Below are 57,671 nucleotides of genomic sequence, written 5' to 3' on the forward strand. Positions count from 1 at the left end.
ACCTCGGCGTCGGCCACCAGGAGACCACCGCCGACGGCACCATCACGCTGGAACACGCCGAGTGCCTGGCCGCCTGCGACTACGGCCCGGTGATGACGGTCAACTACGACTTCTTCGACAAGGTCGACCCGGACGTCGCGCTCGGCGTGGTCTCCGAGTTGCGCGCCGGCGGCCGGCCGGCACCCACCCGGGGTGCCCGGCTGTGCACCCTGAAGGAGATGTCGCTGCAACTGGCCGGCTTCGCCGACACCCGCGAAGGCGCGGTCGCCGACGGCCCGGCCGGTGACGCCACGCTGCGCGGACTGCGGCTGGCCCAACGGCACGGCATCGCCGTCGCCGGCTTCGACCCGAACACCCCGATCACCGGCGAGGCACCCGCCCCGGACGTCAGCCGCCCATCGCCGGCGGCGACCGGCAGCACCGCCCCGGACGTCAAGGCCCCGCAGACCAAGTCTCCGGAGATCAGGGCCGCCGAGACCCGCGCCCCGGACGCGGAGACCCCGGCCCCCGACGCGCCCGGCACCACGGTGCCGACCGACCGGGCCGAGCCGGACAGCGACGCCGAAGCCGCCGAATCGGCCGGCACCGCCGCCAACCCGCCGGCCGGCGACGCCAAACCGGCCGGCGACAGCCCACAGCCGCAGCGCGAGGCGCTGCGGGACGCGCGCAGTGAGGAGGGCACCGCATGACCGAGCCGCGACAGGAGACCCTGGAGAAGCTGACGCCGGTGCTGACCAAGCGCTGGCTGTCGCCGGACGCCTGGAAGATCGACGTCTACGAACAGCTCGACGGCTACGCCGCGCTGCGCAAGGCGCTGGCCGCCACGCCCGGCGGCGGCCCGCGCCGCGACGCCGAGCCGGTGCACCCCGACGACCTGATCAAACTGATCAAGGACTCGGGACTGCGGGGCCGGGGCGGCGCCGGCTTCCCGACCGGACTCAAGTGGGGCTTCATCCCGCAGGGCGACGGCAAGCCGCACTACCTGGTGGTCAACGCCGACGAAGGCGAGCCGGGCACCTGCAAGGACCTGCCGCTGATGATGTACGACCCGCACTCGCTGGTCGAAGGCGTCATCATCGCCTCGTACGCGATTCGGGCCAGCCGCGCCTTCATCTACATCCGGGGCGAGGCGGTGCACGCCGCCCGGCGGTTGCGCAACGCCGTCGACGAGGCGTACCGGGCCGGCTACCTCGGCACCGACATCCTCGGGTCCGGCTTCGACCTGGACCTGGTGGTGCACAGCGGTGCCGGCGCGTACATCTGCGGCGAGGAGACCGCGCTGCTGGACTCCCTGGAGGGCTTCCGGGGCCAGCCCCGGTTGCGCCCGCCGTTCCCGGCCACCCACGGCCTGTACGCCTGCCCGACCGTGGTCAACAACGTCGGCACCATCGCCAGCGTGCCGTACATCGTGCTCGGCGGTGCCAGCTGGTGGAAGTCCATGGGTACGGAGAAGTCGTCCGGCCCGATGATCTACTCGCTGTCCGGCCGGATCGCCAACCCCGGCCAGTACGAGTGCTCGATGGGCATCACGCTGCGCGAACTGATCGAGCTGGCCGGCGGCATGCAACTCGGGCACGAGCTGCGGTTCTGGACTCCCGGTGGATCGTCCACGCCGCTGCTGACCGCCGAGCACCTGGACGTACCGCTGGACTTCGAAGGGGTGGCCGCCGCCGGATCGATCCTCGGCACCACCGCTACCCAGATCTTCTCCGACCAGGACTGCCCGGTGTACGCGACCTACCGGTGGCTGGAGTTCTACCACCACGAGTCGTGCGGCAAGTGCACCCCGTGCCGGGAGGGCAACTACTGGATGGTCCGGGTCTACCGGCGGATCCTGGCCGGCCAGGGTACCCACGAGGACCTCGACACCCTGCTCGACACCTGCGACAACATCCTCGGCCGGTCGTTCTGCGGTCTCGGTGACGGCGCGACGAGTTCGGTGACGTCCTCGCTGAAGTACTTCAAGCAGGACTACCTCGACTACATCGAGGGCCGCACGGCACCGAAGCTGTCGGAGAAGACTCTGGTGGGGGCTCACTAATGAGCGACGTAGCGAAGACGACTGAGACGGTGACGCTGACCATCGACGGGGTCGAGGTCACCGCACCGAAGGGGTCCCTGCTGATCCGGGTCGCCGAGAAGCTGGGCATCGAGATCCCCCGGTTCTGCGACCACCCGCTGCTCGCCCCGGCCGGGGCCTGCCGGCAGTGTCTGGTCGACGTGGAGGGCCAACGCAAGCCGGTCGCCTCCTGCACCCAGACCGTCGCCGACGGCATGGTGGTCCGCACCCAGCTCACCTCCGAGGTGGCCAAGAAGGCCCAACAGGGCATCATGGAACTGCTGCTGGTCAACCACCCGCTCGACTGCCCGATGTGCGACAAGGGTGGCGAGTGCCCGCTGCAGAACCAGGCGATGTCCACCGGCCGGACCGACTCCCGGTTCCACGAACACAAGCGGGAGTACCCCAAGCCGGTCGAGATCTCCACCCAGGTGCTGCTGGACCGGGAACGCTGCGTGCTCTGCCAGCGCTGCACCCGGTTCTCCGAGGAGATCGCCGGCGACACGTTCATCGACCTGATGGACCGCTCCTCCGGCGAGCAGATCAACGTCTACCGGGACGAGGCGTTCGGCGCCGACCCGGCGGTCGACGGCGAGGCCGGTGCCGGTGACGAGCCGTTCAACTCCTACTTCTCCGGCAACACCGTGCAGATCTGTCCGGTCGGCGCGCTCACCGGCGCCCAGTACCGGTTCCGGGCCCGCCCGTTCGACCTGGTTTCCTCGCCGAGCGTCTGCGAGCACTGCTCGGCCGGCTGCGCCCAGCGCACCGACCACCGGCGCGGCAAGGTGATGCGCCGGCTCGCCGGCGACGACCCGGCGGTCAACGAGGAGTGGAACTGCGACAAGGGCCGGTGGGGTTTCCGCTACGCCACCGCCGCCGATCGGCTCACCACTCCGCTGATCCGCGACGCCGACACCGGCCGGCTGCGCGAGGCGTCCTGGAGCGAAGCGCTCGCGGTCGCCGCCGAAGGGCTGCGCAAGGCCCGCGACGGGGCGTACGGCGTCGGGGTGCTCACCGGTGGCCGGCTCACCGTCGAGGACGCCTACGCGTACGCGAAGTTCGCCCGGGTGGCGCTGCGCACCAACGACATCGACTTCCGGGCCCGGCCGATCGCCGGGGCCACCGGCTCCACCGAGGAGGCCCAGTTCCTGGCCGCCCGGGTCGCCGGCAGCGCCGAGGTCACCTACGCCGACGTCGAACGGGCTCCGGTGGTGGTGCTCGCCGGGCTGGAGCCGGAGGAGGAATGCCCGATCCTCTTCCTGCGGCTGCGCAAGGCGTACACCAAGAAGGGCCTGCGGGTCGTCGCGCTCGCGCCGTACCTGAGCCGGGGTCTGGAGAAGCTCGGGGCCACCCTGGTGCCGACGGTGCCCGGCGACGAGGCGCGGCTGCTCACCGAGGACGCGGCCGTCACCGAGGCGCTGGCCCGATCCGGCGCGCTCCTGATCGTCGGCGAGCGGCTGGCGACCGTACCCGGTGGGCTGTCGGCCGCGGCCGCCACCGCCGACCGGGCCGGGGCGAAGCTTGCCTGGGTGCCCCGCCGGGCCGGTGACCGGGGCGCGGTCGACGCCGGCTGCCTGCCGAACCTGTTGCCCGGCGGCCGTCCGGTCGCCGACGCTGCGGCCCGCGCGGAACTCACCGGAGCCTGGGACATCGGGGCCGGGATCATCCCGTCCGACCCTGGCCGCGACACCGACGCGATCGTCGCCGCGACCGCCGCCGGCAAGATCGGCGCGCTGGTCGTCGCCGGGGTCGACCCGGCGGACCTGGCCGACCCACGCCTGGCCGAGGAAGCGCTCGACGCGGTGCCGTTCCTGGTCAGCCTGGAGATCCGGCACAGCGCGGTGACCCGACGGGCCGACGTGGTCTTCCCGGTGGCACCGGTGGTGGAGAAAGCGGGCAGTTTCGTCGACTGGGAAGGCCGGCTGCGGACCTTCGACGCGGTGCTGACCACCACGGCGATGCCGGACGCGCGGGTCCTCGACGCACTCGCCGCCCAACTCGGCGTCGCGCTCGGCACCGGTGAGGTCAACCTGATCCGCCGCGAGCTGGGGGCGTTGCCGGCGACCAAGGCGCAGCGGCTCGGCCTGCCGCTGGCCGATCCGGTCGCCCCGGCCGTCCCGGCCGACGGCGAGGCCGTCCTCGCCACCTGGCACCATCTGATCGACCTGGGATCGCTGACCGACGGCGACACCCACCTCGGTGGTACGGCGCGGCTGCCGGTGGTACGGCTGTCGAAGACGCTGGCCACCTCGCTGGCGGTGGCTGATGGCGACCCGGTGACCGTCGGCACCGAACGGGGTGCGGTCACGCTGCCGGCGGCGGTCACCGAACTGCTGCCCGACGGCGTGGTGTGGCTGCCGACCAACTCGCCCGGCTCGACGGTACGGCGCAGCCTCGGCGCGGCCTCCGGGTCCGTGGTCACGGTCAGCGCAGCCGTCAGCCCCAACGGCGGCAGCAGCCGCGACGGCGCGACGAACCCGAATCTAGGGGGTCTGCGGTGAACCCACTGGCACAGGATCCGACCCTGTCCGACTTCGGGCAGGACCCGTGGTGGCTGGTCCTGATCAAGATCGTCTTCGCGTTCGCGTTCGGTCTGGTCGGCACGCTGCTCGGCGTCTGGTTCGAGCGGCGGGTGGTCGGCCGGATGCAGGTCCGCCCCGGACCCAACCAGGCCGGCCCGTTCGGCCTGCTGCAGACCCTGGCCGACGGGCTCAAGATGGCCTTCAAGGAGGACATCCTGCCGAAGGCCGCCGACAAGGTGGTCTACTTCTTCGCCCCGACGATCTCGGTGATCTGCGCGGTGACCGCGCTGTCGGTGATCCCGTTCGGGCCGATGGTGAGCATCTTCGGCACCCGGACCCCGCTGCAGGTCACCGACGTGCCGGTGGCGGTCCTGGTGCTGCTGGCCTGCTCGTCGATGGGCATCTACGGCATCGTGCTGGGTGGCTGGGCGTCCGGCTCGACGTACCCGCTGCTCGGTGGGTTGCGGTCCACCGCGCAGATGATCTCGTACGAGATCGCGCTGGGTCTGTCGATCGTGGCGGTCTTCATGACCGCCGGCACCATGTCGACCAGCGGGATCGTCGCCGCGCAGGCCGGCGGCAACGAGTTCTTCTCGCTCGGCGGCTTCGACCTGTACGCCCCCGGCTGGTACGCGATCCTGCTGCTGCCCAGCTTCATCATCTTCTTCATCGCGGCGGTCGCGGAAACCAACCGGGCACCGTTCGACCTGCCGGAGGCGGAGTCCGAACTGGTCGCCGGCTACATGACCGAGTACAGCTCGCTGAAGTTCGCGCTCTACATGCTCTCCGAGTACGTCGCCATGGTGACCATGTCCGCGGTGACCGTGACGCTGTTCCTCGGCGGCTGGCGGGCGCCGTGGCCGATCAGCATCTGGGACGGGGCGAACTCCGGCTGGTGGCCGATGCTCTGGTTCATGGGCAAGGTGATCCTGCTGGTCTTCGTCTTCGTCTGGCTGCGCGGCACGTTGCCCCGGCTGCGCTACGACCAGTTCATGCGGTTCGGCTGGAAGGTGCTGCTGCCGATCAACCTGGCCTGGATCCTGGCGCTCGGCGGCATCCGGGTGACCAGCGACTGGGAGCGCAACGACCGGCTGATCGCGATCGGCGTGCCGGTCGCCATCCTGCTGCTGGTGGTGATCTTCTGGCCGAACCGGCGGGAGCAGCCGGCGGTGGGTCTGCAGGAGCAGGTCGACGCGCGCCCACCGGGCAGCTTCCCGCTGCCCCCGATGGACCTGCAGGTCCCGCCGAGCCCTCGGGCCAAGCGGGCGGTAGCCGAACGGGAACCGGCCCAGGTCGGTCCCGCCACCGACGACAAGGAGGTGTGACGTGGGCGCGATCACGGGAACGTTCAAGGGGTTCGGAGTCACCTTCTCGCACATGTTCAAGAAGGTGGTCACCACCGACTACCCGTTCAAGCCGCCGGTGTCCGCGCCGCGGTACCACGGCCGGCACATCCTCAACCGACACCCGGACGGGTTGGAGAAGTGCATCGGTTGTGAGCTGTGCGCCTGGGCCTGCCCGGCCGACGCCATCTACGTCGAGGGCGGCGACAACACCGAGGAACAGCGGTTCTCCCCGGGTGAGCGGTACGCCAGCACCTATCAGATCAACTACGCCCGCTGCATCTTCTGCGGGCTGTGCATCGAGGCCTGCCCGACGCGGTCGTTGACCATGAGCAACGAGTACGAGTTGGCCCGCGACTCCCGGCAGGACCTGATCTTCACCAAGGAGCAGCTGCTCGCGCCGCTGCTGCCGGGCATGGAGCAGCCGCCGCACCCGATGCGGCTGGGTGACAGCGAGAAGGACTACTACGTCGGGGCGTTGACCAATCCCGGCACCTCGGCCGGTGCCGAACGGGCGCCCTGGTCCGAGCAGGGCACCGAGGACGGCTCCGGTACGACAGGAGAGGCCAAGCCATGACCGAGGTCCTCGCAGCGGAGGTCTCCACCGGAGAGGCGGTGACCTTCTGGATCCTGGCTCCGCTCGCGCTGCTCGGCGCGATCGGCATGGTGTGGGCCCGCAACGCGGTGCACTCCGCGCTCTGGCTGGTCCTGACGATGCTCTGCCTCGGGGTGTTCTACATCGTGCAGGGCGGGCCGTTCATCGGCCTGGTGCAGATCATCGTCTACACCGGCGCGATCATGATGCTGTTCCTGTTCGTCCTGATGCTGGTCGGCCGGGACGCCACCGACTCGCTGATCGAGACGCTGCGCGGCCAGCGGGTCGCGGCCGTCGTACTCGGTGTCGGCTTCGCGGCGCTGGTCGGGACCGGCCTGTACCGGGCTCTCGGTGGGGTGAGCGCGGTCGGCCTGGACGAGGCGAACGCGGACGGCAACGTGCAGGGCATCGCGGTGCTGCTGTTCACCCGCTACCTGGTGGCGTTCGAGGTGACTGCCGCCCTGCTCACCACGGCGGCGATCGGGGCGCTGATCCTCGCGCACATCGAGCGGCGCAAGGACGAGCGGCGTGGCCAGCCGGAGATGATGAAGGCCCGGTTCGCTCCCGGCAACTACCCCGGCCCGAAGCCTGGTCCGGGCGTCTTCGCCACCTCTTCCTCGGTGGCCACCCCGGGTCGGCTGCCGGACGGCACGCTCAGTGAACGCAGCATCCCGGCGATCCTGCCGACGCGGGAACTCACGCCGAGCGAAACCGCCCCGAAAGGCACGGACAAATGACTCCGGACAACTACCTGATCCTTTCGGCGGTGCTGTTCACCATCGGCGCCGTCGGGGTGTTGATCCGCCGCAACGCGATCGTGCTGTTCATGTGCATCGAGTTGATGCTCAACTCGGCGAATCTGGCGCTGGTGACCTTCAGCCGGATCAACGGCGACCTCAACGGTCAGATCATCGCCTTCTTCGTGATGGTGGTGGCGGCAGCCGAGGTGGTCGTGGGGCTCGCCATCATCATGACCATCTTCCGGACTCGACGCTCGGCGAGCGTCGACGACGCCAACCTGCTCAAGTACTAAAGGGGCCCACACGTGGAAGAGACTGTGGAGTACGCCCAGGCCACGGGGCTGCTGAGTAGCGTGTGGCTGCTGGTGGCCATACCGCTGTCCAGCGCGGCGATCCTGCTGCTGCTCGGTCGGCGGGCCGACAAGTGGGGCCACTGGCTGGGGGTGGCCAGTGTCGGGGCGATCTTCGTCCTCGGCGTGAGCTACTTCTTCAGCCTGCGTGGCCTGGAAAACCGGGCGGTCGAGCTCAGCCTGTGGGAGTTCATCGAGGTCGGCGGCTTGTCGGTGGACTTCGGTCTGCTGTTCGATCCGCTGTCGGCGGTCTTCGTGCTGCTGATCACCGGCGTGGGTTTCCTGATCCACGTGTACGCGGTCGAGTACATGTCGCACGACCCGGGGCGACGGCGCTTCTTCGCGTACTTCAACCTGTTCGTCGCCGCGATGCTGGTGCTGGTGCTGGGCAACAACTACGTGATGCTCTTCCTCGGCTGGGAGGGCGTCGGCCTGGCGTCGTACCTGCTGATCTCCTTTTGGTATCACCTGCCGGCGGCGGCGACCGCCGGTAAGAAGGCGTTCCTGATGAACCGGGTCGGCGACGCCGGCCTGGTGCTGGCGATCTTTCTGATGTTCGCCACCCTCGGCACCACCCAGTTCGACGCGGTCTTCACCGGGGCCGGGGCGCTGGCCTCGGGCACCATCCTGGCGATGGGCCTGCTGCTGCTGCTCGGCGCGACCGGCAAGTCCGGCCAGTTCCCGCTGCAGGCCTGGTTGCCGGACGCGATGGAGGGTCCGACCCCGGTGTCGGCGCTGATCCACGCCGCGACGATGGTCACCGCCGGCGTCTATCTGATCGCCCGGTCCAACCCGATCTTCTCGGCGAACCCGACGCTGCAGACCGTCGTGGTCAGTGTCGGCGCGCTCACCCTGCTGATCGGGGCGATCATCGGCTGCGCCAAGGACGACATCAAGCGGGTGCTGGCCTGGTCGACGGTTTCCCAGATCGGCTACATGTTCCTCGGCGTCGGGCTGGGCGGCGGCGCGTACGCGCTGGCGATCGTGCACCTGCTGGCGCACGGCTTCTTCAAGGCCGGCCTGTTCCTCGGGGCCGGTTCGGTGATGCACGGTATGAAGGACCAGACCGACATCCGGCGCTTCGGCGCCCTGTGGCGGCACATGAAGATCACCTGGGTGACCTTCGGGCTGGCCTGGCTGGCGATCATCGGCATCTGGCCGTTGTCCGGCTACTTCTCCAAGGAGCCGATCATCGCGGCGGCCTTCGAACGGGAAGACTGGACCGCCTGGCTGTTCGGTGGGGCCGCGCTGCTCGGTGCCGGACTGACCGCCTTCTACATGACCCGGCTGTTCGTGCTGACCTTCCACGGCCCGAAGCGGTGGACCTCCGACATCGACCACCCGCACGACCCGCCGCCGCTGATGTGGGTGCCGCTGGTCCTGCTGGCGGTCGGCTCGGTCGCGGCCGGCGCGCTGATGGCGACGGCGGTGCCCGAGTGGCTGACCCCGGTGCTGGGCACCGAGGAAGGCCACCACGAAGCAGTGTTGTCGCACCTGACGGTCACCATCCTGGCGACGGTGATCACCGTACTCGGCGCGGTGCTCGGCATCGTGCTGTTCCGTAACGGGACCGCCGAGCAGGAGCAGCCGGCCGGGGTGCTGGTCACCGCCGCCCGGCGCAACCTCTACACCGACGCGGTCAACCGGGCGGTCTTCGAACGCCCCGGCATCTTCCTCACCCGGGCCCTGGTCTTCCTCGACAACCGGGGAGTCGACGGCCTGGTCAACGGCTTGGCCGCAGTGGTGGGTGGCAGCTCGGGTCGGCTGCGCCGGCTGCAGACCGGCTTCGTGCGCTCGTACGCGATGTCCGTGCTCGCCGGTGCCTTCGTGGTGGTCGCGGCGTTCCTCGCCCTGCAGATGGGATGGCTGGCGTGAACGACTTTCCGTTCCTCTCGGTGCTGACGGCGGCGCCGCTGGTCGGTGCCCTCGTGGTGGCGTTCGTCCCGCGCCGCCAGGGGGAGCTCGCGAAGTGGCTGGCGCTCGGCTGGTCGGTCGCGGTGGCGGTGCTCGCCTTCGTGATGTGGTTCGCGTTCTCCGCCGATGGCGAGCGGTTCCAGTTCCGTGAGTCGTACCCGTGGATTCCCAACTGGGGAGTCAACTTCACCTTCGCCGCCGACGGCATCGCGCTGGTGATGCTGATGCTGATCGCGGTGCTCGTACCGCTGGTCATCCTGGCGTCCTGGCACGACGCCGAGGCCTCGAAGCGGTCGGTGCCGGTCTACTTCGCCCTGTTGCTGATGCTCCAGGGCACGATGATCGGCGTCTTCGCCGCCGCCGACATCTTCCTGTTCTACGTGTTCTTCGAGGTCATGCTGGTGCCGATGTACTTCCTGATCGGTAGCTACGGCGGACACCAGCGCCAGTACGCGGCGGTGAAGTTCTTCCTCTACTCCCTGGTCGGCGGTCTGTTCATGCTGGCCGCGGTGATCGGGCTGTGGGTGGTCGGCGGGCAGACCTTCGACTGGCAGGCGCTCAGCCAGATCGACATGTCCACCGGCGTCGAACGCTGGATCTTCCTCGGCTTCTTCGTGGCGTTCGCGATCAAGGCACCGTTCTTCCCGTTCCACACCTGGCTGCCGGACGCCGGTGGAGCCGCGCCCGCCGGCTCGGCCGCGCTGCTGGTCGGCGTGATGGACAAGGTCGGCACCTTCGGCATCCTGCGCTACTGCCTCGGGCTGTTCCCGGAGGCGTCGCAGTGGTTCGCCCCGTGGGCGCTGGCCCTGGCGGTGATCGGGATCATCTACGCGGCCCTGCTGGCGGTCGGCCAGAAGGACCTCAAGCGGCTGGTGGCGTACACGTCGATCTCGCACTTCGGGTTCATCGGCGTCGGCATCTTCGCCTTCACCACCCAGGCCGGCACCGGCGCGGTGCTCTACATGGTCAACCACGGGCTCGCCACCGGCCTGCTGTTCCTGGTCGTCGGCATGTTCGTGGCCCGGCGCGGGTCCGCGCTGATCAGCGACTTCGGTGGGGCGGGCAAGCTGGTTCCGGTGCTGGCCGGGGTCTTCTTCTTCGCCGGCCTGGCGTCGCTGGCGCTGCCCGGCACGGCCCCGTTCATCTCCGAGTTCCTGGTGCTGATCGGCACCTTCTCGGTGAACAAGCCGGTGGCGGTGATCGCCACCCTCGGCATCATCCTGGCCGCCGCGTACGTGCTCTGGATGGTGCAGCGCACCACTCAGGGCACGCTCAACCCGGCGCTGGCCACTGTCGACGGCATGAAGCGGGACATCACCCTGCGGGAGAAGGTGGTGGTCGCTCCGCTGATCGCCCTGATCCTGCTGTTCGGCTTCTATCCCAAGCCGTTGACCGACGTCATCAACCCGGCCATCCAGGCGACGTTGTCCGATGACGTCGGTACGTCCGACCCCGCCCCGACCGTGGGCGTTATTCAGGAGGCGGCCCGGTGAGCGACATCTCGTTCCCCGAGATCAGCTACGCGGCGATCGCGCCGATGCTGATTCTGTTCGGCGCGGCGATGGTCGGCGTCCTCGTCGAGGCGTTCGTACCGCGTTCGGTGCGCAACCCGGTGCAGTTGGTGCTCGCCCTGGCCAGCATGATCGCCGCGCTCGTCGCGGTGGTGCTGCAGGGCGGCACCCGTACGGTGACCGCCGGCGAGGCGGTCGCCGTGGACGGGCCGACGTTGTTCCTGCAGGGGGCGATCCTGGTCCTCGGCGTGATGGCGATGCTGCTGATCGGTGAGCGTTCGCTGGAGAACGGCGGCCCGTTCGTCGCGCAGGCGGCGATCGTCGTCAACTCGCCGGAGGACCGTAAGCAGGCACAGGGCCGGGCCGGTGCCACCGAGGTCTACCCGTTGGCCCTGTTCGCGTTGGCCGGCATGCTCCTGTTCGTCGCCGCCAACGACCTGCTGACCATGTTCATCGCGCTGGAAGCGTTCTCGCTGCCGCTCTATCTGCTCTGCGCGTTGGCCCGCCGCCGGCGGCTGCTCAGCCAGGAAGCGGCGTTGAAGTACTTCCTGCTGGGCGCGTACTCCTCGGCCTTCTTCCTGTTCGGGCTGGCGCTGACCTACGGTTTCACCGCCGGGGTGGACAGCCCGACCGGCCCCGGGGTCGACTTCGGCACCATCCGGGCGGCGGTGGAGACCTCGTCGGCCAGCCCGGTGCTGCTCTTCGCCGGTATCGCGTTGATCTCGGTCGGCTTGTTGTTCAAGGCGACCGCCGCGCCGTTCCACGTCTGGGCGCCCGACGTCTACCAGGGTGCGCCGACGCCGATCACCGGCTTCATGGCGGCCTGCACCAAGGTGGCGGCGTTCGGTGCGCTGCTGCGGGTGCTGCACGTCGCGTTCTACGGCGCGTCCTGGGACTTCACCCCGGTGCTGGGCACCGTCGCGGTGCTGACCATGCTGGTCGGGGCGATCATGGCGGTCACCCAGACCGACATCAAGCGCCTGTTGGCGTACTCGTCGGTGGCCAACGCCGGCTATCTGCTCGTCGGGGTGCTGTCGTTGTCCGCCAGCGGCCTGGCCAGCACGATGTTCTACCTGGTGGCGTACGGCTTCGTGGTGATCGCCGCGTTCGGTGTGGTCACGTTGGTGCGCGACGCCGATGGGGAGGCCACTCATCTGTCCCGGTGGGCCGGTCTGGGTCGACGTTCCCCGCTGTTCGCCGGAGTCTTCACCTTCATCCTGCTCGCCTTCGCCGGCATCCCGCTGACCAGCGGGTTCACCAGCAAGTTCGCGGTGTTCGGCGCGGCCGTCGACGACGGCCAGATCTGGCTGGTGATCGCCGGGGTGGTGACCAGCATGATCCTCGCCTTCCCGTACCTGCGGGTGGTGGTGATGATGTGGCTTAGCGAGCCGGGGGAGAGCACCCCGACGGTGGTGATACCCGGGGCGCTGACCTCGGCGGCGCTGATGATCGGTGTGCTGGCTACGTTGCTGCTCGGCGTCGCTCCCGGGGCGTTGCTCGACCTGACCGCCAACGCCGCCGAATTCGTTCGATGAATCACCGCACCCGCCCCCAACCTGGGCCGTGTCGGTCCCTATGGCATGGTTGGGGGTGTGGTGAGGACGGCTGACGGCGGCTCCGTCGCTTCTGGCGTGGGGTCGGTGACCTCGATCGGGCTCGACATCGTCGACCCGCGACTCGAGGCTTCCGTCACGCGGATCATGGCGATGGTCGAGTCCGAGCTGCGCGACAGCGTGCACAGTGCCGACCCGTTCGTGACCGAAGCCGCCCGGCATCTGGTCGAGGCCGGCGGCAAGCGGTTCCGGCCGCTACTGGTGGCTCTCGGTGCCCACTTCGGTGACCCGACGGCACCGCTGGTGGTGCCGGCCGCCGTGGTGATGGAGCTCACTCACCTGGCCACGCTCTACCACGACGACGTGATGGACGAGGCGCCGGTGCGCCGGGGCGCGCCGAGCGCCAATTCACGGTGGACCAACTCGGTCGCGATCCTGGTCGGTGACTATCTGTTCGCCCGCGCGGCGGACATCGCGGCCGATCTGGGGATCGAAGCGGTCCGGTTGCAGGCCCGTACCTTCGCGCGGCTGGTGCACGGACAGATCGCCGAGACCGTCGGGCCGCGCGACGGCGAACTGCCGGTCGATCACTACCTGCAGGTCATCAGCGAGAAGACCGGCTCGTTGATCGCCACGTCGGCGCGGTTCGGCGGGATGTTCGGTGGGGCGTCGCCGGCGCACATCGACGCGCTGGCCGGCTATGGCGAGACGATCGGGGTGGCTTTTCAGCTCTCCGACGATCTGCTCGACATCGCCTCGGAGACGCGGCAGTCGGGTAAGACACCCGGCACCGATCTGCGTGAGGGCGTGCCCACGCTGCCGGTGCTCTACGCGCTCGATTCCGACGACGGTGACGCCGCGTCGCGGCGGCTCCGTGACATCCTGGCCGGTGGTCCGGTCACCGACGACGATCTGCACGCCGAAGCGCTTGGCCTGTTGCGGGAGTCGCCGGCGCTGAAACGAGCCCGGGAGACGGTGCGCAGCTACGCCGAGAAGGCCCGGTCACAGCTCGCCCCGCTGCCGCCGGGTCCGTCCCGGCACGCGCTGGAGTCGCTCTGCGACTTCATCGCCGACCGTACCAACTGAGCGGTGTTCCGGCGTGCTTGCCCAGGTAGGGCCGGCTGCCGGCAGACGCCGTCTGTGGTGCACGGCGGAGCCGGAGAGACGGCGGTGAGCAGTGCCGTTTGCGATGACCTGACGCCAGCCAATAGCATGAACCGTACGTGTCGGGCGCCATACCGATAGTCGCCACCTGGTGCCCCTGATGTGGAAGGGCATTCCCCAGGCGGCCGTCTTTTCATATGGTGTAAGTCCCCGGCGGCGGAGGTGGTTGTGCGCGACCCCTTGGCGGAACCTTCGGATCTGATCCGGAGCGTTTCACGAGCACTTCGGGTGCTCGAAGCGGTCGGACGTGCCTCGCGCGGCCTGACCGTCAAACAGATCGCGCGACGCTGCGAGCTGACCGTGGCCACGACCTACCATCTCGTGCGCACGCTGGCCTACGAGGGCTACGTGATCCGCCGCGAGGACGGTACGTACATCGTCGGGCTGGAGGTGGCCGACCGCTACCGCGAGTTGGTGGCCGCCTTCCGTGGACCGCCAGCGGTGGGTGAGGCGTTGCGCCGCGCGGCGGTCGAGACCGGCTACAGCCACTACCTGGGACGGTTCGTCGGGACCCAGGTGGCGGTGACCGCGTCGGCGGACGGGCCGCGTTCGCCGTACCTGGAGGACCTGGTGCCCGGGTTCGACGAGGGGGCGCACGCGACCGCGCTGGGCAAGGCGTTGCTCGCCACGCTGACGCCGGATCAGCGGTTCCGCTACCTCAAGGAGTTCGGGATGCGGCCGTTCACCTCTGCGACGATCACCACGATCGAAGGCTTCGAAGCCGACCTCGTGGTGGGCGACCGGCGGGGAATGCACATGGAGATCGGCCAGTACCGCCAGGGTGTCGCCTGTGCCGCCGTCATGGTCAACCTGGACAAGGACATGGAGCGGCGGGTCGCCCTCGCGTGTTCGCTGCCGGCGGCGGAGATGATGACCTCCGCCCGGGTGGTACGGGCCAAGCTGTTGGCCGCCGCACGGGCCATCTCCGACGCCATGAACGCGCCCGATCAGCCCGCCGGCTGACCGAGCAGCCCGCCGGCTGACCGGTCTGCCGGCCGGTTGGCAGAATGCCGGCGACCGCCCGCACCCGGAGTTGAACCAGCTGGCCCCCGGCTACGTGTCATGAGGCGGAAGGGAAGGGCGCCTCTTGACCGACCAGGATTCACAACTGATGCGCGCGTTGCACGAAGAGCACGGTGACGCGCTCTTCGCCCATGCGCTACGGCTGGCTGGCGGAGACCGCCAGCGAGCCGAGGACTTGGTCCAGGAGACCCTGCTTCGGGCCTGGCGACATCCCGAGTCGCTGGATCCCGAGCGAGGATCCGTACGAGCCTGGCTGTTCACGACCGCCCGGAACCTAGCGATCGACGCCTGGCGTCGCCGCAGTGTCCGGGTCGGGGAGGTCGTGACCGACGAGCTGCCCGAACCGCCGCCCGCGGTGGACGAGGCGGATCGGGCGGTGGAGGCGTGGACGGTCGCCGAGGCACTCGGCCGGCTTTCCCCGTCGCACCGCGAGGTGTTGATCGAGTGCTTCTACCGGGGGCGGTCGGTCTCTGAGGCAGCCGCCAGGCTGGGCATTCCACCTGGCACCGTCAAGTCACGTACGCATTACGCGCTGCGATCGTTGCGGCTGGTGTTGGAGGAGATGGGGGTGACCCAGTGAGGTGCGAGTACGCGCACGACGACGGAGCATACGTACTGGGCGCCCTCTCGCCGTCCGAGCGGGCCGCGTACGAGCATCATCTGAGTGGCTGTCCGAGCTGCCGGCAGGCGGTCGCCGAGGTCGCCGTACTGCCTGGGCTGCTTGGCCGACTCGATCCGGCCGGTTTCGAGCAGATCAGTGACCCGCCGCCGGTCGGTCCCCGGCTGTCCACCCTGGTGGACGCCGCAGGCGTGGCACGTCGGCGAGGTCGCCGGATGCGTCGTTGGCAGACCGCGGGTGCCGCACTCGCCGCCGCCGGCCTGGCGATCGTGGTCGGCTTCGGAGTGGGTTGGGTCGGCGCGGGCGGGACACCGGGTGAGAGCCCTGGCGGAACCCAGCTCACCGCGATGCAGCCTGTCGCCGCCGAGATCCCGATCCATGCCGAAGTCGGCCTCGACGCCCTCGCCGACGGGACCGAGGTCACCATGCGGTGCTGGTGGGAACGGACCAATCCGAACGGCGAGCCGGTCACGTTCGACCTCGTCGCCTACGACCGTGACGGCGCGCAGGAACAGGTGGGCTCCTGGGCGGTCAGTCCCGGGGCCGAGATCACCTTCACCGGTGCCACCCGCTTCGGCGACGGTGATCTGGAGCGGTTGGAACTCGTCCGGCAGGACGGTGCCGCGATCCTCGCCTACCAGGTCGGCTGAGCACGGTCATCGATTCCGCCGGCCCGCCGGTTAGGCCGGCGGGGCGGCGGAGCGGCGGATCGGTTAGGTCGCTGTCGGTTCCGGGCGGTGGCACGGCGTACGCCCTCAGATCGAGCTCCATCGGAGCACCGGGTCCGTCGCAGCACCGGATCCGACACCGGGCGCGCCGAGCCGGCGCGCGACGGTTCAGTCCCGGTCCAGCACGAGGCCGAGCAGCCAGGTGACCACACCGACGAAGAGCGCCCCGAGTACGGCGGCCGGCCAGAATCCGTCGACATGGAAGGGCAGATCGAGTTGATCGGCGATGTAGCCGGTGAGGAGGAACAACAAACCGTTCACGACCAGGGCGATGAGCCCCAGGGTCAGCAGATAGAGTCCACAACCGACGGTTTTGATGATCGGTTGCAGCAGCGCGTTCACCACCCCGAAGATCACCGCGACGATCAACAGCGTGACGATCGCCTCACTGATCGACGACGTTTCGAGGGTGATACCGGGGATCAGGAGCGTGGCGAGCCAGAACGCCAACGCGGTGCTGCCCAGCCGAATGAGAAGGCTCGTCAGGAAACCCATTCGTGGATCTTGCCATGTCGCCCGAGGCGGCGCGGACCCCGCTTGCCACCGAACGACCCGACGTATTGCCAAGGCTCGCTACGCTTTCGCAGCGTTGGGCACCGACTACTTCACGCCACCACCGTCGGCGTCGCGAGGAATCGGAGGGCCGAGTGCCGACCAGGCAGGACCAGCTGCATTCGCACCAGTTCACCGTGCGTCGGGTGGTTTCCGCGCTCGTCGCCCACGACACCGATCCACCGCATTCGCCCTTTGCCCGCTCGGCCGGGGCGACGCTGGCGGGCCTGCTGATCGCCGCCATCGTGGTCGGCGCGGCCAGCGTCTACGGAATGACGTCGGGCCGGCAGCGGGTCGACTGGCGGGACAGCGGCGCGGTGCTCGTCGAACGGGAGTCCGGTGCCCGGTACGTCTACCGGGAACAGCGTCTGCATCCGGTCCGGAACTACACCTCGGCGCTGCTGATCGCCGGGGCGGTGCCGCCGCGTACGGTGCTCGTGCCCCGGGCCGCGTTGCGCGGTGTACCGCGCGGTGGGCCGCTCGGTATTCCGGATGCCCCGGACGCACTTCCGGCCGCCTCCGACCTGGTGGACGGGCCGTGGACGGTGTGTTCCCAGTCGGACGCGGTGCGGCCGGCCACCGCCCCGGCCACCGCCCCGGCCACCGCTTCGGCCACCGCCCCGGCCACCGCTTCGGCCACCGCCCCGGCCACCGCCCCGGCCACCGGTTCCGGAGCCGGCAGCTCCGGTGCGGCGAGTTCGGTCCTGCTCGTCGGCGCCACCGTATCCGGCGGGAGCCCGCTCGACCCGGCCGGCCTGCTGGCGCAGCACCCGGACGGCGGCCTGCAGCTGATCTGGCAGGGACACCGGCACCCGATCAGGCAACCGGAGCTGGTGCTCGACGCGCTCGGCTGGTCCCATCATCGGCCGGAACCGATCGCCGCCGCGTTGCTCGCCGCGTTGCCAGCCGGCGCCGCGCTGAACCGGCCCGCCGTACCAGGGGCGGGACGCAGGTCGCTCGGCGTCCCGCAGGCCACGGTCGGCGAGGTGTTCGTCGTGTCCACTCAAGGCGGTAGCCGGCAGTACGCGGTCGCGTTGCGCGACGGTCTGGCCGGCATCACGCAGGTGCAGGCCGACCTGCTGCTGACCGCCTTCGACCAGGAGACCCCGACCGTCCTGGCCCAGGGCCGGTTTCGGGCTCTGCCCCAGGTGCCAGATCTGATCCCGCAGGGGCTGGGCGCGCCACCGGCGGTCACCCCGAGTCTGGCGCGACCGCGTACCGGCACGGTCTGTCTGCGGGCCGTCGATCCTGAGACGCCGGTCCGCATCGACGTGGACTCGGCCCTGCGGCGGCCTGCCGTGTCGGATCCGACCGTGCTGCCGGGTCGAGCCGGTGCGTCCGTCGGCGAGGTCGATCAGGTCTTGGTCCCGCCCGGCCAGGCGGCGGTGGTGCAGCCGGTCGACACGTCCGGCGTCGATGGCCCGGTCACCCTGGTGACCGACGCCGGGCGGCGGTACGAGATGACCGATCCGGCGCTGTTGCCGCTACTCGGGTATCCCGGAGTCATCCCGACCCGGCTGCCCACGGCGATGGTGGCCTTGGTGCGGCCGGGTCCGTTGCTGGATCGAGCGGCGGCTGGCGGGTGACCGCACGTTATCCACAGCGGACGACACCAGGGCTGCGCCGCACCGACCGGCATCGCTACGTTGGGGTCGCGGGGGCCAGCGGCTCCGGCGACGGCATCGCCGGCGCGGTGGGTGGTGCCGGCTACCGGCGGTGTCACATGGGACGACGAGTCAGGGGAGTCAGATGTCACGGACAGCAGCCGAACAAGCGGTGATGCAGCAGACCGCCGCCCGGTTCGAGCAGGTCGACGAGGCGCTGCAGTCGATGCTGGGCGGTCTGGTGCAGCGACTCGACTCGCTGCAGAGCGCCTGGCGGGGCGCGGGTGGCCGATCCTTCGAGCAGGTGAAGTCGGCGTGGGCACAGGACCAGGCCGCGCTGCACCAGGCGCTGCGTGAGACCGCCACCGCCATCCGTACGGCCGGCGCGCAGTACCACGCCGCTGACGTCGCCGCTGCCGACCGCGTTTCGGCGACCGCCCGCCGCATCGAGTTGCCGCTGTGAGTGGCGGCAGGACACCAACGACCGAAAGGGAAGACTGATGTCGGACGGCGTACTGGTCGTCAATTTCCAGGTGCTGCAGCAGGCGAGCGCGGACATCCAACACGCGCTGCGTACCCTCGAATCCCAGCTGGACCAGTTGGAGCGAGACGCGACGCCCCTGGTGGCCAGCTGGGACGGGGCGGCCCGCCAGGCATACGAGGAACGGCAGAGCCGCTGGCGCTCCGCTTCCCGTGACCTGCAGTCGATGCTGCGGGAAATCAAGGTCGCGGTGGACGAATCCAGCGCCGACTACCTGAGCACCGAGCGGCGGAACGCCAGTTTGTTCCATTGACCCCGGTCGTGGTCCGGGCGGGCCCGGCACGTACGATCGATCGGCCCTACGTGTCGGTACGAGCACCGTTCGTCATGGGTGATTTCGATGGTCGGGACGTTCACCCCGCCGGCCGTCGCGATCAGCTAACCACCTTGTAGGTTGTACCCGACGCGTGTGGCCTGTCCGGTGGAAGGGGGGCGGCCGTGACCGATTGGGAACCGGCCACCGAGGTCGAGGCCGCGATGCGCGACGCCCTCCTCCGGCAGGAACAGGAGCTATACTTCCAGATCCTGGCCGGCACCGAGTTGCTGCTGCCGGTGTCAGCCGAGGCGCTGGCCGGACAGGCGCCGCTCGGCTGGGGCACCTGGACCACCAACGGGCGGACCCACGTCCTCGCCTTCACCTCGCCGATCACTTTGCGTGCCTGCCTGGGTGACAGCGGCAGTTCCGCCCGACGGGTGACCTTCGGCGAGCTCGCCGCGACCTGGCCCAACCTGGAATGGTGGCTGGCGGTCAACCCTGGTCTGCCGATCGAGGGCTGGCTGCCCGCCTGGTTCGTCGCGCAACTGGCTCGTGGTGACGCGCGGCTGCCGGGCCGTACGTCGCAAGCTACGTCGCCGGCTCAGTCCCGGGTCGACACCGCCGCCCGGGCCCGGGCCACCGCCACGGTCCGTGGCGCGCCGGGCCAGCCCGGTCCGACCAGCGCGCCGGACCACGGTGGTACGGCGGACCACGGCGGTACGGCCGGCCATAGCGGTGTGACCTTGTCCCCCGACGCCGCCGACTCCTCGTTTCCGGACGCGTACGGCCCGCCCGACGGTGGACCGCCGGACGCGCGACCAGCGCCACCGACGAGCCCCGCTCCCGAAGGAGAGTGGCCGCACCGGGACCGGCCAGCTGACAGCACCGTACGACCGACCGCCTACCCGGCGCCGACGTCGTCTGGCGCACCGAGCATGGCCGGCCGGACCGGCACCGTGGGCGGCATAGCACCGAGTGGCCTGCCGCGCCGGGTGCCGACGCCTGCCCCGGACTCGCCCGAAGCGGTGCCGACGGCGGCGGCTGCGGACGCCACGGTCACCGTGGCCACCACCGCCACGACCACGACGCCGACCGACGGGTCCGCCGCCGTGACGTCCGACGGGTCAGTGGACGCCGCGACCGGCCCGATCTTCGAGCCCGCCAACGACGTCGAACGTGATCTGCTCGCGGCGGCCGGCGGGGCGAGTAGCAACTCGTTCCTCTCCACACTGCTGCTCGCCAAGGTGCTGCTGCCGGTCGCGTCGACGTCGGCGGCGGGGGCGAAGCCCGGCGACGAGGGGTTCACCTGGCGTACCGAGAGCATCGACGGGGAGACCCTCGTCCTGGTGTTCACTTCGGCGGAACGGATCACCGACCACTTCGACGAGCCGGTCGACACGGTGGATGTCAAGTTCGTCCAGTTGATCCGGCGTTGGCCCGATCCAGAGTGGTCGTTCGTCATCAATCCGGGCACCCCGGTCGGGGCCAAGCTGCCGGGCACCGAGATCGTCGGCCTGGCCAGCTGGGCGGCGGATTTCGGACTGGGTGAGGAATCCGACGCCGAGCCGGCCGATGCCCGGGTCAACGAGGAAGCGGCAGCCAGCCCGGCCAGGTCGGCGCCGCGTGCCGACCCGGACCAGCCGACGATGATGCAGAAGACCATCGCGCCCAGCCAGGTCGACTACTACCTGGACCGGGGCTACGACCGGGTGTCCGGGTTCGTGCACCGGGCCGCCGAGGTCTCGCACCTGAGCACCCCGGCCAAGCTGTACGCCGCGTTGGGTCTCGGCTACACCGGATCGTCCTTCAGCCGGGACGCCGGCGAGATCTACGTCCTGCGTTGGCCTGCGCACCGGCCGAGCCTCTACCGGATCCCGTACGGCGGGCAGAACGAAACCGCGATGCGGGCGATGGAAGGCTGGGTCATCGAACGTGCCCCGTTCCGGGGCAACGGGTTCGCTCCCGGAGACAGCAGCGACGTGGTGGCCGAGTTCAAGGTCGACAGCGTGCGGTTGCCGCACGGATCCCAGCTGTGGCGGCTGTCCGCCGACGGGACCGAAACCCTGATCGCCCAGCTCGACAGCGACGAGCCGGCGTGGCGACGGGTCGAGGAGGACTGATGCGTGACGGCTACGTCGCCCGGTGGCAAGGGCGGGAGTACGACGCCAGCCCGGACGGCGACAACGTCCGGATCTACCAGCCGACCGAGGGTGACGGGTTCACGCCGATCCGGTCCGGGCGCTTCGTCCGAGTCGTACCGATGTCCGAGGTGGACGATCTGGCGTACGTCCGCACCACCTGCAGTTGGCATGGTCAGCCGTTCGTCGTACTCGCCCGGCACGACAGCTGGCTACGGGTGGAGTACACCGGTGGCCGGGCGCCGATCGCCCAGTCGCTCGGCCTGGAAGAGTTCGACTTCGGTGTCTACCAGGGCTGGGCCCCGGCCCACGAAGTGACCGAGCTGCGCGAACATCGCGTCTGACACGAACAGCCCTGCCGCCGGGACGGTCCGGTCAGCTCTTGACCCAGCGCAGCACCTCACCGAGCACGACCTCGGGGGACTCGACGTGCGGGAAGTGACCGACCGAGTCCAGCAACCGCCATTCGTACGGTGCGACGACGTAACGGCCGGAGCCCTGCGCGGTACGCGGTAGGACCGCCGGGTCGAGGGCGCCATGCAGCTGCAGCGTCGGAGTGACCAGTGGTTCCTGCAACAGCTTGACGAACCGGTAGCCGTGCAGCCGCAGCAGCGACCGGAAAGCCCACCGGTGTGCCTCCAGCGCGCAGAACGACGCTTGCGGAATCCGCATCGCGGTACGGCAACACCGCTCGTAGCCGGCGAACCGGGGGCTGTCGGTCCACGCCGGCCCGCCCCACTGGCGCAGGAAGTCACCGACCATTGCCGCGTCGTTGCGGGTCAACACATGTTCGTAGCGCGGAAGCTGAAACCGCAGCGACGGGGTGGAGGCGGCGAACTGTCCGCGTGGGTCGGTGAAGATGGCCGAGCGGAGACGTAGCGGATGCGCGGCCCCGATGACGACGAGCCGCCGCACCATCCGGGGGTGGAACGCCGCCGCCGTCCAGCCGATCATCCCGCCGAACCCGGCGCCCACGATCGTGGCCGAGCGTTCGCCGAGGGCACGGATCAGACCGGTGATGTCAGCGGCCAAGGTGTAGCCGTCGTACCCACGCGGTGGTTTGTCACTTGCCCCGAAGCCCCGCAGATCCATTGCTACCGCGCGATATCCGGCATCAGCCACCGCTGGTAACAATTCATGCCAGGCGTACCAGAACTCCGGAAAGCCATGGAGAAAAAGGACCAGCGGTCCGGTGCCCGCCTCGACCACGTGGAACCGGCTGCCGTTCGCCCCGACGTACCGGTGCTCCCAGGGGCCCTTCATGAACACGCAGGATTCGTCCACCGGATCGGCCGGCCCGCCGAGTTCTGCCATGCCGACAGCCTAGGCCGCAGGCGCACCGGACCGGTCACGTCGAGAAGACAATCCAGGTCGAGTAGGGGATCTTCCCGGATCGGAATCAGGGCACGACGCAGGTGGTCCCCCGATCGCGTACTCGACGTTACCGTGCAGGAATGGCTGCCGACCGTACCTCGACCGATCCGCATGACCCGTACGACCCGTACGACCCGCAGGACCCGTACGACTCACACGACCCGCGCCACCCCAGCTCCGCGTCTGCGGATTCCGGCGCGACGCTGCCGGTCCCGTTGGTCTCGGTGTCCGGCACACCGGCCGAATGCGGGGCCGGCTACGGCGCGGCCGTGGCCGAGACCATCTCCGTCAACGCCGCGCTCTATCTGCGGCGGTTCCGGGACGAGGCCGGGCTGAGCACGGCGGCCGTGCGCATCGCGGGCGGTGCCTTCCGCGCCGCCACCCAGCAGGCGCACCCACGGGTCGCCGCGATGCTGGACGGGGTGGCGGACGGCGCGGGCGTCGCGGTGGAGGAGATCTACGCCCTCAACGCCCGTACCGAGCTGCTCTACGGCACGACCACCAGCGGCGTCGGCACCGGGGTCGCCGGTGCCGCCCCGCCGCAGGGCCCCCTCGACGACGACCCGACCCGGGGCGCTCCGGACGGGGCCGACGGCGGATGTACGACGGTCGGGGTGCTCGGCACCCACTCCGACAGTGGCCACCTGCTGCTGGGACAGAACTGGGACTGGCACCCGGACCAGCGGGTCGCGATGCTGCTGCTCGCCACCCTCGACGAGCGCGGCACGGCGGTGCTCACCCTCGCCGAGGCGGGCATGCTCGCCAAGACGGGTCTCAACTCCGCCGGCCTCGGTGTCTGCGTCAACATGTTGGGCTGCGACCGGGACGGGCTGGGTGCCGGCCGTACGCCCGGCGTGCCGTACCACGTCCTGCTGCGGGCGGTGCTGGAAGCCGGCAACCTGGGCCAGGCGACCCGGGTGGCCTGTCGTACCGCCCGCAACGCGTCGATCAACCTGCTGCTCGGGCAGGCCGGTCCGCGTGGTGGCGAACTTCTCGATCTGGAGGTCGTGCCCGGCGACGTCGGCTGGGCCCACCCGGTGGACGGGGTGCTGACTCACGCCAACCACCTGGAGACCGGTCTCCCGGTCCGCGACACGTTGAAGGATCTGGGCGGATCATCGCTGTTTCGGGCGGCCCGGGCCCGTCGTCTGCTTGCCGACCAGTCGCGCGGCCGGTCCATCGGGTACGCCGATCTCGCCTCGGTGTTCCACGACCACCTGGGTGCTCCGCTGGCGATCTGTCGTCACCTGGACGAGCGTGACCCGGTGGCGGACCAGGCCGAGACGGTCTACTCGGTCCTGCTCGACCTCGACGAACGCCGGTTGGGACTGGCCGTCGGCCCGCCCTGCCGGCATGACTACCACTGGATGAACCTGGCCTCGGCCGTACCCGGCGGTGTGGTCGCCCCGGCATCGATCACCGGATGAGTCCGGCGGCGCGGATCACCGGATGAGTTCGGCCTGGACGATCCGCCAGTGCTGACCTGGTCCGCAGGAGATCCGTAGCTCCAGTGGGGCCACCCGTACCCGGATCCGGGTGTGCTCGACGAGTTCGGCGGAGTCGGTGCCGTACAGGGCGTGTTCCACCCCGTCGTCGGTGATCAGGCCGTAGCAGGGGCCGCTGCCGCCCCGGGTGACCGTGCCGACGAGCCAGTCGCCGGTGATCAGGTCGGACGGTGTCTTCGGCGGCGTACGGGGACGCGGCGACACGGGCAGCTCGGTGGAAGACATCGGCGGCGGGGTCGTACCGCCGGGGGTCGGCGTGTCCGACGGTCCCGGTCCGGAACCTGGCCCGGACCCCGGTCCGGAACCTGGTCCGGACGATTCCGATGATGTCGGCACCGGCTCCCCCGTAGGTGCTGCGCATCCGCCAGCGGTGACCGCCAGCAGCGTCGCCGTCAGCCCGACCAGGGCCCATCGGCGGACAGCTGATCGTCGGGTCAGTCGCGTGGTGGTCATGTCGATCAGACGCCGCCCGGTCGGCCGGGGTTCCGGCCGACCGGGCGGCACCGGTCACATCTCGATCAGTGGATCCTGCGGATCAGGAGATCCTGATCTTCATCGTGGTGCCGTCGACGGACACCACGCGGATCTTGACGCCGACCGCGGGCAGCTTGACCCCGTGGTTCGGCAGTTCCTCGTAGAAGTACTTCTTGGTGTCGTCGAACACCGGCGCAGCGGCTTGGCCACGGATGTACTGCGGCTGGTCGTTGATGTGCAACGTGAACGAGTCGGCCTTCTCCAGGCTGAACGGCGCGTCGTACACCTGGACCCTGGCCCGCCACGGCGCGCCGGTCAGGTTGTACATCGGTCGTGGCCGCGAGTCGATGTAGAGGTTGCGGCCCTCACCCGGGTGCACGTTGGTGTTGTTGTCGACCTGGGAGGTGTCCCAGTAGGAGATCAGCAGACCCTCCTGGTAGGCGTAGTGGTCCACCCAGTCGGGGTTGCTGTACCCGAAGTAGTACGGGCCGGTCTCCAGGTACTTGTCGTAGGACACGTACGAGCGGTGCCCGGCGATGTAGTAGTTGTCGTACTCGCCGGTCACGCTGGACCCGACGGTGCTCCAGCCGCCGGTCGTCCAGCCGCCGTCGCCTTCGGCGCCGTCGGTGAAGATCGGGGAGCCGTCGGCGGTCACGACGATCTCGTCACCGAAGAAGCCGCCGTACGCCACCGCACCGTCGGTGCGGTAGAGGAACCGCAGCAGCATCGTGTCGCCGGCGTAGGCGTCCAGCGGCACGTTGATGTCGACCCAGGCGCCGCCGGTCGAGCTGTCGATCGCCGGAGTGCCACTGCCGTCGGTGCCGAACGGGGTGCCGTTGATCGTGCCGTCCAGCGACGTCCAGCTCGCGCCGCCATCGGAGGACGCCTGGAAGTACAGGTAGTCGTAGTCGTCCTCGATGTCGTACCGGGCCTTCATGGACAGCGCCGCCGTGGACGACCCGGTCAGGTCGAACTCCCGGGTCATCGTGTTGCTCAGGTCGTCTTCGTTGCCGGAGAAGTACTGGAAGTCGCCGGCGAACGGCTCACCGAGTTCGGTGGTGACCTCCTTCTTGGGCAGGACCACGACCACCGCTTGGGCGCGCTTGGTGTTGTACTCCTGCGGACCGAGGTGCAGCGTGCGTTTCTGACCGGCGACCACAACCTCGTAGTCGAGCCAGCCGAGTTGCAGCTTGTTCCAGGCACCGAGGTCACCCGGCCGTTCGCCGATACCGCCGTCGCCGGCGGCACCGAGGCGGCTCTGCGCCATCAGCGTCCAGTGCTCGTTGTTGTTGTCCCCGCCGCCGGAGGTGTCGTAGTCGTCCGGCAGACCAAGGTCGTGGGCGTACTCGTGGACGAAGACGCTCAGTCCGCCGTTCTCGGGCTGGATGGTGTAGTCACCGATCCACAGGCCACTGTCGCCGACCTGCGTACCGCCGAGCGGGTTCTGCTCCGGGCCGGTCAGGCCGATGTCGCTGCCGAAGGCGTACCAGCGGTGGCTCCAGATGGCGTCCTCACCCTGCCACGGGTCGCGGTCGGCCTGGTCGCCGCCGGCGTGCACGATCTGGAAGTGGTCGAGGTAGCCGTCCGGCTCGTTGAAGTCGCCGTCACCGTCGTGGTCGTACCGGTCCCACTTGTCGAACTCGCGCAGTTCGGCGTTGATCTCCTCGTCGGTGCGTCCGAGCGCCCGCTGGTCGGCCACCCACTGGTTGGCGGCGTCGCGGATCAGCTGCCACACGTTGCTGCAGACGTTGCTGCCGCACAGGTCCCGACCGTACCGGGCCTCGTTGTAGCGGACCTTCACCCAGTCGGTGACGGTGCCGTCCACGCTGTACCGACCGGACGACTGGGTCTCGTAGTAGGTCTTGACCGATTCGACACCTTCGCCAGCGCCGAAGTACAGCTGCTGGTAGTAATCGGCCGAGTAGTCGGCGCGCCAGATGGTGGTGTTGTCCACCGAGCGGTCCGGCTCGGGGATCTCGTTGTGCAGCGGGCCGTCGAAACGCGCCGGACCCGGCCAGTCGGGGTTGCTGTCGACGTCCGGGTAGCTGGGGTGACGCTCGTTGCCGAACTCGGCCAGGATCACGAAGATCCGGTCGGTGGTCTCGCGCTCCAGCTCGACGTACTGGTCCGTGGAGGCTTTCGCGCCGCCGGCCGCGCGTCCGGCGAGACCAGCGCCACTGGTCTCGCCGACCTTGGCGACGGTGCTCGCGCCGCGACGTTCCGGCGTGATCCGTCCGCTGACCACGTCGCTCACCGCGCGTTCGCGTAGCTCACGACGCTTCTCGCCGAGTGGGTTGGGCAGGTCGTCGATGCTCGGCGCTACGTCCAGGGAAGGAGCCACCGCTGGTGCTTCCACCGGCGGTGCCGCCATCGCTGTCGCGGGCAGAGCAAAGCCCATCCCTGAGGCGAGCGACACGGTGAGCATTCCCACCATGACTTTGCGCACCTGGTTACCTCCGGTTCGGGGGAATCCGGGCTACCACTTGGGTGAGTGGCGCCAGGAGATCCGGATGATGTGGCCTCGGTCGTAGGGGCCAAAGTGAAAGTAGTCACCGGAGGGAACCGCTGTGAAGATCGATGCGTCGATTGGTTTCAAGATCTTGTTTGGATCGCCCCGATTTGTCACATCGATGAGGTGTCAGATGTTGGCAGCCGCACGTCGGAGCCGGGAGACGCGACGGGCCGGGCCGGACACCCCGAAAGGCGACCGGCCCGGCCCGTAGAGCGACGACCGACGGTACGGCGAACCGTCCCGGACGGTCGTCGGTGTTCAGTCCTCGTCGGATTTGGTGCCCTGCATCCCCGACGAGATCAGGTCCATCACGGTGGAGTCCTGCAGGGTGGTCACGTCACCCAGGGAGCGGTTCTCGGCGACGTCCCGGAGCAACCGACGCATGATCTTGCCCGAGCGGGTCTTGGGCAGCTCCGGCACCAGCATGATCTGCCGGGGCTTGGCGATCGGCCCGAGCGTACGGGCGACGTGGTCCCGAAGCTCCTTGATCAACGTCTCGCCCGCCTCGCCGGCGACGTCGGCGCTGCCACGTGGGATGGTGAACGCGACGATGGCCTGACCGGTCGTCGGGTCGGTGGCGCCGACCACTGCCGCCTCCGCCACCGCCGGGTGCGACACGAGCGCCGACTCCACCTCGGTGGTGGAGATGTTGTGCCCCGACACCAGCATCACGTCGTCGACCCGGCCGAGTAGCCAGATGTGCCCGTCGGTGTCCTTCTTGGCCCCGTCGCCGGCGAAGTACATCGTGTCGAAACGGGACCAGTAGGTGTCGATGAACCGCTGGTCGTCACCCCAGATCGTCCGCAGCATCGACGGCCACGGTTCGCGCAGCACCAGGTAGCCGCCGCCCCCGTCGGGCACCGACGCACCCTGGTCGTCGACCACGTCGGCGCTGATCCCCGGCAGCGGGGTCATCGCCGAACCCGGCTTGGTCGCGGTCACCCCGGGCAACGGGGAGATCATGACGGCCCCGGTCTCGGTCTGCCACCAGGTGTCCACGATCGGGCACCGGCCGCCGCCGATGTGCTCGCGGTACCACATCCAGGCTTCCGGGTTGATCGGCTCACCGACGCTGCCGAGCAGCCGCAGCGAACTCAGGTCGTACCCGGCCGGGATGTCCTCGCCCCACTTCATCATGGTGCGGATCAGCGTCGGCGCGGTGTAGATGATGCTGATCTTGTACTTCTGCACCAGTTCCCAGAACCGGCCCTTGTGCGGGGTGTCCGGGGTGCCCTCGTACATCAGCTGGGTCGCGCCGTTGGACAACGGCCCGTAGACGATGTACGAATGCCCGGTCACCCAGCCGATGTCCGCCGTGCACCAGTAGACGTCGGTTTCCGGTTTGAGGTCGAAGACCGCGTGATGGGTGTACGACGCCTGAGTCAGGTAACCGCCGGTGGTGTGCAGGATTCCCTTAGGCTTGGCCGTGGTGCCGCTGGTGTAGAGGATGAACAGCGGGTGCTCGGCGTCGAACGACCGCGCCTCGTGCGTGGCGCTGGCCTTCTCCACCGTCTCGTGCCACCAGTGATCCTTGTCGGTCCAGGCGACGTCCTCGCCGGTACGGCGGACCACCAGCACGTGCTCGACCGACGGGCACTGGGCGACCGCGTCGTCGACGGTCGGTTTGAGCGCCGACGGCTTGCCCCGGCGGTAGCCGCCGTCCGCCGTGATGATCACCTTGGCGGAGGCGTCCTGCACCCGGCCGGAGAGCGCGTCGACGGAGAAGCCGCCGAAAACCACGTTGTGGGTGGCGCCGATCCGCGCGCAGGCCAGCATCGCGACCGCCGCCTCCGGGATCATCGGCAGGTAGATCGCCACCCGGTCACCGGCCGTCACGCCGAGGTCGGTCAGCGCGTTGGCGGCCTGGCAGGTCATCTGGTGCAGCTCGGCGTAGGTGATGGTGCGGGTGTCGCCGGGCTCGCCCTCCCAGTGGATGGCGACCCGGTCGCCGAGTCCGGCTTCGACGTGGCGGTCGAGACAGTTGTACGCGACGTTGAGCTGACCGCCGACGAACCACTTGGCGAACGGCGGGTTGGACCAGTCCAGCACCTGGTCCCACTCCTTGGCCCAGTGCAGCCGGCGGGCCTGGTCCGCCCAGAAGGCGAGCCGGTCGGCGGCGGCGGTGTCGTAGGCGGCCGCGGTGACGTTGGCCGCCCCGGCCAGTTCGGCCGGCGGCTCGAACCGTCGACTCTCCTGAAGCAGGTTCTCCAGTGTTTCGCTCATGCGTGGGGCTCCTCACACGTCGCTTGACTTGCTCCGAGGTTAGTGTCGCGGCCCGGCTGGCACGAGACGTCTCACCCGCTGGGGTGCGGACCACGCGCCGAGTGGCTCCCGTCGCGCGGTGGCCGGTCCCGGCCGGGACCGGTCCGGGCGGGGCTGGGCCGGCGCGTAGCGTGGCAGGCGTGACCGAGACCGATCCGCTGGCCCCCCTGCTCGACCTCGCCGACGTGCGGCCCGCCTTGGATCGGGCCCGTGAGCAGGTCGACCAGGCGTTGCGGCATCGCGCGCTGCGCCGCCACGGCGGCCGGGTCGCCGCCGAGATGAGTCTGCGGGCGGCGGTGGCCAGCGCGGCGTTGGAAGGCCACGGGTACCCGCTCGCCGAGGTCCGGGCCGGCACCGTCACCGATCCGGTCGTACAGGGCGCGTTGCGAGTCGCCGAGGCGGTGCCGCACCTGTGCGACCGGTGGCCGCGCGCGCCGCGCCAGGTCTTGGCGCGGCTGCACGTGCTGGCCGCCAGCGACCTGGTGGGGGTCGATCGACTCGGTCGTCCCGTCGAGGCCGAGCCGGTGGCGCCGCGTATCGACGGCCTGGCCGGCCTGATCACGGGCGGCACGTCGGTGCCGCCGCTGCTGCTCGCGGCGGTGGTGCACGCCGAGCTGCTGACCCTGCGCCCGTTCGCCGGGCCGGGCGGCGTCGTGGCGAGGGCCGCCGCCCGGCTCACGCTGATCGCCGCCGGCTCCGATCCGCGTGGGCTGCTCGCGGTCGAGGTCGGCCATCAGGAGCGGGAGCCGGAGTACGTGGGTTCGGCCGGGGCGTACGCCACCGGTACCGCCGACGGGGTGCGGTCCTGGCTGCGGCACTACCTGACCGCCGTCGAGGTGGGCGCGGCCCGGTTGACGGAGGTGGCCGACGAGGCGTTGGCCGCCGCCTGATCAGGTGGAGCTGGCGCGGGCCCGGCGGTGCCGCCCGTACCAGGCGATCCCGATGGCGACCCCGACGCCGACGCTCAACGCGGCGGCCGCGACCGGAACGGCCGGTCGTTCGCGCAGCCGGCGGCCGAGCGGTACGGGGTGGCGGAAGGCCAGCACCGGCCAGCCCTGTTCGGTGGCCAGCTTGCGGAGCTGACGGTCAGGGTTGACCGCGGTGGGGTGCCCGACGCATTCGAGCATCGGGACATCGGTGTACGAATCCGAATAGGCGTAGCAGTCGGCCAGTTGGTATCCGCGCTGCTCCGCCAGCTCGATGACGCCGTCCGCCTTGGAGGTGCCGGCCGCGTAGAATTCGATTTCACCGCTGTATCGGCCGTTCTCCACCGCCATCCGGGTGGCGATCACGTCGGTGATGCCGAGCAGCTCGCCGATCGGCCGGACCATCTCCTCGCCGGAGGCGGAGACCAGCACGACGTCCCGGCCGGCGTTCTGGTGTTCCTCGATCAGTGCGGCGGCCTCGGCGTACACGTACGGGTTGATCAGCTCGTGCAGGGTTTCGGCGACGATCTGGCGGACCTGCTCCACCTGCCATCCCTTGCACAGGGCCGCGAGGTAGTCGCGGGTGCGGGCCATGGTCTGCTCGTCGGTGCCGCCGAGCCGGAACATCAGCTGGGCGTACGCGGACTTGACCACGTCCCGTCTGGTGATCAAGCCGTCGCGGTAGAAAGGCCGGCCGAACGCCAAGGCGCTGGACTTGGCGATCACGGTCTTGTCGAGGTCAAAGAAAGCGGCGCTGCGGCCCACGACGGAGAAGTCTAGCCGCACGGATCCGGCGCGCGCCGGTGCCCGGGTCCGCCGACGGTACCCGGTCCGCTCCCGCCTCCTGACCCGACGATCAGCGATCCCGGCGGCCTCACCTGGGTTCGACGCGGTTCCGATCCGCGACTCGCGGTAGAGAGCACTCGACGTGTGGGCGGTGACTCAGGCATGCTGGTTTGTGACACGCTTTCGTTTCTGGTCCAGTTCCATCCGTTAAGCCCTCGGCGGTTGCACCCCCCGTGACCGCTGAGTGGGTTCGGCTCGACCCCCCCGGAGCCGGACCCCAGACGACCCCCGCCTCCCCCCGGCGGGGGTCGTCGCGTCTGCGGCCGACAACCACACCAGCAACCCCCGATCGGGTACGGACACGACCTGTCCCGATAGCAGAACAACCGTGGTACGTACGGATTTCCACAGGCCTTCCGGTTGTCCACAGGTTCCTTGATCATCTCCACCTGTCGTCCTGCCTCCCGGCGATCGTTGCGGCATCCGTCATCGATCCCAGGAGGCCCGGATGCCCCCGTCCACCAGCATCGACCACCCCCGACGCCTGCCCCTGGTGGTCACCGCTGACGAGGCGCTCCTCGACGACCTGCTACGGCTGGCCGCCCTCGCCGGCACCGAGGTCGACCTCGCGGCCGACCCGATCGCCGCCCGGTCCCGGCACAGCAGCGCCCCGCTCGTCCTGCTCGGCGCCGACCAGGCCGAGCCGTTCCTGCGCGCCCGGCTGCCCCGCCGCGCCCGGCTGATCGTGGTCTGCCGGGCGGGCCAGGACCACGTCTGGCAGCTCGCCGAACCGCTCGGCGCCGAGCATGTGGCGATACTGCCGGCCGCCGAACCCTGGCTGGTCGACCGCTTCGCCGACCACGACGGCACCGCCACGGCACCGGGTCCGATCGTCGGCGTCGTGGGCGGTCGGGGCGGTGCTGGTGCCAGCGTCCTGGCCGGCGGGCTGGCCGCCACCGCCGCCCGACGCGGACTACGCAGCCTGCTGGTCGACGCGGACCCGCTCGGCGGCGGCTTGGACCTGGTCCTCGGGTGGGAACAACTCGACGGACTGCGCTGGCCGGCCCTCGCCGACAGCGACGGGCGGATCGACCCGACCGCCCTGGTCGGTGCGCTGCCCACCCGAGGCGACCTCGGCCTGCTCTCCTGGGATCGCGGCGAGCCTCTGCCGTTGCCGGCCGGCACGATGACCGCCGCGCTCGACGCCGCCCGCCGGGAACGCGACCTCGTGGTGGTGGATCTGCCGCGCCGCCCGGACGAGGCTGCCCTGGCCGCCCTGCACGCGACCGACCAGGTCTTCGTCGTGGTGCCGGCGGAACTGCGCGCCACCGCAGCGGCGGCCCGGGTCGTCGCCGGCATCCGCCCGCACTGCGCCGAGCTGTCGCTGATCGTCCGAGGACCCGCCCCCGGTCGGCTCCGGGCCCGCGAGATCGCCCGATCCCTGGATCTACCGCTGACCGGGACGTTGCAACCCGAGCCACGGATCAGTCGAGGTCTGGAACGCGGCGAGTCGCCGGGCGCGGTCGGTCGGGGCGCTCTCGCCGAACTCTGTCAGCGGATCGTCAGCCGGCTCGTGGACGCCCCGGCTCAGGCTGCGCGATGAGCCGGCACGCGGACGGAGGCGTCTTACGAGTTCGGGTAGCACGCGATGCTCAACACTATGCGTACCGCCGACGGGTGGCGTCGGATCGGCTGGGACACCGCTGGGACACCGCGCCGGTCGCCCCATCGGAGCCAGACGGACTCAGCGAACGGCAGGCATGCCACTGTACTCGTCAAGCTGCTCGGCGGGCACACCGGTAAGGAGTGCGACAGCCGACGTCGCCTCGCGAGTCATCCGAACGACGGCGAAAGTAACGGCTCGGCATGACGAAAGCGTACGGAGGCTCCGGCACGCTGATCTGCTGCGATCCGCGCCGCGCGTATTCACGTGGCCGGCGTCGGGCGCAGCGCCTTCAGCGCGGCAAGTACGCGGTCAGCTGGTCGGCGAGTTGCTTCGGACGGCTGAGCGTCACCGTGTGGCCACCGTCGATTTCATCCGGTACGGCATCGAGGCGGTCGGCCGCCACGCGGCGCTGGAAGTCGGGCGGGAAGAACCGGTCTTCGCGGGCGATGAGCAACCTCGTCGGCACGTCCGGCCACGCATCCAGGGGCCATGGCTCGTTCCATTCTGCGCTGAGCTGGGCGCGGCCATGCGCCGAAGCCTCCGCGACAATCTCGGCCGGCACGCCATTATAGAACTGTTCCTCCTCACTGAGCCCCTCCACACTGCGGTGACCGGTGTTGCCCCACCAGTCGCCGGGACTCTCACCCGGCTTTGGGATCATGGGAGTGAGCAGGACAAGGAGCCGCACAGGCAGCTTGTCGGCGACCAGCGGCGCCGTGAACGCACCATAGGAGTGCCCGACGACCACGAGGTTGCTGCGATCGCCGACGGCATTGACGACCGTGTCACAGAACTCGGCGAAGCCTGCCGCCCTGTCCTCGATCGGCAGCTCCGGCACCACCACATCGTGGCCCCGTCCGGTCAGCTCAGGGCCTAGCAGATGCCAGTCCCAGGAACTGCCGCCACCGCCGTGGATCAGAACGAAAGTCGCCATGCGCCAAAGCCTCGCACAGGGGTACGACAGTCAGTAACGCCGCCCGATGCGCTACACCCGGCCGCCCAACGGCGACCTCACGGCAGAGTCACGTACCGGGCCGGAAGCGTTGTCCCGCGACGACTGGACTCTGCCGCGATCCGCCGCGAGTGCGACTGGCTCAGCTTGGTGCCGTGGACCTGACGGCTGACCAGACTTCCTCGTACGCCGCCGCCTCGGCGGGCTTGTCGAGGTAGAGCGCACCGGTCAGTCCGTCGGCGTAGATGATCGTCGGCTCGTCGGAGCCGTCGAAGTCGAGGATGGTGAACGCGCCGTTCGTCACGGTGGCGCGGTGCAGACCAGCGCTGAACGGCACCATCCGGATGGCGATCTGCATTACCTGCCTTCGATCGTGACCCGATGCGCTCCGTAGCCCTCCACCTCGCCGTCGGCACGTGTCACCAGTACGACCGGTTCGCCTTCGTGGAGCCCGTACTTCCGACGTTCCTCTGGATCGGGCATCCTGGCCTGCGCTCGGTCGCCACTACTCAAGGTGACGGTAGTGCGTTCCTGCTCACCCATGACGAACGTTCCGCGACCTTGCACGACCACGATCAAGCCCTCGCTCCGCAGTTGCTGTAGTGCGCGCCGGACCGTGAGGCGACTCAATTCGTACTCCTGCACCAGGTGCAGTTCGGAAGGAACTCGCTTGCCAGCGGCAAGTTCGCCCGTGCGGATCGCCTGGCGCAGCCGGCCTGCGAGCTGCTTCCACGTAGCGACGTCGGGGTCGAAGTCGCGTTCGCTGGTCACAGCGGCAAGGTAGGGCGCTACATGCTGCCGTAGTGTCGTGTTGACGCCGACCCGACAGGTGGAGTCCGATCGTTGACAAGACCGTCGGGCCGTCGTACGGCTTGTGGTGATCTGACACGGGCTCTGCCCCTGGTCCTGATCATCGGACCAGGGGCAGACGTTTGTCGAGGTCAGTGGTCGAACTGGCCGACCTTGATTCCTTGGACGAAGCCGGTCCAGGTGTCGGCGGTGAACGACAGCACCGGTCCGGCCTGGTCCTTGCTGTCGCGGACCAGGGTGGCTCGGCTGGGGTTGGCGACCTCGACGCAGTCCCCGCCAGCGTTGCTGCGGGTGCTCTTCTTCCACGTGAGTTCGGTCATGACAGTTCCTCCGCGATCGATGCGATGAGTTTGCGAGACTGCGCCTCGCTCAGTGCCGTGGACCCGACGGCTGACCAGACCTCCTCGTAGGCCGCCGCCTCGGCGGGCTTGTCGAGGTAGAGCGCGCCGGTCAGTCCGTCGGCGTAGATGATCGTCGGTTCGTCGGAGCCGTCGAAGTCCAGGATGGTGAACGCGCCGTTCGCCAACGTGGCGCGGTGCAGGCCTGCGCTGAACGGCACTACCCGGACGGAGAGGTTGGGTTGGCGGCTGACGGTGACGATCTGGTGGAGCTGCTCGGCGTCGATGTCGCGCCGCAGCACGGCCTCGTCGAGGATGATGTCGACCTGCGGCGCGGGTGGGGTGGCTCGGGTCAGTAGCGCCTGTCGATCGAGCCGCAGGGCCACCCCTCGGTCGATGTCCTCGCGCTTCATGTCGGGGCGTCCGGCCTCGAACACCCGGGTCGCGTACGCCTTGGTTTGCAGTAGGCCGGGGACCAGGTGCGCCTCGTACTTGCGCAGCCGCGTCGCACCTGACTCAAGGCCGACGTACAGCTCGAACCACTCGGGGATGGCATCGCCGTACGAGTGCCACCAGCCACGGGCCTTGGTCTCCTTGGCGAGCCCCATCAACGCCTCAGTGATTTCTGGTAACGCTCCGTATATCCGGCACATCGCTTCGACGTCGAGCGACCGCATCGACGTGGCGCCGGTTTCGATGCGCCAGATCTTCGGTGTGGACCACTCCAGCGCGGTGGCCGCGGCCTTCACGGTCATGCGGGCCTCCTCGCGGAGCTGCCGTAGATGCCTGCCGAGCTGTCGCCTCGGGACGGTCGAGCCGGTGTCAGTCGTCACTGGATTCTCCTCTCCGCGACTACACACCGGGCGAAACCCGCACTCGATATGTAGCACCCATCGACCACGCTCGGCAATGAAACACCACAAGATGAGGAATCGTCAAGCGTTTCATTTGAAATGAAATATTGCGCTCAGGTGGTCTGGTGGGAACCATGGTCGCTGGGTGTGGCGGTCGGATGACCGATAGGCCCGGCCGTCACATCCCCTCACCGAAGGAGGGGCGGATGACCCAACGCGTCACCTACGAGGCGTACGTCGTCGCCGTAGCAATGACCCTGGCCAGGCGTCACCGGCCGGTGTGGTCCTGGAGCAAGTGGCAGCAGGTCTGCCGGTGCGGATCGTCGTTGCCCTGCCGGGCACGGCACCGGATACCGATCAACCGGGGTCACTGGCCGGAGGAGGGATGCTCGCCCCCGCTGTCAGGCGGTCGACCGAACAGGATGGGGAATCAATGATCGAAGTGGGAGCGGTGTGCGGGGCGGCCCTGCTCGGCTTCTGCGCCGGACTGTTCTCGTTCCGGGTGAAGTCCAGGTGGTGCCCCCAGTGTGGGCTCACCACCTGGCCGACCGAACGAGGAGCTGACGGCGTCGAACGACCATGCCGCGACGCACAGCCAGGTGAATAACCGACTGCTACGGACGCCAGAGCCCAACCCCGGCGACGTACTACTGATCGGCGCACAAGCCAGCGTGCAGTTCGCCGGCGACCGACGACTCACCTTCCGCGTCATCTCCGTCGACCGGAAGCCGACCTACCACGGCTGGGTTTGGCTCACCGGCTACGTGATCAACCACAGTGGAGAAGCCGCCGAGCGGCGGGAGATCTTCGTCCAGCGTCGTGGACTCTACCGCCTGCCCAAACGTACAACGAATCGATAATTGATCAAGGAGAACCAGATGATGATCTTCGACGTACTTCGGGACTGGTGGCTTCGCTGGCTCGACTGGCGCTCCGGCCGCTCCACCGCCTCCCGGCGACTGCAGGCCCTCCGACTCCGACAGACGACAGCGGCCCGACACCGCCGAATCGGCAACAACCGGGGACGTCGCTGGTCGTCCGAGGCAACCACCCTGCTGCCGACCCTGCGTCCGCTGATGACCTACGGCCAACAACTCGGCTACCGACTACCTACCACCACACGGTGATCAGGCGGTCGACGTACGAGATCAACCGCCGCCGGCGTCGCCGATGTGAGGCTGGGATACCTATCGAGTCGCGGGTTAGGTATCCCAGCCTCACATCGTGAAAGCGACCGTGCCCCGAGCAGCGGTCAGGGACGCGGCGGCGCGTCGAGCAGGTCGATCTCGTCCGGAATGCCGGGGACCGCGCCGGCCTGGCCTCTGGTGGCGCGTACCTGTAGCAGATCGACGGCGGTGCGGGCGGGTTATCCACAGGCGTTCCGGTTATCCACAGGTTCCTTGATCATCTCCACCTGGCGTCGGGCTTCCCGGCGATCGTTGCGGCATCCGACATCGATCCCAGGAGGCCCGGATGCCCTCGTCCACCAGCACCGACCACGGGCGCCGCCCGCCCCTGGCGGGCACCGCCGACGAGGCGGTGGCCGGCCGGGTACGGGAGCGGTTCGTGGCCGACGGCACACCGGTCACCGCAGCGGCGGTGGTGAGCGCGGTACGGGCTGAGCCGGGGGCGGCGTTGCTCGGCGACACCCGGCTGCTGCGCCTGGCCGATCAAGTGCATGGAGATCTCGTCGGCGCCGGTCCGATCGGCCCGCTGCTGGCCGATCCGAGCGTGACCGACGTCCTGGTCAACGGCACCCAGGTGTGGGTCGATCGTGGTGACGGGCTGACGCAGGTGGCGACGCCGTTCCGGTCGGTCGACGAGGTGCGCCGGTTGGCGCAGCGGTTGGCGGCGGCGTGTGGTCGGCGGCTCGACGACGGGTGCCCGTACGCCGACGCCCGGTTGCCGGACGGCACCCGGTTGCACGCCGTGTTGCCGCCGATCGCGACCGACGGACCGTACCTGTCGTTGCGGACGTTTCGGCAGCGGCCGTTCCAGCTGGCCGAGTTGGTGCAGCGGCGGATGGTGCCGGCCGGGTTGGCCGGGCTGTTGGAGGCGGTGGTCGCGGCCCGGTTGGCCTACCTGGTGACCGGCGGTACGGGTTCGGGCAAGACGACGATGCTCAACACGATGCTGGGGCTGGTGCCCGCGCGGGAGCGGATCGTGCTGGTCGAGGACGCGGCCGAGCTGCGGCCGTACCACCCGCACGTGGTGAGTCTGCAGGCACGGACGGCCAACGTGGAGGGCAGCGGGTCGGTCGACCTCGGCGCGTTGGTACGGCAGGCGTTGCGGATGCGGCCGGACCGCCTCGTCGTCGGCGAATGCCGAGGCGCGGAGGTCGTTGACCTGCTGGCCGCCCTCAACACCGGCCACGAAGGCGGCGCCGGCACCCTGCACGCCAACGCGGCGACCGACGTGCCGGCCCGGCTGGAGGCCCTCGGCCTGCTCGGCGGGCTGCCTCGGGCCGCCCTGCACGCCCAGGTCGCCGCCGCGCTCCAGGTCCTGATCCACCTTCGACGGACCGCTGTCGGCCGGATCGTCGATGCGGTCTGCCTGCTGCTGCCCAGCGGCCCGGACCGGCTGGTGACCGTGGTGCCGGCCTGGCGGCGCGACGCCGGCCCGCAGCCGGCGGCTACCGCTCTGGCCCGGCTCTGCGTCGAACGCGGGGTGCCGGCACCCGATGTTCTGACCGGTCGCGTTCGATGATCGGTCCGGCCGGTTGGCTGCGTCGCCGGACCCGCCGCCACCGAGTGCTGGAGGCGGCCGCCGGCCGACCAGCGCATCAGTCGACGACGCTCGCCGAGCGGATCGCGCGGACATACGACGCGGTCGTCGCCGACGCGCCGACGTGGTGGCGGCACGCGGTGTACCACCGGCGACGTCGACTGCTCGCCGCCGCGAGCGTCGGCGGCGGAACCCTCGGCTGGTGCCTCGGCGGGCCGGTCGCCGCCGTCGTCCTCGCCGCCTACGGCGGGCTGGCCGGCCGGGCCGTGGTCCGCCGGCACTTCGGCCAGCAGCGGCAGCGACGACGGGAACAGCGGATCGACGCGTTGGCGGCGATGGCCGCCGACCTGCGGGCCGGCCTGCCGGTACGACCCGCTGACCTGTCGCCGGCCCGGTCGGCCGGCCGCGTGCGAGGCACCGGCCGGGGTACGGACGACCGGCTGGCCGCCCTTACCGCCGCCGCGACCCGGCTGGCGGAACAGACCGGGGCGCCCCTGGCCGACCTGCTCGAACGGATCGAGGCCGACGCGCGGTCCACGGACCGGTCGCGGGACGCGGCCATGGCCCAGGCAGCCGGGGCCACGGCGACCGCCTGGCTGCTGGCCGGGCTGCCCGCCGGCGGCATCGCCCTCGGCTACGGCATCGGCGTGGACCCGCTCGCGGTGCTGCTGCACACCCCGATCGGCGGCGCGTGCGCGGTGATCGCGCTCGGACTGCAACTCGCCGGCCTGGCCTGGACCGAGCGACTGAGCCACATCGGCGAGGTGTGACATGCCGCTGACCGTGCTCGCGGCCCGGCGACGCCTGTCCCGACTGCGCGGCGACACCGGCCCGGCGGTGGACGCGCGTCGACTGGTCCGCCCGGTGGCGGTGCTCGCGGCGGTGGCCGTCGTCGTGATCGGCGGCAACTGGCTGTCCGTACCGGTCGGACTCGCCGTCGCCGTCGGCCTCGATCGCGGCCTGCGGCGAATCGAACCGCCGCAGGCCCGCCGGCAACGGCTCCGGGAAGCCGCCGACTTGCCGCTCGCCGCCGACCTGCTGGCGGCCGCGCTGCGTGCCGGCGCGCCGGTCGACCGGGCCGGCGCGGCGGTGGCCGACGCGATCGGCGGCCCACTCGGCCTGCGGCTGGAGCGGGTGGCCAGATCGCTGCGCCTGGGCGCCGAGCCGCAGCAGGCGTGGGATCAGGTGTCGGGCGTCGCCGGCGGTGACCGGCTCGCCGCCGCAGCCGTCCGGTCGTCGGCGAGCGGCGCCGCTCTGGCCGGTGCGCTGACCCGCCTCGCTGACGACCTGCGGGCCGGCCGGTCGACGCGGGCCGAAGCGAGCGCCCGCCGCGCCGGTGTGCTGATCGTGCTGCCCCTCGGGCTGTGTTTCCTGCCCGCCTTCATCGTCGCCGGCCTGGTGCCGGTGATCGTCGCCGTACTCGGCGACATCCTCTGAGGAAAGGAACGCTCCATGCGTCATCCACGAAACGTCGTCCGATCGCTGTCGTCGGGGACCCGGCAGGTCGCGGCAGGGCTCTCCACGCGGCTGACCGCTACCCGGCTGTCCGCCAGGTTGCGCGACGACGCCGGAATGAACACCGCCGAGTACGCCGTCGGCACGCTGGCGGCGGTCGCGTTCGCCGGCATCCTGCTCAAGGTGCTCACCAGCGAGAGTGTGCAGGCCGCGCTCGGCGCCGTGATCGATCGGGCCCTCGGGTGAGGCGGCGTCGGCAGGCCGGTCGGGACCGGGATCGGGGTTCGTTCACCGCCGAGTTGGCGGCCGGCCTGCCGGCGCTGGTCCTGCTGCTGGCCACCGGGTTGACGGCGGTCTGCGCGGTCACCACCAAGGCCGAATGTGTGGACCTCGCGCGGGCGACCGCGCTGGCCGTCGCCCGAGGCGACACCGCGCCACCGACGTCGACCCCGACCGGCGCGACGGTCTCCGTCTCGGTCGACGGCGATCTGGTCGACGCCACCTGCCGGGCACCGGTGCGGGCGCTGGGGGCACGACTGCCCCGTGCGACGGTCACCGCGTCGGCCGTCGCCGCTCTGGAGCCGGGCCGGTCGTTCGACCTACCGGTGGGTGGTCCACCGCCATCGGAGCGAACCGGGGCCCGACCGGAACAGGGGACGGCATGAGCCGCCGTACGGCCGGCCGGCAGCGGCGGCTTACGGACTGCGGGCAGCGGGGGAGTGCCAGTCTCTGGCTGCTGACGGTCGGTCTCGTGGTGGTGCTGGCGGGGGCGGCGGGTGCGTTCGTCGCGGCGGCACACCTGGCCCGCCACCAGGCCGGCACGGCAGCCGACCTGGCCGCCTTGGCCGGTGCCGCCCGGATCTTCGACGGACCGACGGCGGCCTGCGCGCGGGCGACCGAGTTGGCCATGCTCAACCACGGGCGGCTGGTCCGGTGCGTCACCCACGGTCTGGAGATCACGGTGACGGTCGAGGTCCCGGTGGTCGGGCCGCCTGGGACCGATCGGGTGGCCACCGCGTACGCCCGGGCCGGACCGGTCCAGGGCTGAGCCGGACCGGTCCAGGGCTTGAGCCCGCCCGGTGATGAGGTTGAGTCAGCGGCCGGGCCCGTCGGCGGCGTGCAACGCCCATCGGGACAGCACCTGATGGATGTTGTACAGCCGCTGCTGGATCAGTTCCAGACGTTCCGCCTGGGCCAGGGCGGCGTACGCCTGGGCGAGGGCGATCTGCTGGTCGACGGTGAGGTTCTCTTGGTCGATCGAGTAGAGCAACTCGACGGTCTCGGCCACGGTGTCGGCCACGGCGTCCCTCCTCCGGCAGCTCCTTGGAAGCGCTCCCACGCTTAATCTATCCAGATCGGCTTAGATCCATGCCAGGAAATCAATCAACGTTCGTCAGTCGATCGGACATCTCGGTCGGCGAGGTCGGTCACCTCGGTCGGCAGGTTGGTCAGGACCACGTCCAGCACCCGGACCGCATCCGCCTTCCCGAGTGGATTGTTCCCGTTGCCGCACTTCGGGGACTGCACGCAGGACGGGCAACCCGTCTCGCAGCCGCAGCTGGCGATCAGATCCCGGGTGGCGCCCAGCCACGTCCGGGCGGCCTGGTACGCGCGCTCGGCGAAACCGGCCCCACCGGGATGGCCGTCGTAGACGAACACCGTCGGAGCCTCGGTGTCCGGGTGCGCGGCGGTCGACAGTCCGCCGATGTCCCATCGGTCGCAGGTCGCCACCAGCGGCAGCAGGCCGATCGCCGCGTGTTCGGCGGCGTGCAACGCCCCGGGGACGTCGGCCGCGTCGATCCCCGCCGCCGCCAGCGCCGTCGGCGACACGGTGAACCAGACCGCGACGGTCCGCAGCTGCCGGGCGGGCAGATCCAGCGGCCTGGTGTCGAGGACCTCACCCGAGCCGATCCGCCGCCGCTGGTAGGAGACCACCTGGCTGGTCACGTCCACCTCGCCGATGAACAGCCCCACCGGACCGGCGTCGCGGTACTCCCGTACCGACACCACCGTCAGGGCCGTCACCTCGCGGGCGTGCGTCGACCAGTCCGGCTCCTCGGCGTGCACCAGCGCGCACGCGCCGTCCAGATCCAGCTCGTCCACCACGTACGACACGCCCTGATGCAGGTAGACGGCTCCCGAATGCACCAGAAAATGCGACGAGCCCGGATCGACCGTGCCGAGCAGCCGACCGGTGGACGCCTCCACCACGCTGATCGGTGCGCCACCCTCACCTCGCAGGTCCACCTCCGGCCGCTGGGCGGACGTCCAGTACCACCCGGTGGGTCGGCGACGCAGCAGGCCCGCCTCGACGAGCTCGGCGAGCACCTCCTTGGCGGCGGCCCCGCCGAACAGTTCCAGGTCGGCCGGGGTCAACGCGCCCTCGGCCGCCGCGCAGCACAGCTGCGGACCCAGCACGTACGGGTTGGTCGGATCGAGCACGGTGGCCTCCACCGGCCGACCGAACACCGCCTCAGGGTGATGCACCAGATAGGTGTCGAGTGGATCGTCCCGGGCGATCAACACGGCGAGCGCCTCCCGGCCGGCGCGGCCGGCCCGGCCGGCCTGCTGCCACAGCGACGCCCGGGTGCCGGGATAACCGCAGATCAGCACCGCGTCCAACCCGACCAGGTCGACGCCGAGTTCGAGCGCGTTCGTGGACGCCAGACCGAGCAGTTCACCGGAGGCCAGGGCGCGCTCCAACGCCCGCCGGTCCTCGGCGAGGAAGCCCGCCCGGTACGCCGCGACTCGGGCACCCAGCCCGGGCACCACCTCGTCGAGCGCCCGCCGGGCCGTCGACGCGACCACCTCCGCGCCCCGGCGGGACCGGACGAAGGTGAGGGTACGGACCCCGGTGGCGACCGCGTCGGCGAGCAGATCGGCACCTTCCCGCAGCGCCGAACGGCGGACCGGGGTGAGGTCCTCGGCGTCGGCCCGGGCACCGGGCAGCAGCGGCGGCTCCCACAACGCGAAGGTCACCGCTCCGCGTGGTGCGCTGTCCTCGGTGACCGCTTCGACCGGCAGCCCGGTGAGTTGCCGGGCCGCCTGCGCCGGCTCACCCGAAGTAGCCGAGGCGAGCATGAAGCACGGGCCGGCGGCGGCGGTCCCGATCCGCATGTGCCGCTCGGCCTGCCGCCGCAGCCGGCGCAGCACGTGGGCCACATGCGAACCGAACACCCCCCGGTAGCTGTGGCACTCGTCGACGATGACAAACGACAGATGCCGAAGGAAGTTCGACCAGGCGGCCGACCTCGGCAGAATGCCCCGGTGCAACATGTCCGGATTCGTCAGCACGAACCTGGCGTGCTGCCGGATCCAGGCCCGCTCGGACTGCGGCGTGTCTCCGTCGTAGCAGGCCGGGCGTACCCCGTCGAGACCGAGACCCGCGACGGTCCGCAACTGGTCGGCGGCGAGTGCCTTCGTCGGCGCCAGATACAACACGGTCGCGCGTGGATCGGCCAGCAGCGTGGCCAGCGACGGCAGCAGATACGCCAGCGACTTGCCCGAACCGGTGCCGGTCGCCACGATCACGTGCCGGCCCGAACGGGCCAGTTCGGCGGCCCGCGCCTGGTGCCGCCACGGCGCCGGCACTCCGCGCGCGACGAACGCGGCGCGCAGTTCCTCCGGCACCCAGTCCGGCCATGGCGCGGTGGCCCCCGGTCGGGCCGGCAACCGCCGGACATGGGTGATCGTCTCGGATCCGTCCCCCGACATCGGCACGGGAACGCCGCCCTGGCGGGGCAGGTGTCCGGCTGAGCGCCAGCGACGCAGCAGCCCCGCCGGATCCGGTGCCGGACCGGGCGTTACGGTGGCTGGTGAGGTCACGCCTGCACTCTCGCACTGGTGTGCGGGTGCCGCTGTCCCGGGGTCCGCGAGTGGCGCGCCGCCCTGCCAGGTGGTGGGCCCGTGCTCCTTGCCAGCCGACACCGAGCCAGCCGACACCGAGCCAGCCGACACCGGGCCGGTTGACACCGGGCCGGGCACCCGCCTCCGGCACGGCACACCCGGGCGGCGGGTACGGGTGAAGATCGTCGATCAGCAGGAGCCGTGCGGCGCGACGGGCTGGGCGGTGGTTAGATGCTTTCAAGCGTGCAACACAGCCGGAGGAGGGACCGATGGAGCTGTCGCTGACGACTCGCACCGTGGGCGAGCACACGGTCCTGGAGGTCGGCGGCGAGGTGGACGTCTACACCGCCCCCAAGCTCCGGGAACGCCTCATCGAACTGATCGACGGCGGGAGCCGAAAGGTCGTCGTCGATCTCGGTCGGGTCGATTTCCTCGACTCCACCGGGCTCGGGGTCCTCGTCGGCGCGCTCAAACGACTGCGTCCGGCCGGCGGAACCTTCGGGCTGGTCTGCGAGAAGGAATCGCTACTCAAGATCTTCCGGATCACCGCGCTCGACCAGGTGTTCCCGATCTTCCCGACGGTAGCGGCGGCCACCGGTGCGGAGCCGGGCGGCCCGTCCGGCGCGGTTCCCACGGCGTGATGGCCACGGTCCGCCTGTCGTTTTCCCCGGCCCCGGTGCACGTGCGCACCGCCCGCCTGGTCGGCGTAGCCGTCGCCCGCCGGGCCGGCGTGGCCGAGGAACTCCTCGACGAGGTACGGCTCGCGATCGGTGAGGCATGCACCCGGGCGGTCGCCTTGCACCGCCAGTACGGTCTGGCGGACTTGGTCCAGGTCGAGATGTCCGACGAGGAGACCTACACCGTACGAGTGATCGACCGCGCGCCGATCGAGGCCGGTCTCGGGCTGAGCGCGCTGCCCCCCGACGAGCTGGCCAACGAGTCGCTCACCGACGAGGCGCTGACCGTCGGCGTGGGCTTCGCGTTGCTCGCCGGGTTCGTCGAGGACCTCCAGGTGCGCCCGGTCGACGAGGGGATCGGCACCGAGGTCCGGATGGTGTGGCCGGTCGGCCGCTGACCGCGTCGTTCAGCAAAGATCAACGTACGTCGTCGCAGGTTCCGTACCTGCCTGCGAGAATGATCCACCGATCCGTGGGTAGACCGTGTGACCTGGCTTACCCCGGGCCGCTAGAGTACGCGGGTCATCACCAACTGCGCTGACCGTACAACCTGTGCGGTCAGCAGATTCGTCGCTCCCCGCGTGGAGTCGTCCCGGCGGTTCGTCCACCGCTCGGGGCGAGCGTTCGGTACAGGAGGACACTGATGTCCGGGACCACCTTGGCCGCTGAAGGCGGCGGGCTGTCCCTTACCGGCTCACACCTGACGTACGTCATCATCGCAGCGGTCATCGCGCTGGTGGCACTGGGTTTCGCCGCCGCCCTGGTCAGGGCGGTACTGGCGACCGGTAGGGGCACCACGAACATGCAGGAGATCGCTGGCGCCGTACAGGAAGGAGCCTCGGCCTACCTGTTCCGCCAGTTCAAGACCCTCGGCGTATTCGTCGTACTTGCCGTCGTGCTGCTCTTCCTACTGCCCGTCCACGAGACGGCGGACAGCAGCGAGACGATGGTGAAGCTCGGTCGATCCGTCTTCTTCATCGTCGGCGCGGTGTTCAGCGCGTTCATCGGCGGTGCTGGGATGGCGCTGGCCACGCGGGCGAACCTGCGGGTCGCCGCAGCCGCCGGCGCTGGCGCCGGCGGCCGAGAGAACGCGATGAAGATCGCCTTCCGTACCGGTGGGGTGGTCGGCTTCCTGACCGTCGGCCTCGGCCTGTTCGGCGCCGCCCTGGTGGTCGTCATCTACCGGGTCGACGCGCCGACCGTACTCGAAGGCTTCGGCTTCGGGGCCGCGCTGCTCGCCATGTTCATGCGGGTCGGCGGCGGCATCTTCACCAAGGCCGCCGACGTCGGCGCCGACCTGGTCGGCAAGGTGGAGCAGGGCATCCCGGAAGACGACGCCCGCAACCCCGCCACCATCGCCGACAACGTGGGCGACAACGTCGGCGACTGCGCCGGCATGGCCGCCGACCTGTTCGAGTCGTACGCGGTGACCCTGGTCGCCGCACTGATCCTCGGCCGGGCCGCGTTCGGTGAGGAAGGCCTGGTCTTTCCCCTGATCGTCTCGACCATCGGTGCCGTGATCGCCCTCTTCGGCGTACTCATCACTCGGCTGCGCCCCAGCGACCGCAGCGGCATGACCGCGATCAACCGGGCCTTCTTCACCTCGGCGGTGCTGGCGGCGGTGCTGGTCGCCGTCGCGGCATTCCTCTACCTGCCGGGCAGCTGGTCCGACCTGCTCGGTGCCGACTGGCGGGCCGACCTCGACGTCGACGAAGGGGCCGACCTGCCGCTGTCCCCGGCCGGCCTGGCGATCGGTGCCGTGATCATCGGCATCGTGCTGGCCGCCGCGATCCAGGTCCTCACCGGATACTTCACCGAGGTGCACCGCCGTCCGGTGCAGGACATCGGCAAGAGCTCGCAGACCGGCGCGGCCACCGTCATCCTGGCCGGCATCAGCGTCGGCCTGGAGTCGGCGGTCTACTCGGCCCTGCTGGTCGGCGCGGCGGTGTTCGGCGCGTTCCTGCTCGGCGGCGGATCCATCACCCTGTCGCTGTTCGCGGTGGCGTTGGCCGGCACCGGCCTGCTCACCACGGTCGGCGTTATCGTCGCGATGGACACCTTCGGCCCGATCTCCGACAACGCGCAGGGCATCGCCGAGATGTCCGGCGACATCGACGAGGCCGGAGCGCGGACGCTCACCGAACTCGACGCGGTCGGCAACACCACCAAGGCGATCACCAAGGGCATCGCGATCGCGACGGCCGTACTCGCCGCGACGGCGCTGTTCGGGTCGTACACCGACACGGTCAGCATCGCGCTCGAAGACGCCGGAATCGACGACGTGTCGGCGTACCTGGCCGACTCGCTCAACGTTGCCAACCCGGGCAACCTGGTCGGGCTGATCATCGGTGCGGCGGTCGTCTTCCTCTTCTCCGGTCTGGCGATCAACGCGGTGTCCCGCTCCGCCGGTGCCGTGGTGATGGAGGTCCGCCGCCAGTTCCGTGAGTTCCCCGGGATCATGGAGCGCACCCAGCGGCCGGAGTACGGCAAGGTGGTCGACATCTGCACCCGCGACGCCCAGCGGGAGCTGCTCACGCCCGGTCTGCTCGCGGTGTTGGCACCGATCGCGGTCGGCTTCGGCCTCGGCGCGGGCGCACTCGCCGCCTACCTCGCCGGGGCCATCGCCACCGGTGTGCTGATGGCGGTCTTCCTGGCCAACTCCGGTGGCGCCTGGGACAACGCCAAGAAGCTGGTGGAGGACGGTGCGCACGGCGGCAAGGGTTCCGAGGCACACGCGGCCACCGTCATCGGTGACACCGTCGGCGACCCGTTCAAGGACACCGCCGGACCGGCGATCAACCCCCTGCTCAAGGTGATGAACCTGGTGGCACTGCTGATCGCCCCCGCGGTGATCATGTGGGGCGTCGGCACCGACCAGAACGACGCGCTGCGGATCATCATCGCGGTCGTCGCGACCCTGATCGTGGTGGCGGCGGTGGTCTTCACCAAGCGCAAGCCGATGGCGATGGGCGAGAACATCGGTGGCGGCTCGGCCGGTGGCGCCGGGTCCGAGCCGGAACGAGTGAGCGTCTGACCGACCGGCGATCCGGATACTCCCGCCCGAGTCGACCTGCCGACGGCCGGTCGGCTCGGGCGGTCCGGCCATCGTCGCGACCAGTCCGGCCGGTACTGTTGTCGCCGCTGGTGCGTACGCTGCACTGCATGGGAGCGCGCCGCGTGGTATCCACTGCCCGGACCACAGTGGTGCTCGCCATGGTCGCTCTCGCGATCGCCGGCTGCGGCGCCGGCCCGAGTCCTGTTGTCTGGGCCGCCGAGGTCTGCACCGCTTTGCGGCCCTGGCGGGCCGAGATCAGCACCCTGACCAGCAGCACCCAGCAGCAGATGACCGCCCAGACCACGCCGGCGCAGGCGCAGGAGAACCTGATCCGGTTGCTGGACGGGGCGGAGACGGCCACCGAGACCGCGCGTTCCCGGGTGGCGGCGGCCGGTGTTCCGGACGCCGACCAAGGGGAACAGGTGGCGAGCGGCTTCGTCGCGTCGCTCAGCGCGGTACGTGACGCGTACGGCAAAGCGGAAGCCGGCATCGCCGGGCTGGACCCCGGCGGGCCGGCGGACACCTTCTACGACGGGGTGGAGACGGTGCTGTCCACCCTGACCGAGGACTACCAGCGCAGCGCCCTGGACACCAGTTCGCTGGACTCGGCCGAGCTCAACCGGGCCTTCGACGAGGTCCCGGAGTGTCGCTGAGTTCGCCGGCGGATGTGCCGCGCGGGGTCGCCGGGGCACGGCAGCTGTCGCTGTTCGGGGTCGCGGCTGCGGATCCGACCCCCGGTGACCTCGCCGGCCTGCTCGCCGGCCCGGGCACGATCAGCCGGATGGGTGGCACCGTGCGGGTGTCGATCGACGTGGCCCATGCCTGGCGGGTGCACGTCCTGGTCGCTGAGCTCCGCCAGCGTGGGCTCACCCCGACCTGGCAGGAGCGCGCCGACGGCGGGCTGGTGGTGCGGACGGCTTACACTGCCGCGCTCGCCCGCCTCGGCGCAGCCTGGCTGCACCCCACCGCCACTCCCGAGGCGGCGGACCCGACTGCCGAACCCGGCGCCGACGCCGAACCCGCCGACGCCGAACCCGCCGACGCCGAACCCGACGACGACCGGCTGGTCAAGCGGCCGCCGGTCGGCTTTCACCTGGCCGGTCAGCGGTTGCGGTTGTGGGCGGCGGCGGCCGGGACTCGCGATCCGCTCGGCTACCGGCTACGGCTGGGTGAGTCGGACGCCGGGAACTGGTCCCAGACAGGGGCCGCGCTCGCCGCGATCGGACTGCCGGCGGTCCTGCTCGACAGCCGGTCCGGTGGCCCGGCGTACCGGATCGTCGGTCGTCGCCGGCTCACCCGGCTGGCAGAGCTGCTCGGTGACCGGCCTGCTGCCGCCCCGCCGGATGGCTGGGTCTGACCACCCGCCGTCCGTCGTCGGTCGGGCTCGCGCCGTCGTCGGTCGGGCTCGCGCCGTCGTCGGTCGCGCTCACGCCGTCGTCGGTCGCGCTCACGCCGTCGTCGGTCGCGTGGTGTCCGATCGGCGACACAACACCTCGGACATAGACGGTCGCCACCGGACCGGATCCGGTGCGGTGTGCCACGTCACCCTCTCGTTCGGTGTACGGTGTCGCCGTTGGTGCGGTGGACGTGAACTCGGTCGGCATCGGGTGGGCTGCTGACCGGCTCTCGAGGTCTAATCGGACGACTGGTGCGAATCAGGCCAAAGGCTTGGGCTCGCGCGCTCCGTCGCACCTTGAATCGCGTTACGTTGGACGTCGTGGCTGTCGTCCGCCCTCGTGGCGGACGCCAGTGCACGCGGGGCCGCCGACCACAACTGCGGCCCGGCAGTGGGTCGAGGTCAGGAGAGAAGTGCCGAGCAACACAAGGAGCAGCCGTCTGGTCATCGTCGAGTCGCCGGCGAAGGCCAAGACGATCTCGGGCTACCTCGGCCCGGGGTACGTCGTGGAGGCCAGTCTCGGCCACGTCCGGGACCTGCCGCGTAACGCGGCCGACGTGCCCGCCCGCTACAAGAAGGAGCCGTGGGCCCGGCTCGGTGTAGACGTGGACAACGGATTCTCCGCCCTCTACGTCGTCTCGGCGGACCGTAAGCAGCAGATCGCCAAGCTGACCAAGCTGGCCAAGGAAGTCGACGAGGTGTTCCTCGCCACGGACGAGGACCGCGAGGGCGAAGCGATCGCCTGGCACCTGGTCGAGACCCTCAAACCCAAGGTGCCGGTCCGCCGGATGGTCTTCCACGAGATCACCCGCGCGGCGATCCAGGCGGCGGTGGCCAACCCGCGCGAGATCGACCGGGACCTGGTCGACGCCCAGGAGGCCCGACGCATCCTGGACCGGCTGTACGGCTACGAAGTCTCGCCGGTGCTGTGGAAGAAGGTCATGCCCCGGCTGTCGGCCGGCCGCGTCCAGTCGGTCGCCACCCGGATCGTGGTGGAGCGGGAACGCCAGCGGATGGCGTTCCGTACCGCTGAATACTGGGACATCCAGGCGACGCTGGCCCTGACCGGGCGGGCGGCGGCCGACGCCGACGGGCCGCGGTCGTTCACCGCCACGCTGATCGCGCTCGGCGGCGACCGGATCGCCACCGGCAAGGACTTCGAACCCACCACCGGGCGGGTCCGCCCGGAAGCCTCGGTGGTGCACCTCGACGGCGACGGCGCCCGGGGTCTGGCGGCCCGCCTGGACGGCCGGCCGTTCACCGTCACCCGGGTCGAGGAGAAGCCGTACCGACGCCGCCCGTACGCCCCGTTCATCACGTCGACGCTGCAGCAGGAGGCGGCCCGCAAGATGCGGTTCTCGTCGCAGCAGACGATGCGGACCGCGCAGCGGCTGTACGAGAACGGCTACATCACCTATATGCGTACCGACTCGGTCAACCTCTCGGAGACGGCGATCGCCGCCGCCCGCAGCCAGGTCGCCGAGCTGTACGGCGACCGGTTCGTGCCGCCGGAGCCACGCCGCTACACCGGCAAGGTCAAGAACGCCCAGGAGGCGCACGAGGCGATCCGGCCCGCCGGTGACCACTTCCGCACCCCCGGTGAGCTGGCCAACGAGCTGTCTGCCGAAGAGTTCAAACTCTACGAACTGATCTGGCGGCGGACCATCGCCTCGCAGATGACCGACGCGGTCGGCTCCAGCGTCTCGGTGCGGATCCGGGCGGTCTCCACCGCCGGCGAGGAATGCGACTTCGGCGCCACCGGCAAGACGATCACCGACCCCGGCTTCCTGCGGGCCTACGTCGAATCGTCCGACGACGAGTCCGCCGAGGCGGAGGACGCCGAGCGCCGGCTGCCCAACCTGACCAAGGACCAGCCGCTGACCGCGCGGGACCTCGCCGCCGTCGGCCACAGCACCCAGCCGCCGGCCCGCTACACCGAGGCCTCGCTGGTCAAGGCCCTCGAAGAGCTGGGCATCGGCCGGCCCTCGACCTACGCGTCGATCATGCAGACGATTCAGGACCGGGGGTACGTCGCCAAACGGGGCCAGGCGCTGATCCCGTCGTTCCTCGCGTTCGCGGTGGTCGGCCTGCTGGAGCGGCACTATCCACGGCTGGTCGACTACAACTTCACCGCCAGCATGGAGAACGAGCTGGACGAGATCGCCGCCGGCGACCATCAGGCGGTCGATTTCCTCACCTCGTTCTACTTCGGCAGCGACACGGGCGGCGGCGAGTCGGCCGGCACCGACTCGATCGCCCGGTCCGGCGGACTGAAGCGGCTGGTCACCGAGAACCTCGGTGAGATCGACGCGCGTAGCGTCAACTCGATCCCGCTCTTCGTCGACGACGACGGGCGGCAGGTCGTCGTGCGGGTCGGCCGGTACGGCCCGTACCTGCAGCGGTTTGTGCCCGGTGCGGACGGCGCCGACCACCCGGCACGGTCCGGAACCGGCGGGTCGGCGGTCGCCGCAGGACCCGCGACCAGCGCCGCCGGCGAGCACGGTGCTGACGGACACGGTGCTGACGGACACGGTGCCGATGAGCACGGTGCCGACGGACAGGGTGCCGACGAGGCCGACGGCGCGTCCGCCGGCTCCAGTGGCGACCGGGTGTCCCTGCCCGAGGGCATCGCCCCGGACGAGCTGACCCCGGAAAAGGTCAACGAGCTGTTCCTCGGCGGTGGCGGCGAGCGCAAACTCGGCGAGCATCCGGATACCGGCGAGCCGATCGTGCTCAAGTCGGGCCGGTTCGGTCCGTACGTGTCCAGCGGTGAGCGTCGCTCGTCGCTGCTGCGGTCCCAGTCGCCCGAGTCCCTCTCCTTCGTCGACGCGCTGCAGCTGCTGTCGCTTCCCCGGGTCGTCGGTGTCGCCCCGGACGGCGCCGAGGTGTTGGCGGCGGCGGGGCGCTACGGGCCGTACGTGAAGAAGGGCGACGAGTTCCGGTCGTTGGACTCCGAGGACAAGCTCTTCACCGTGTCGCTTGACGAGGCGCTGGCGTTGCTCGCGGCACCGAAAACCCGGCAGCGCCGGGCCGCCGCGCCGCCGCTGCGGGAGATGGGCGTCGACCCGCTGACCGACAAACCGCTGGTCATCAAGGATGGGCGCTTCGGTCCGTACGTGACCGACGGGGAGAGCAACGCTTCGCTGCGACGTGGTCAGACCCCGGAATCGCTCACCATCGAGCAGGCGTCGGAGATGCTCGCGGAGAAGCGGGCCAAGGGGCCGGCACCGCGTAAGAAGGCGACGAAGGCCGCTACCGGCACGAAGTCAGCGGCCAAGGCGACCGCCGGCAAGGCTACCGGGAAGAAGGCGACGACGGCCAGGAAGACCGCCGCCAAGAAGACTGCGGCGTCCGCCTCCGACGACAGTGGCACGGGATCGGCGACGGCCGGGCCGGCCCCGCGTACGGCGCCGAGGAAGGCCGCGCCGAAGAAGGCCGCGCCGAAGAAGGCCGCGCCCCGGAAGGCGACCGCCCGCAACCCGGACGCGTCGTAGCGCGGACCGGGTGGGGCGGACCGGGCGGCCGGTCACGGACCGAGCACCCGTTCGGTGTAGTGGTTGGCGAAGGTGCGACAGGGATCCAGCCGGTCGCGCACCGCCAGGAAATCGTCGAACCGTGGGTACGCCGAGCGTAACGACTCGGCGTGCCGATAGTGCAGTTTGCCCCAGTGCGGTCGTCCGTCCAGCCCGACGGCAACCTGCTCGACCGCCCGGAAGTACGGCTCGTACGGCATGCCGACGTACTGGTGGACCGCCAGGTAGGCGGAGTCCCGCTGGTAGGCGTGGGACAGCCAACTGTCGTCGCCGGCGGCGAAACGGACCTCGACCGGTAGGGCGACCGGAGACGGCAACCGGTCGAGGATGCCCGGCAGGGCCGCCAGTGCCACTGGCAGGGCGGCACGTGGCAGCGCGTACTCCATCTCGATGAACCGGACCCGGCGCGGTGTGCAGAAGACCCGGTCCGACCGGGCGGTGTAGGTCCGTGAACCGACGACCCGGGCCGATAGCGCGCTGAGCGCCGGGACCAGGCGCGGCCTCGTCCGACCGAGCCGGCTCACCCCCTCCAACAGGGTGTTCTCGACGAATTCGTCGTCGAGCCACCGCCGCCACCGGGGCCGTGGTCGGTCGTCGACCGGCACCCGGTTGTTGGTCTTGAGCTGCACCCGGTCGGTGTACGGGAACCAGTAGAACTCGATGTGGTCGTTCCCGCCGACCAGTTCCGGGAGCGCGGCGACGACGTCGCGCAGGGACGCCGCCCGTTCCCGGGCCCGCAGCACGAAGGCGTCGACGCAACGCAGCGTCACCTCGGTGACGACTCCGAGCGCGCCGAGCCCGATCCGGGCGGCGGCGAAGACATCCTGGTGCTGCCGCGCCGAGCAGCGCAGGATCGTACCGTCGGCGGTGACCAGGGTCAGCGCCTCGACCACGCTGGCCAGGTTGCCGTGGGTGGCGCCGGTGCCGTGGGTGCCGGTGGCGATCGCCCCGGCGACGGTCTGTACGTCGACGTCACCGACGTTGGGCAGGGCCAGCCGGAAGCCTGCGAGCAACTCGTTGAGCTGGTGCAGCGACATCCCGGCCGGGATCGTCGCGAGTCGTGCGTCGGTGTCGACCGTCGTGGCTGTCCGCAGCCCGCTCAGCTCTACCCGATGATCGTCGGCACGGGAGATGTCGCTGAACGAGTGCCCGTTTCCGACCGCCTTGACCCGGGCCCCGGCATCGGTCGCGGTACGGATCATCGCCTGCAGGTCGGCCACGGTTTCCGGGCGCAGCACCCGCCGGCTGATCCCTTGTTGGTTGCCGGCCCAGTTGGACCAGTGGCGCTGATCGTCGTCCGGTGGCGCGGCCGCGCCGTGCATCCCGTCGTCCCGCATCCCGTCCCCCGTCCTCGCGTGCTCGCGTGCCCGCGTGCCCGCGTGCTCGCGTGCCCGTGCTGAACATGAGGAATTCTCGTATCAGTCTGATGCTAGCTGGCTAAATACCGATAACCGTTTGGATCGTTAATCCGAGTAACGTTTTCGATCTCGCTGCTGCTGACGATGATCCGACGCGCGGGAGATCTTCTCGGAAGGAGTGAGACGAGTGTCGACACCGGCCGTCACCAGTGGCCCACTGCGTCGGGTTCCGGTCCAGGGGCGCAGTCTCGCCCGGGTCCAGCGGATGCTCGACGCGTGCGCCGAGATCGTCGACGAGGTGGGATACGAGGGCCTGACCACCACTCTGCTCGCCGAGCGGGCCGAGGTGGCCATCGGTTCGGTGTACCAGTTCTTCCCGGACAAGCGGGCGATCGTCCAAGCGTTGACGCTGCGCAACATCGAAGCGTACCTGCAACGGCTCAACGAGCGCTTCGCCGGCGGCGAGTTCACCTATTGGTGGGACGGGGTCGACGCGGGTATCGACGAGTACATCTCCATGCACCGCAACGTGCGTGGCTTCCGGACACTGCACTTCGGCGACGTCGTCGACGTTCGGCTACTCGACGAAAGCCAGGACAACAACGCCGTGATCGCCAACGAGTTGACCAAGGTGCTGGTGGAACGATTCGGTATTCCCGACGAACCACGATTGAGGTTCGCCCTCCAGATCGCCGTGGAGGCCGCCGATTCTTTGATCAAGTTGGCGTTCCGTCGTGATCCGGACGGCGACGACGACGTCTTACGGGAAGCGAAGGCGCTGATCCGCGAATATCTGCACCGGCACGTCGATTCCACGCCGGCCGTCGGGGGGACGACCACGCCGACCGTCGGGGGGACGGCCACGCCGACCGCCGAACCGGCGCTCGCACCGAGCGGCGGAAACGCCTGACCGGCCGGGCGGCCCCGTGCGGTTCACCGGTGCGCTTCAGAGGAAAGCGCGGCCTTCGCCACGATAGGTCGGCACCGTACCGGCGACGCGATCTCCGTGCACGAGGTGCAGTTCGGTCACATGTTCGCAGAGCTCGCCGGCTTTGGCGTGGCGGAACCACACCCGGTCGCCGATCCGCAGCGCTGCCGCGTCGGGTCCGGTCAGCGGGGTCTGTACCTCCCCGGCACCCTCGGTGCCGAGCAGCTTCAGCCGGGCCGGTAACCACGGGCGGGGCAGCCGGTCCTGGTCGGCCGGCCCGGAGGCGATCCAGCCACCGCCGAGCACCGTCGCGATCCGCCGGGCGGGTCGGCGTACCACCGGCAGGGCGAAGAACGCTGACGGGGCCGGCCGCCACGCGCGGTATCCGTCGAACAGGGTCGGACCGAACAGCCCGGATCCGGCGGTCACCTCGGTGATCGCCGGATCCGCGCTGGTGATCGCCACGCTGCCGGTTCCGCCGCCGTTGACGAATTCCAGTCGCGCGTGTCGCGACACCTCGGCCACCGCTGCGGTCCGGCGCCGCACCACGTCCCGGTACGACTGGCGTTGCACCAGCCGGATCGCGGTGGCGCGCAGCGCCCGGCCGGCCGGGGCGTCGCCCAGACCGGCGATCTGCGCCTCGTACGCCATCAGCCCGACCAGCCGGAACCCGGCCCGACCGGCGATCACGGCGGCCAACTGGCCGGCCGCCGTCGCCGAGTGCACCGGGGAACGGCGTACTCCCAGGTGGGCCCGCGCGCTGCCGAACGGCCGCCAGGAGGCGTCCAGGTCGACGCAGACGCGCAGGTACGGCCGCTGCCGGGGTGGGCGTACCGCGTCGACCAGGTCGAGCTGTGCCGGGTCGTCGATCATCAGCGTGATCGCGGCGGCCAGCGTCTCGTCGGCGGCGATGGTCGCGATCGATCCGCGGTCGCTGGTCGGGTAGGCGACCAGGGCGTCGTCGGTGATGCCGCTGCGGACCAGCCAGATCGCCTCGGTCAGGGTGTACGCCATGACCCCGCGCCAGGCGCCGGAGTCGCGGCCGAGCACCCGGGACAGCAGTGCCGAGCAGCGGACCGATTTGCTGGCCACCCGGATCGGCTTGCCGGCTGCCTGCGCGGTGAGCGCGGCGGCGTTGCGGTCGAACGCGTCGAGGTCGACCACGGCGAACGGCGGATCGAGATGGGCTGTCGCCCGATCGAGCCGGTCGCGCAGGAACTGTCGGTCGGTGCTCACCCACGCACCGTAGCGCCACCGGGGTTTGCCGCCGGTAACCTGAAACACCGTCGCGGTCGTCCTCCGGATCCGGGGTCCCCGACCGGCCGGAGCCGGGGTCCCTGACCGGCCGGAGCCGGGGTCCCTGACCGGCCGGAGCCGGCGGTCGGGGCGGTCGGAGTTCAGGAGAATGTCGGGGTCGGGCGGCCAGCCTCCGCCATTAGAGTGTGACGGAGCCCAGCTCTGGGCCGACGGGGAGGGACGGTCATCGACATCAACGCCAGCGATCCGGAACGCGGTAGCGCTCCCGGCGCGCCACCAGGTGACGGGCCGACCCCTGCGGTCGATCTCTCCGGATTCCCGGCGCTGCGCTCGGTGTTGCGGATCCGGCCGTTCCGGCGGCTGTGGCTCGTGCTCGGGGTCGCGTCGTACGGTGACTGGCTCGGGCTCCTGGCCACCTCGATCTTCGCCGCCGCGCAGGTATCCGGCAGCGCGGCGCAGGGTGCGGCGTTCGGCGGTGTGATCGCCGTACGGTTGCTGCCTGCGCTCGTCCTCGGCCCGGTGGCCGGCGTCCTCGCCGACCGGTTCGACCGGCGCTACACGATGGTCATCTGCGATCTCCTCCGGTTTGTCCTGTTCGCGTCGATCCCGCTGCTGCCGATGTTCGGCGCGAGCGGTGCGGTGACCGTCGCCTGGGCGGCCATCGCGATTTTCCTCATCGAGACGATCACCCTGATCTGGATCCCGGCCAAGGAAGCCGCGGTACCCAACCTGATCCCCCGGGCACGGCTGGAGATCGCCAACCAGCTCACCTTGATAGCCACGTACGGCATCACCCCGGTCCTCGCCGCGATCAGCCTGGCCGTCCTCGACGCGGCGGTCCGTGCCGCCAGCGGGGCCGAACCACCATCCTGGGCCGAGCCGGCCCAGCTCGCGCTCTTCTTCAACGCCGCGTCCCGGCTGGCCACCGCGGTCGTGGTCTTCTACGGCATCAAGGAGATCAGCGGGCGCGACGGGGCGGCGGAGCGCACCGAACAGAGCCTGCTGCGGCAGTTCGTCGATGGCTGGCGGTTCATCGGCAAGACACCGCTGGTACGGGGCCTGGTGCTGGGCATCTTCGGGGCGTTCGCCGGCGGTGGCATCGTGATCGGCACCGCCCGGTTCTTCACCGCGTCGCTCAGCGCCGGTGACGCCGCCTTCTACCTGCTGTTCGCCGCCCTGTTCGTCGGCCTCGGGGTCGGGATCGGGCTCGGCCCGGCGGTGGTACGAGACCTGTCGCGCCGGCGCTGGTTCGGGCTGAGCATCGTGCTGGCCAGTGGTGCTGTGCTGATCCTGGCGCTCTCCATCCACTTGTCCATGGCGATCCTCGGCGCGGTGCTGGTCGGGGCGGCCGCCGGGATGGCCTTTCTGGCCGGGATCACTCTGCTCGGTGGCGAGATCGCCGACGACGTACGGGGACGGGTCTTCGCCGTGGTGCAGACCGGCACCCGGGTCGTGCTGATGTTGGCCATCTCGTTGAGCAGTGTGCTGGTCGGCGTCGGCGGGTCCCGTCAGGTCCAGTTCGCCAACCTCGGCATTTCCTTCTCCTCGACCCGCCTGCTGTTGCTGCTGGCCGGCTTGTTCGGCATCTTCGCCGGGCTCAGCGCGTTCCGCCAGATGGACGATAAACCGGGCGTACCGATCTTGGCTGATTTGTGGGGGTCGATCCGGGGCCGGCCGATCGGCCCGGCCGAACCGTTCACCGCCAGCGGCGTCTTCGTCGTCTTCGAAGGCGGCGAGGGAGCTGGCAAGTCGACCCAGGTGGCCGGGCTGG

53 protein-coding genes (2 of these 53 cut by a window edge) are annotated in these 57,671 nt (G+C 70.3%); 38 read left to right on the forward strand and 15 right to left on the reverse strand.

The window, feature by feature from the left end:
- The 14 genes from nuoE to O7632_RS04465 all read left to right on the forward strand — a co-directional run.
- Window positions 1–689, forward strand: partial view of an NADH-quinone oxidoreductase subunit NuoE gene (gene nuoE / locus O7632_RS04400; protein ID WP_278119818.1) — the 3' portion only. Its footprint begins 310 nt before the window's first position; the window shows 689 of its 999 coding nt (coding positions 311–999); its start codon lies off the left edge, out of view; its stop codon occupies window positions 687–689.
- Complete coding sequence (gene nuoF, locus O7632_RS04405; protein WP_278111643.1) at window positions 686–2,041, forward strand: NADH-quinone oxidoreductase subunit NuoF; 1,356 nt, start codon at window positions 686–688, stop codon at window positions 2,039–2,041. The genes nuoE and nuoF overlap by 4 nt, the downstream gene beginning before the upstream one ends.
- A complete protein-coding gene (locus O7632_RS04410; protein WP_278111645.1) occupies window positions 2,041–4,560 on the forward strand; it encodes an NADH-quinone oxidoreductase subunit G in 2,520 nt (839 codons plus the stop codon). Before nuoF ends, O7632_RS04410 begins: the two co-directional genes overlap by 1 nt.
- Window positions 4,557–5,906, forward strand: coding sequence for an NADH-quinone oxidoreductase subunit NuoH (gene nuoH / locus O7632_RS04415; RefSeq protein WP_278111647.1), 1,350 nt, complete (start codon window positions 4,557–4,559; stop codon window positions 5,904–5,906). The genes O7632_RS04410 and nuoH overlap by 4 nt, the downstream gene beginning before the upstream one ends.
- A gap of 1 nt (window position 5,907) precedes the next feature.
- The gene (gene nuoI, locus O7632_RS04420) at window positions 5,908–6,501 is read left to right on the forward strand and encodes an NADH-quinone oxidoreductase subunit NuoI (protein WP_278111649.1); all 594 of its coding nucleotides are present in this window, start codon (window positions 5,908–5,910) and stop codon (window positions 6,499–6,501) included.
- A complete protein-coding gene (locus tag O7632_RS04425; RefSeq protein WP_278111650.1) occupies window positions 6,498–7,256 on the forward strand; it encodes an NADH-quinone oxidoreductase subunit J in 759 nt (252 codons plus the stop codon). The genes nuoI and O7632_RS04425 overlap by 4 nt, the downstream gene beginning before the upstream one ends.
- Window positions 7,253–7,552 (forward strand): NADH-quinone oxidoreductase subunit NuoK, encoded by a 300-nt coding sequence (gene nuoK, locus O7632_RS04430; protein WP_278111651.1) that lies wholly within the window; start codon window positions 7,253–7,255, stop codon window positions 7,550–7,552. The genes O7632_RS04425 and nuoK overlap by 4 nt, the downstream gene beginning before the upstream one ends.
- Before the next feature lie 12 nt (window positions 7,553–7,564).
- Window positions 7,565–9,484: an NADH-quinone oxidoreductase subunit L gene (gene nuoL, locus O7632_RS04435; RefSeq protein WP_278111652.1), complete on the forward strand. Its 1,920-nt coding sequence runs from the start codon at window positions 7,565–7,567 to the stop codon at window positions 9,482–9,484.
- Window positions 9,481–11,016 carry an NADH-quinone oxidoreductase subunit M gene (locus tag O7632_RS04440; RefSeq protein WP_278111654.1) on the forward strand — a complete coding sequence of 512 codons (1,536 nt, stop codon included), beginning with the start codon at window positions 9,481–9,483 and terminating at the stop codon, window positions 11,014–11,016. The genes nuoL and O7632_RS04440 overlap by 4 nt, the downstream gene beginning before the upstream one ends.
- Window positions 11,013–12,569: an NADH-quinone oxidoreductase subunit NuoN gene (gene nuoN / locus O7632_RS04445; protein ID WP_278111656.1), complete on the forward strand. Its 1,557-nt coding sequence runs from the start codon at window positions 11,013–11,015 to the stop codon at window positions 12,567–12,569. The genes O7632_RS04440 and nuoN overlap by 4 nt, the downstream gene beginning before the upstream one ends.
- Before the next feature lie 45 nt (window positions 12,570–12,614).
- Window positions 12,615–13,673: a polyprenyl synthetase family protein gene (locus O7632_RS04450; RefSeq protein ID WP_278111658.1), complete on the forward strand. Its 1,059-nt coding sequence runs from the start codon at window positions 12,615–12,617 to the stop codon at window positions 13,671–13,673.
- A gap of 246 nt (window positions 13,674–13,919) precedes the next feature.
- The gene (locus O7632_RS04455; protein ID WP_278111659.1) at window positions 13,920–14,714 is read left to right on the forward strand and encodes an IclR family transcriptional regulator C-terminal domain-containing protein; all 795 of its coding nucleotides are present in this window, start codon (window positions 13,920–13,922) and stop codon (window positions 14,712–14,714) included.
- Between the two features lie 145 nt (window positions 14,715–14,859).
- A complete protein-coding gene (locus tag O7632_RS04460) occupies window positions 14,860–15,354 on the forward strand; it encodes a sigma-70 family RNA polymerase sigma factor (RefSeq protein ID WP_278119819.1) in 495 nt (164 codons plus the stop codon).
- Entirely contained in the window at window positions 15,351–16,043 is a 693-nt protein-coding gene (locus tag O7632_RS04465; protein ID WP_278111661.1) for a zf-HC2 domain-containing protein, read from the forward strand. Before O7632_RS04460 ends, O7632_RS04465 begins: the two co-directional genes overlap by 4 nt.
- Before the next feature lie 186 nt (window positions 16,044–16,229).
- Here O7632_RS04465 and O7632_RS04470 read toward each other — a convergent pair whose 3' ends face one another.
- Window positions 16,230–16,616 carry a phage holin family protein gene (locus O7632_RS04470; protein WP_278111663.1) on the reverse strand — a complete coding sequence of 129 codons (387 nt, stop codon included), beginning with the start codon at window positions 16,614–16,616 and terminating at the stop codon, window positions 16,230–16,232.
- A 152-nt stretch (window positions 16,617–16,768) separates the two neighbouring features.
- Here O7632_RS04470 and eccB point away from each other — a divergent pair, with 152 nt between their 5' ends.
- From eccB to O7632_RS04495, 5 genes are all read left to right on the forward strand, one after another.
- A complete protein-coding gene (eccB, locus tag O7632_RS04475) occupies window positions 16,769–18,259 on the forward strand; it encodes a type VII secretion protein EccB (protein WP_278111664.1) in 1,491 nt (496 codons plus the stop codon).
- 163 nt (window positions 18,260–18,422) lie between these two features.
- On the forward strand, window positions 18,423–18,740 hold the full coding sequence (locus tag O7632_RS04480; RefSeq protein WP_278111666.1) for a WXG100 family type VII secretion target: 318 nt from the start codon (window positions 18,423–18,425) through the stop codon (window positions 18,738–18,740).
- A 37-nt stretch (window positions 18,741–18,777) separates the two neighbouring features.
- On the forward strand, window positions 18,778–19,071 hold the full coding sequence (locus O7632_RS04485) for a WXG100 family type VII secretion target (RefSeq protein WP_278111667.1): 294 nt from the start codon (window positions 18,778–18,780) through the stop codon (window positions 19,069–19,071).
- A gap of 185 nt (window positions 19,072–19,256) precedes the next feature.
- Window positions 19,257–21,194, forward strand: coding sequence for an SseB family protein (locus O7632_RS04490; protein WP_278111669.1), 1,938 nt, complete (start codon window positions 19,257–19,259; stop codon window positions 21,192–21,194).
- Window positions 21,191–21,556, forward strand: coding sequence for a hypothetical protein (locus tag O7632_RS04495; protein WP_278119821.1), 366 nt, complete (start codon window positions 21,191–21,193; stop codon window positions 21,554–21,556). Before O7632_RS04490 ends, O7632_RS04495 begins: the two co-directional genes overlap by 4 nt.
- Before the next feature lie 31 nt (window positions 21,557–21,587).
- Here the strand turns inward: O7632_RS04495 and O7632_RS04500 are convergent, their stop codons facing one another.
- Window positions 21,588–22,526 (reverse strand): alpha/beta hydrolase, encoded by a 939-nt coding sequence (locus O7632_RS04500; protein ID WP_278111670.1) that lies wholly within the window; start codon window positions 22,524–22,526, stop codon window positions 21,588–21,590.
- Window positions 22,527–22,666: 140 nt separating this feature from the next.
- On the opposite strand from O7632_RS04500, the gene O7632_RS04505 reads away from it, so the two are divergent.
- Complete coding sequence (locus O7632_RS04505) at window positions 22,667–24,013, forward strand: C45 family peptidase (protein WP_278111672.1); 1,347 nt, start codon at window positions 22,667–22,669, stop codon at window positions 24,011–24,013.
- A 15-nt stretch (window positions 24,014–24,028) separates the two neighbouring features.
- Here O7632_RS04505 and O7632_RS04510 read toward each other — a convergent pair whose 3' ends face one another.
- From O7632_RS04510 to acs, 3 genes are all read right to left on the reverse strand, one after another.
- Window positions 24,029–24,316: a hypothetical protein gene (locus O7632_RS04510; protein ID WP_278111674.1), complete on the reverse strand. Its 288-nt coding sequence runs from the start codon at window positions 24,314–24,316 to the stop codon at window positions 24,029–24,031.
- 310 nt (window positions 24,317–24,626) lie between these two features.
- Window positions 24,627–26,996 (reverse strand): immune inhibitor A domain-containing protein, encoded by a 2,370-nt coding sequence (locus O7632_RS04515; RefSeq protein ID WP_278119823.1) that lies wholly within the window; start codon window positions 26,994–26,996, stop codon window positions 24,627–24,629.
- A gap of 339 nt (window positions 26,997–27,335) precedes the next feature.
- Entirely contained in the window at window positions 27,336–29,300 is a 1,965-nt protein-coding gene (gene acs / locus O7632_RS04520) for an acetate--CoA ligase (protein WP_278111675.1), read from the reverse strand.
- Between the two features lie 179 nt (window positions 29,301–29,479).
- Here acs and O7632_RS04525 point away from each other — a divergent pair, with 179 nt between their 5' ends.
- Window positions 29,480–30,229, forward strand: coding sequence for an oxidoreductase (locus tag O7632_RS04525; RefSeq protein WP_278111677.1), 750 nt, complete (start codon window positions 29,480–29,482; stop codon window positions 30,227–30,229).
- Here O7632_RS04525 and O7632_RS04530 read toward each other — a convergent pair whose 3' ends face one another.
- Window positions 30,230–31,030: an HAD family hydrolase gene (locus tag O7632_RS04530; RefSeq protein ID WP_278111678.1), complete on the reverse strand. Its 801-nt coding sequence runs from the start codon at window positions 31,028–31,030 to the stop codon at window positions 30,230–30,232.
- A 529-nt stretch (window positions 31,031–31,559) separates the two neighbouring features.
- Between O7632_RS04530 and ssd the strand changes: the two genes are divergently transcribed.
- Window positions 31,560–32,654 (forward strand): septum site-determining protein Ssd, encoded by a 1,095-nt coding sequence (gene ssd, locus O7632_RS04535; protein ID WP_278111680.1) that lies wholly within the window; start codon window positions 31,560–31,562, stop codon window positions 32,652–32,654.
- A gap of 352 nt (window positions 32,655–33,006) precedes the next feature.
- Here the strand turns inward: ssd and O7632_RS04540 are convergent, their stop codons facing one another.
- From O7632_RS04540 to O7632_RS04560, 5 genes are all read right to left on the reverse strand, one after another.
- Entirely contained in the window at window positions 33,007–33,651 is a 645-nt protein-coding gene (locus O7632_RS04540) for an alpha/beta hydrolase (RefSeq protein WP_278111682.1), read from the reverse strand.
- A 160-nt stretch (window positions 33,652–33,811) separates the two neighbouring features.
- The gene (locus O7632_RS04545; RefSeq protein ID WP_278111683.1) at window positions 33,812–34,027 is read right to left on the reverse strand and encodes a Scr1 family TA system antitoxin-like transcriptional regulator; all 216 of its coding nucleotides are present in this window, start codon (window positions 34,025–34,027) and stop codon (window positions 33,812–33,814) included.
- Window positions 34,027–34,440, reverse strand: coding sequence for a GntR family transcriptional regulator (locus O7632_RS04550; RefSeq protein WP_278111685.1), 414 nt, complete (start codon window positions 34,438–34,440; stop codon window positions 34,027–34,029). Before O7632_RS04550 ends, O7632_RS04545 begins: the two co-directional genes overlap by 1 nt.
- Before the next feature lie 170 nt (window positions 34,441–34,610).
- The gene (locus O7632_RS04555; RefSeq protein WP_278111687.1) at window positions 34,611–34,799 is read right to left on the reverse strand and encodes a DUF397 domain-containing protein; all 189 of its coding nucleotides are present in this window, start codon (window positions 34,797–34,799) and stop codon (window positions 34,611–34,613) included.
- Complete coding sequence (locus tag O7632_RS04560) at window positions 34,796–35,650, reverse strand: helix-turn-helix transcriptional regulator (RefSeq protein ID WP_278111689.1); 855 nt, start codon at window positions 35,648–35,650, stop codon at window positions 34,796–34,798. The genes O7632_RS04555 and O7632_RS04560 overlap by 4 nt, the downstream gene beginning before the upstream one ends.
- Before the next feature lie 620 nt (window positions 35,651–36,270).
- Between O7632_RS04560 and O7632_RS04565 the strand changes: the two genes are divergently transcribed.
- From O7632_RS04565 to O7632_RS04600, 8 genes are all read left to right on the forward strand, one after another.
- Window positions 36,271–36,531: a hypothetical protein gene (locus tag O7632_RS04565; RefSeq protein WP_278111690.1), complete on the forward strand. Its 261-nt coding sequence runs from the start codon at window positions 36,271–36,273 to the stop codon at window positions 36,529–36,531.
- 18 nt (window positions 36,532–36,549) lie between these two features.
- Window positions 36,550–36,798 carry a hypothetical protein gene (locus O7632_RS04570; protein WP_278111691.1) on the forward strand — a complete coding sequence of 83 codons (249 nt, stop codon included), beginning with the start codon at window positions 36,550–36,552 and terminating at the stop codon, window positions 36,796–36,798.
- Between the two features lie 346 nt (window positions 36,799–37,144).
- A complete protein-coding gene (locus tag O7632_RS04575; protein WP_278111693.1) occupies window positions 37,145–38,377 on the forward strand; it encodes a TadA family conjugal transfer-associated ATPase in 1,233 nt (410 codons plus the stop codon).
- A complete protein-coding gene (locus O7632_RS04580) occupies window positions 38,374–39,165 on the forward strand; it encodes a hypothetical protein (RefSeq protein ID WP_278111695.1) in 792 nt (263 codons plus the stop codon). Before O7632_RS04575 ends, O7632_RS04580 begins: the two co-directional genes overlap by 4 nt.
- A gap of 1 nt (window position 39,166) precedes the next feature.
- Window positions 39,167–39,832 carry a type II secretion system F family protein gene (locus tag O7632_RS04585; RefSeq protein WP_278111697.1) on the forward strand — a complete coding sequence of 222 codons (666 nt, stop codon included), beginning with the start codon at window positions 39,167–39,169 and terminating at the stop codon, window positions 39,830–39,832.
- Window positions 39,833–39,922: 90 nt separating this feature from the next.
- Entirely contained in the window at window positions 39,923–40,096 is a 174-nt protein-coding gene (locus O7632_RS04590) for a DUF4244 domain-containing protein (protein ID WP_278119824.1), read from the forward strand.
- Window positions 40,093–40,515 (forward strand): TadE family type IV pilus minor pilin, encoded by a 423-nt coding sequence (locus O7632_RS04595; RefSeq protein ID WP_278111698.1) that lies wholly within the window; start codon window positions 40,093–40,095, stop codon window positions 40,513–40,515. Before O7632_RS04590 ends, O7632_RS04595 begins: the two co-directional genes overlap by 4 nt.
- Window positions 40,512–40,898 carry an Rv3654c family TadE-like protein gene (locus tag O7632_RS04600; RefSeq protein WP_278111700.1) on the forward strand — a complete coding sequence of 129 codons (387 nt, stop codon included), beginning with the start codon at window positions 40,512–40,514 and terminating at the stop codon, window positions 40,896–40,898. The genes O7632_RS04595 and O7632_RS04600 overlap by 4 nt, the downstream gene beginning before the upstream one ends.
- A 45-nt stretch (window positions 40,899–40,943) precedes the next feature.
- Here the strand turns inward: O7632_RS04600 and O7632_RS04605 are convergent, their stop codons facing one another.
- Both O7632_RS04605 and O7632_RS04610 read right to left on the reverse strand, forming a co-directional pair.
- Entirely contained in the window at window positions 40,944–41,150 is a 207-nt protein-coding gene (locus O7632_RS04605) for a hypothetical protein (RefSeq protein ID WP_278111702.1), read from the reverse strand.
- A gap of 83 nt (window positions 41,151–41,233) precedes the next feature.
- Window positions 41,234–43,564, reverse strand: a complete 2,331-nt coding sequence (locus O7632_RS04610) for a DEAD/DEAH box helicase (protein WP_278119825.1) — start codon at window positions 43,562–43,564, stop codon at window positions 41,234–41,236.
- A gap of 401 nt (window positions 43,565–43,965) precedes the next feature.
- Between O7632_RS04610 and O7632_RS04615 the strand changes: the two genes are divergently transcribed.
- The 6 genes from O7632_RS04615 to topA all read left to right on the forward strand — a co-directional run bounded on the left by O7632_RS04615 (window position 43,966) and on the right by topA (window position 52,318).
- The gene (locus tag O7632_RS04615; protein WP_278111704.1) at window positions 43,966–44,337 is read left to right on the forward strand and encodes an STAS domain-containing protein; all 372 of its coding nucleotides are present in this window, start codon (window positions 43,966–43,968) and stop codon (window positions 44,335–44,337) included.
- A complete protein-coding gene (locus tag O7632_RS04620; RefSeq protein ID WP_278111706.1) occupies window positions 44,334–44,771 on the forward strand; it encodes an ATP-binding protein in 438 nt (145 codons plus the stop codon). The genes O7632_RS04615 and O7632_RS04620 overlap by 4 nt, the downstream gene beginning before the upstream one ends.
- Before the next feature lie 245 nt (window positions 44,772–45,016).
- A complete protein-coding gene (locus O7632_RS04625) occupies window positions 45,017–47,407 on the forward strand; it encodes a sodium-translocating pyrophosphatase (protein WP_278111708.1) in 2,391 nt (796 codons plus the stop codon).
- Between the two features lie 128 nt (window positions 47,408–47,535).
- The gene (locus O7632_RS04630; protein WP_278111710.1) at window positions 47,536–48,081 is read left to right on the forward strand and encodes a hypothetical protein; all 546 of its coding nucleotides are present in this window, start codon (window positions 47,536–47,538) and stop codon (window positions 48,079–48,081) included.
- Complete coding sequence (locus O7632_RS04635) at window positions 48,072–48,785, forward strand: hypothetical protein (RefSeq protein ID WP_278111712.1); 714 nt, start codon at window positions 48,072–48,074, stop codon at window positions 48,783–48,785. The genes O7632_RS04630 and O7632_RS04635 overlap by 10 nt, the downstream gene beginning before the upstream one ends.
- A 452-nt stretch (window positions 48,786–49,237) precedes the next feature.
- Entirely contained in the window at window positions 49,238–52,318 is a 3,081-nt protein-coding gene (gene topA / locus O7632_RS04640) for a type I DNA topoisomerase (RefSeq protein WP_278111714.1), read from the forward strand.
- 32 nt (window positions 52,319–52,350) lie between these two features.
- On the opposite strand, the gene O7632_RS04645 is transcribed toward topA, so the two are convergent.
- Entirely contained in the window at window positions 52,351–53,694 is a 1,344-nt protein-coding gene (locus O7632_RS04645; RefSeq protein ID WP_278111716.1) for a D-arabinono-1,4-lactone oxidase, read from the reverse strand.
- Between the two features lie 286 nt (window positions 53,695–53,980).
- Here O7632_RS04645 and O7632_RS04650 point away from each other — a divergent pair, with 286 nt between their 5' ends.
- Complete coding sequence (locus tag O7632_RS04650; protein ID WP_278119827.1) at window positions 53,981–54,625, forward strand: TetR/AcrR family transcriptional regulator; 645 nt, start codon at window positions 53,981–53,983, stop codon at window positions 54,623–54,625.
- Window positions 54,626–54,661: 36 nt separating this feature from the next.
- Here the strand turns inward: O7632_RS04650 and O7632_RS04655 are convergent, their stop codons facing one another.
- Window positions 54,662–55,879, reverse strand: a complete 1,218-nt coding sequence (locus O7632_RS04655) for an amino acid deaminase/aldolase (protein ID WP_278111718.1) — start codon at window positions 55,877–55,879, stop codon at window positions 54,662–54,664.
- Window positions 55,880–56,269: 390 nt separating this feature from the next.
- Here O7632_RS04655 and tmk point away from each other — a divergent pair, with 390 nt between their 5' ends.
- Window positions 56,270–57,671 carry the 5' portion of a dTMP kinase gene (tmk, locus tag O7632_RS04660; protein WP_278119829.1) on the forward strand. The gene runs 737 nt beyond the window's last position, so 1,402 of the gene's 2,139 nt are visible here — the first part of the coding sequence; the start codon lies at window positions 56,270–56,272; its stop codon lies beyond the right edge, outside the window.

The sequence above is a fragment of the Solwaraspora sp. WMMD406 genome, from assembly GCF_029626025.1.
Classification (GTDB): Bacteria; Actinomycetota; Actinomycetes; order Mycobacteriales; family Micromonosporaceae; genus Micromonospora_E.

Excerpts from the sequence above, each read along its gene's own strand:
- nuoF (WP_278111643.1), top strand. The coding sequence starts at position 686 with ATGACCGAGCCGCGACAGGAGACCCTGGAGAAGCTGACGCCGGTGCTG.
- O7632_RS04410 (WP_278111645.1), top strand. The coding sequence starts at position 2,041 with ATGAGCGACGTAGCGAAGACGACTGAGACGGTGACGCTGACCATCGAC.
- O7632_RS04425 (WP_278111650.1), top strand. The coding sequence starts at position 6,498 with ATGACCGAGGTCCTCGCAGCGGAGGTCTCCACCGGAGAGGCGGTGACC.
- nuoK (WP_278111651.1), top strand. The coding sequence starts at position 7,253 with ATGACTCCGGACAACTACCTGATCCTTTCGGCGGTGCTGTTCACCATC.
- O7632_RS04450 (WP_278111658.1), top strand. The coding sequence starts at position 12,615 with ATGGTTGGGGGTGTGGTGAGGACGGCTGACGGCGGCTCCGTCGCTTCT.
- O7632_RS04470 (WP_278111663.1), bottom strand. The coding sequence starts at position 16,616 with ATGGGTTTCCTGACGAGCCTTCTCATTCGGCTGGGCAGCACCGCGTTG.
- O7632_RS04480 (WP_278111666.1), top strand. The coding sequence starts at position 18,423 with ATGTCACGGACAGCAGCCGAACAAGCGGTGATGCAGCAGACCGCCGCC.
- O7632_RS04485 (WP_278111667.1), top strand. The coding sequence starts at position 18,778 with ATGTCGGACGGCGTACTGGTCGTCAATTTCCAGGTGCTGCAGCAGGCG.
- O7632_RS04500 (WP_278111670.1), bottom strand. The coding sequence starts at position 22,526 with ATGGCAGAACTCGGCGGGCCGGCCGATCCGGTGGACGAATCCTGCGTG.
- O7632_RS04505 (WP_278111672.1), top strand. The coding sequence starts at position 22,667 with ATGGCTGCCGACCGTACCTCGACCGATCCGCATGACCCGTACGACCCG.
- O7632_RS04510 (WP_278111674.1), bottom strand. The coding sequence starts at position 24,316 with ATGTCTTCCACCGAGCTGCCCGTGTCGCCGCGTCCCCGTACGCCGCCG.
- acs (WP_278111675.1), bottom strand. The coding sequence starts at position 29,300 with ATGAGCGAAACACTGGAGAACCTGCTTCAGGAGAGTCGACGGTTCGAG.
- ssd (WP_278111680.1), top strand. The coding sequence starts at position 31,560 with ATGCCCCCGTCCACCAGCATCGACCACCCCCGACGCCTGCCCCTGGTG.
- O7632_RS04540 (WP_278111682.1), bottom strand. The coding sequence starts at position 33,651 with ATGGCGACTTTCGTTCTGATCCACGGCGGTGGCGGCAGTTCCTGGGAC.
- O7632_RS04545 (WP_278111683.1), bottom strand. The coding sequence starts at position 34,027 with ATGCAGATCGCCATCCGGATGGTGCCGTTCAGCGCTGGTCTGCACCGC.
- O7632_RS04555 (WP_278111687.1), bottom strand. The coding sequence starts at position 34,799 with ATGACCGAACTCACGTGGAAGAAGAGCACCCGCAGCAACGCTGGCGGG.
- O7632_RS04570 (WP_278111691.1), top strand. The coding sequence starts at position 36,550 with ATGATGATCTTCGACGTACTTCGGGACTGGTGGCTTCGCTGGCTCGAC.
- O7632_RS04575 (WP_278111693.1), top strand. The coding sequence starts at position 37,145 with ATGCCCTCGTCCACCAGCACCGACCACGGGCGCCGCCCGCCCCTGGCG.
- O7632_RS04580 (WP_278111695.1), top strand. The coding sequence starts at position 38,374 with ATGATCGGTCCGGCCGGTTGGCTGCGTCGCCGGACCCGCCGCCACCGA.
- O7632_RS04585 (WP_278111697.1), top strand. The coding sequence starts at position 39,167 with ATGCCGCTGACCGTGCTCGCGGCCCGGCGACGCCTGTCCCGACTGCGC.
- O7632_RS04600 (WP_278111700.1), top strand. The coding sequence starts at position 40,512 with ATGAGCCGCCGTACGGCCGGCCGGCAGCGGCGGCTTACGGACTGCGGG.
- O7632_RS04610 (WP_278119825.1), bottom strand. The coding sequence starts at position 43,564 with ATGTCGGGGGACGGATCCGAGACGATCACCCATGTCCGGCGGTTGCCG.
- O7632_RS04615 (WP_278111704.1), top strand. The coding sequence starts at position 43,966 with ATGGAGCTGTCGCTGACGACTCGCACCGTGGGCGAGCACACGGTCCTG.
- O7632_RS04625 (WP_278111708.1), top strand. The coding sequence starts at position 45,017 with ATGTCCGGGACCACCTTGGCCGCTGAAGGCGGCGGGCTGTCCCTTACC.
- O7632_RS04630 (WP_278111710.1), top strand. The coding sequence starts at position 47,536 with ATGGGAGCGCGCCGCGTGGTATCCACTGCCCGGACCACAGTGGTGCTC.
- O7632_RS04645 (WP_278111716.1), bottom strand. The coding sequence starts at position 53,694 with ATGCGGGACGACGGGATGCACGGCGCGGCCGCGCCACCGGACGACGAT.
- O7632_RS04650 (WP_278119827.1), top strand. The coding sequence starts at position 53,981 with ATGCTCGACGCGTGCGCCGAGATCGTCGACGAGGTGGGATACGAGGGC.